This window comes from Clostridium phoceensis (genome assembly GCF_001244495.1).
GTDB lineage: Bacteria > Bacillota > Clostridia > Oscillospirales > Oscillospiraceae > Lawsonibacter > Lawsonibacter asaccharolyticus.
The window spans coordinates 1,846,520-1,904,190 of sequence record NZ_LN866274.1 but is presented as its reverse complement, the minus strand read 5'-3'; the positions used below and the strand labels follow the sequence as shown (position 1 = coordinate 1,904,190).

General features: G+C 51.5%; 57 protein-coding genes and 1 other annotated feature (1 of these 58 cut by a window edge). Of the genes, 3 read left to right on the top strand and 54 right to left on the bottom strand.

Going from position 1 to position 57,671, the window contains the following annotated elements; all coding sequences use genetic code 11:
- From BN1969_RS09910 to BN1969_RS09750, 38 genes are all read right to left on the bottom strand, one after another.
- Nucleotides 1-100: the 5' end (the start) of a sensor histidine kinase gene (locus BN1969_RS09910; RefSeq protein WP_050624153.1), read on the bottom strand. 914 nt of this gene lie to the left of the window's left edge; the window shows 100 of its 1,014 coding nt (coding positions 1-100); it begins with the start codon at nt 98-100; its stop codon lies beyond the left edge, outside the window.
- Entirely contained in the window at nt 97-765 is a 669-nt protein-coding gene (locus tag BN1969_RS09905; RefSeq protein WP_050624152.1) for a response regulator transcription factor, read from the bottom strand. Before BN1969_RS09905 ends, BN1969_RS09910 begins: the two co-directional genes overlap by 4 nt.
- A gap of 136 nt (nt 766-901) precedes the next feature.
- Complete coding sequence (locus BN1969_RS17150; RefSeq protein WP_077138745.1) at nt 902-1,318, bottom strand: 2-thiouracil desulfurase family protein; 417 nt, start codon at nt 1,316-1,318, stop codon at nt 902-904.
- Between the two features lie 121 nt (nt 1,319-1,439).
- Entirely contained in the window at nt 1,440-1,616 is a 177-nt protein-coding gene (locus tag BN1969_RS18255) for a hypothetical protein (RefSeq protein WP_187120342.1), read from the bottom strand.
- Between the two features lie 24 nt (nt 1,617-1,640).
- Nucleotides 1,641-2,060, bottom strand: a complete 420-nt coding sequence (locus tag BN1969_RS09900) for a nuclear transport factor 2 family protein (RefSeq protein WP_004841005.1) — start codon at nt 2,058-2,060, stop codon at nt 1,641-1,643.
- Between the two features lie 12 nt (nt 2,061-2,072).
- The gene (locus tag BN1969_RS09895) at nt 2,073-2,660 is read right to left on the bottom strand and encodes a DUF2812 domain-containing protein (RefSeq protein WP_002578898.1); all 588 of its coding nucleotides are present in this window, start codon (nt 2,658-2,660) and stop codon (nt 2,073-2,075) included.
- Nucleotides 2,657-2,980 (bottom strand): PadR family transcriptional regulator, encoded by a 324-nt coding sequence (locus tag BN1969_RS09890; RefSeq protein ID WP_002578897.1) that lies wholly within the window; start codon nt 2,978-2,980, stop codon nt 2,657-2,659. The genes BN1969_RS09895 and BN1969_RS09890 overlap by 4 nt, the downstream gene beginning before the upstream one ends.
- Before the next feature lie 132 nt (nt 2,981-3,112).
- Nucleotides 3,113-5,497, bottom strand: a complete 2,385-nt coding sequence (locus BN1969_RS09885; protein WP_050624151.1) for an FtsX-like permease family protein — start codon at nt 5,495-5,497, stop codon at nt 3,113-3,115.
- A gap of 77 nt (nt 5,498-5,574) precedes the next feature.
- Complete coding sequence (locus BN1969_RS09880) at nt 5,575-7,959, bottom strand: ABC transporter permease (RefSeq protein ID WP_050624150.1); 2,385 nt, start codon at nt 7,957-7,959, stop codon at nt 5,575-5,577.
- A 14-nt stretch (nt 7,960-7,973) separates the two neighbouring features.
- Nucleotides 7,974-8,639: an ABC transporter ATP-binding protein gene (locus BN1969_RS09875; RefSeq protein WP_003501940.1), complete on the bottom strand. Its 666-nt coding sequence runs from the start codon at nt 8,637-8,639 to the stop codon at nt 7,974-7,976.
- Between the two features lie 293 nt (nt 8,640-8,932).
- The gene (locus tag BN1969_RS17145) at nt 8,933-9,349 is read right to left on the bottom strand and encodes a hypothetical protein (protein ID WP_077138744.1); all 417 of its coding nucleotides are present in this window, start codon (nt 9,347-9,349) and stop codon (nt 8,933-8,935) included.
- A gap of 138 nt (nt 9,350-9,487) precedes the next feature.
- Complete coding sequence (locus BN1969_RS18610; protein WP_227595908.1) at nt 9,488-10,276, bottom strand: ABC transporter permease; 789 nt, start codon at nt 10,274-10,276, stop codon at nt 9,488-9,490.
- Complete coding sequence (locus BN1969_RS09870) at nt 10,261-12,144, bottom strand: ABC transporter permease (protein WP_242850320.1); 1,884 nt, start codon at nt 12,142-12,144, stop codon at nt 10,261-10,263. The genes BN1969_RS18610 and BN1969_RS09870 overlap by 16 nt, the downstream gene beginning before the upstream one ends.
- Before the next feature lie 101 nt (nt 12,145-12,245).
- On the bottom strand, nt 12,246-12,506 hold the full coding sequence (locus BN1969_RS09865) for a hypothetical protein (protein ID WP_050624149.1): 261 nt from the start codon (nt 12,504-12,506) through the stop codon (nt 12,246-12,248).
- 128 nt (nt 12,507-12,634) lie between these two features.
- Complete coding sequence (locus tag BN1969_RS09860) at nt 12,635-13,666, bottom strand: sensor histidine kinase (RefSeq protein WP_025532027.1); 1,032 nt, start codon at nt 13,664-13,666, stop codon at nt 12,635-12,637.
- Complete coding sequence (locus tag BN1969_RS09855; protein ID WP_039959333.1) at nt 13,663-14,352, bottom strand: response regulator transcription factor; 690 nt, start codon at nt 14,350-14,352, stop codon at nt 13,663-13,665. The genes BN1969_RS09860 and BN1969_RS09855 overlap by 4 nt, the downstream gene beginning before the upstream one ends.
- Before the next feature lie 268 nt (nt 14,353-14,620).
- Nucleotides 14,621-15,055, bottom strand: coding sequence for a winged helix-turn-helix domain-containing protein (locus tag BN1969_RS09850; RefSeq protein WP_050624148.1), 435 nt, complete (start codon nt 15,053-15,055; stop codon nt 14,621-14,623).
- Nucleotides 15,056-15,114: 59 nt separating this feature from the next.
- Complete coding sequence (locus BN1969_RS09845) at nt 15,115-15,576, bottom strand: flagellar hook-associated protein FlgL (protein WP_050624147.1); 462 nt, start codon at nt 15,574-15,576, stop codon at nt 15,115-15,117.
- A gap of 5 nt (nt 15,577-15,581) precedes the next feature.
- Nucleotides 15,582-16,397, bottom strand: coding sequence for an ABC transporter permease (locus BN1969_RS09840; RefSeq protein WP_050624146.1), 816 nt, complete (start codon nt 16,395-16,397; stop codon nt 15,582-15,584).
- 12 nt (nt 16,398-16,409) lie between these two features.
- Nucleotides 16,410-17,204, bottom strand: a complete 795-nt coding sequence (locus BN1969_RS09835) for an ABC transporter permease (protein WP_050624145.1) — start codon at nt 17,202-17,204, stop codon at nt 16,410-16,412.
- The gene (locus BN1969_RS09830; RefSeq protein ID WP_050624144.1) at nt 17,197-18,123 is read right to left on the bottom strand and encodes an ABC transporter ATP-binding protein; all 927 of its coding nucleotides are present in this window, start codon (nt 18,121-18,123) and stop codon (nt 17,197-17,199) included. Before BN1969_RS09830 ends, BN1969_RS09835 begins: the two co-directional genes overlap by 8 nt.
- 134 nt (nt 18,124-18,257) lie before the next feature.
- The gene (locus tag BN1969_RS09825; protein ID WP_050624143.1) at nt 18,258-19,175 is read right to left on the bottom strand and encodes a sensor histidine kinase; all 918 of its coding nucleotides are present in this window, start codon (nt 19,173-19,175) and stop codon (nt 18,258-18,260) included.
- 5 nt (nt 19,176-19,180) lie between these two features.
- Complete coding sequence (locus tag BN1969_RS09820) at nt 19,181-19,873, bottom strand: response regulator transcription factor (protein WP_050624142.1); 693 nt, start codon at nt 19,871-19,873, stop codon at nt 19,181-19,183.
- Complete coding sequence (locus BN1969_RS17140) at nt 19,848-20,054, bottom strand: helix-turn-helix domain-containing protein (RefSeq protein WP_077138743.1); 207 nt, start codon at nt 20,052-20,054, stop codon at nt 19,848-19,850. Before BN1969_RS17140 ends, BN1969_RS09820 begins: the two co-directional genes overlap by 26 nt.
- A 126-nt stretch (nt 20,055-20,180) precedes the next feature.
- Nucleotides 20,181-20,810: a hypothetical protein gene (locus tag BN1969_RS09815; protein ID WP_050624141.1), complete on the bottom strand. Its 630-nt coding sequence runs from the start codon at nt 20,808-20,810 to the stop codon at nt 20,181-20,183.
- A complete protein-coding gene (locus BN1969_RS09810; protein WP_050624140.1) occupies nt 20,803-23,277 on the bottom strand; it encodes a hypothetical protein in 2,475 nt (824 codons plus the stop codon). The genes BN1969_RS09815 and BN1969_RS09810 overlap by 8 nt, the downstream gene beginning before the upstream one ends.
- Complete coding sequence (locus BN1969_RS09805; RefSeq protein ID WP_050624139.1) at nt 23,274-25,391, bottom strand: hypothetical protein; 2,118 nt, start codon at nt 25,389-25,391, stop codon at nt 23,274-23,276. Before BN1969_RS09805 ends, BN1969_RS09810 begins: the two co-directional genes overlap by 4 nt.
- Nucleotides 25,392-25,500: 109 nt before the next feature.
- Complete coding sequence (gene ligA / locus BN1969_RS09800; protein ID WP_050624138.1) at nt 25,501-27,525, bottom strand: NAD-dependent DNA ligase LigA; 2,025 nt, start codon at nt 27,523-27,525, stop codon at nt 25,501-25,503.
- On the bottom strand, nt 27,525-27,848 hold the full coding sequence (locus BN1969_RS09795; RefSeq protein WP_050624137.1) for a hypothetical protein: 324 nt from the start codon (nt 27,846-27,848) through the stop codon (nt 27,525-27,527). Before BN1969_RS09795 ends, ligA begins: the two co-directional genes overlap by 1 nt.
- Nucleotides 27,845-28,102, bottom strand: coding sequence for a hypothetical protein (locus BN1969_RS09790; protein WP_050624136.1), 258 nt, complete (start codon nt 28,100-28,102; stop codon nt 27,845-27,847). The genes BN1969_RS09795 and BN1969_RS09790 overlap by 4 nt, the downstream gene beginning before the upstream one ends.
- Before the next feature lie 64 nt (nt 28,103-28,166).
- Nucleotides 28,167-30,353 carry a PcfJ domain-containing protein gene (locus tag BN1969_RS09785; RefSeq protein ID WP_050624135.1) on the bottom strand — a complete coding sequence of 729 codons (2,187 nt, stop codon included), beginning with the start codon at nt 30,351-30,353 and terminating at the stop codon, nt 28,167-28,169.
- Nucleotide 30,354: 1 nt separating this feature from the next.
- A complete protein-coding gene (locus BN1969_RS09780) occupies nt 30,355-30,897 on the bottom strand; it encodes a DUF7666 domain-containing protein (RefSeq protein ID WP_050624134.1) in 543 nt (180 codons plus the stop codon).
- Between the two features lie 25 nt (nt 30,898-30,922).
- Nucleotides 30,923-31,843: a PcfK-like family protein gene (locus tag BN1969_RS09775; RefSeq protein ID WP_050624133.1), complete on the bottom strand. Its 921-nt coding sequence runs from the start codon at nt 31,841-31,843 to the stop codon at nt 30,923-30,925.
- A 72-nt stretch (nt 31,844-31,915) separates the two neighbouring features.
- A complete protein-coding gene (locus tag BN1969_RS09770; RefSeq protein WP_025529719.1) occupies nt 31,916-32,164 on the bottom strand; it encodes a hypothetical protein in 249 nt (82 codons plus the stop codon).
- 15 nt (nt 32,165-32,179) lie between these two features.
- Entirely contained in the window at nt 32,180-33,973 is a 1,794-nt protein-coding gene (locus BN1969_RS09765) for a YodL domain-containing protein (protein ID WP_050624132.1), read from the bottom strand.
- A gap of 42 nt (nt 33,974-34,015) precedes the next feature.
- Nucleotides 34,016-35,134, bottom strand: a complete 1,119-nt coding sequence (locus BN1969_RS09760; protein WP_050624131.1) for a hypothetical protein — start codon at nt 35,132-35,134, stop codon at nt 34,016-34,018.
- A 69-nt stretch (nt 35,135-35,203) separates the two neighbouring features.
- Nucleotides 35,204-37,477 (bottom strand): SF1B family DNA helicase RecD2, encoded by a 2,274-nt coding sequence (recD2, locus tag BN1969_RS09755; protein WP_050624130.1) that lies wholly within the window; start codon nt 37,475-37,477, stop codon nt 35,204-35,206.
- A gap of 14 nt (nt 37,478-37,491) precedes the next feature.
- Entirely contained in the window at nt 37,492-38,559 is a 1,068-nt protein-coding gene (locus BN1969_RS09750; protein ID WP_050624129.1) for a YqaJ viral recombinase family nuclease, read from the bottom strand.
- A gap of 915 nt (nt 38,560-39,474) precedes the next feature.
- On the opposite strand from BN1969_RS09750, the gene BN1969_RS09745 reads away from it, so the two are divergent.
- Nucleotides 39,475-39,675 (top strand): hypothetical protein, encoded by a 201-nt coding sequence (locus BN1969_RS09745; RefSeq protein WP_003501914.1) that lies wholly within the window; start codon nt 39,475-39,477, stop codon nt 39,673-39,675.
- Between the two features lie 52 nt (nt 39,676-39,727).
- Nucleotides 39,728-40,960: a site-specific integrase gene (locus BN1969_RS09740; RefSeq protein ID WP_006874387.1), complete on the top strand. Its 1,233-nt coding sequence runs from the start codon at nt 39,728-39,730 to the stop codon at nt 40,958-40,960.
- Nucleotides 40,961-41,088: 128 nt separating this feature from the next.
- Here the strand turns inward: BN1969_RS09740 and lysS are convergent, their stop codons facing one another.
- The 9 genes from lysS to BN1969_RS09695 all read right to left on the bottom strand — a co-directional run bounded on the left by lysS (nt 41,089) and on the right by BN1969_RS09695 (nt 50,142).
- Nucleotides 41,089-43,038 (bottom strand): lysine--tRNA ligase, encoded by a 1,950-nt coding sequence (gene lysS, locus BN1969_RS09735; RefSeq protein ID WP_050624128.1) that lies wholly within the window; start codon nt 43,036-43,038, stop codon nt 41,089-41,091.
- A gap of 36 nt (nt 43,039-43,074) precedes the next feature.
- Nucleotides 43,075-43,551 carry a transcription elongation factor GreA gene (greA, locus tag BN1969_RS09730; RefSeq protein ID WP_050624127.1) on the bottom strand — a complete coding sequence of 159 codons (477 nt, stop codon included), beginning with the start codon at nt 43,549-43,551 and terminating at the stop codon, nt 43,075-43,077.
- Nucleotides 43,552-43,673: 122 nt separating this feature from the next.
- Complete coding sequence (locus BN1969_RS09725; RefSeq protein ID WP_050624126.1) at nt 43,674-44,093, bottom strand: hypothetical protein; 420 nt, start codon at nt 44,091-44,093, stop codon at nt 43,674-43,676.
- A 419-nt stretch (nt 44,094-44,512) separates the two neighbouring features.
- Nucleotides 44,513-44,962 (bottom strand): hypothetical protein, encoded by a 450-nt coding sequence (locus BN1969_RS09720; RefSeq protein WP_050624125.1) that lies wholly within the window; start codon nt 44,960-44,962, stop codon nt 44,513-44,515.
- A gap of 16 nt (nt 44,963-44,978) precedes the next feature.
- The gene (locus tag BN1969_RS09715) at nt 44,979-46,226 is read right to left on the bottom strand and encodes a murein hydrolase activator EnvC family protein (protein ID WP_050624124.1); all 1,248 of its coding nucleotides are present in this window, start codon (nt 46,224-46,226) and stop codon (nt 44,979-44,981) included.
- A 129-nt stretch (nt 46,227-46,355) separates the two neighbouring features.
- Entirely contained in the window at nt 46,356-47,246 is an 891-nt protein-coding gene (ftsX, locus tag BN1969_RS09710; protein WP_050624123.1) for a permease-like cell division protein FtsX, read from the bottom strand.
- Nucleotides 47,230-47,922 carry a cell division ATP-binding protein FtsE gene (ftsE, locus tag BN1969_RS09705; RefSeq protein WP_050624122.1) on the bottom strand — a complete coding sequence of 231 codons (693 nt, stop codon included), beginning with the start codon at nt 47,920-47,922 and terminating at the stop codon, nt 47,230-47,232. Before ftsE ends, ftsX begins: the two co-directional genes overlap by 17 nt.
- A 295-nt stretch (nt 47,923-48,217) precedes the next feature.
- On the bottom strand, nt 48,218-49,309 hold the full coding sequence (locus tag BN1969_RS09700) for a PucR family transcriptional regulator (protein ID WP_050624121.1): 1,092 nt from the start codon (nt 49,307-49,309) through the stop codon (nt 48,218-48,220).
- Nucleotides 49,310-49,398: 89 nt separating this feature from the next.
- Nucleotides 49,399-50,142: a pseudouridine synthase gene (locus tag BN1969_RS09695; RefSeq protein ID WP_050624120.1), complete on the bottom strand. Its 744-nt coding sequence runs from the start codon at nt 50,140-50,142 to the stop codon at nt 49,399-49,401.
- A 141-nt stretch (nt 50,143-50,283) separates the two neighbouring features.
- Between BN1969_RS09695 and BN1969_RS09690 the strand changes: the two genes are divergently transcribed.
- The gene (locus BN1969_RS09690; protein ID WP_050624119.1) at nt 50,284-50,763 is read left to right on the top strand and encodes a DUF4830 domain-containing protein; all 480 of its coding nucleotides are present in this window, start codon (nt 50,284-50,286) and stop codon (nt 50,761-50,763) included.
- 37 nt (nt 50,764-50,800) lie between these two features.
- On the opposite strand, the gene BN1969_RS09685 is transcribed toward BN1969_RS09690, so the two are convergent.
- From BN1969_RS09685 to BN1969_RS09655, 7 genes are all read right to left on the bottom strand, one after another.
- Entirely contained in the window at nt 50,801-51,622 is an 822-nt protein-coding gene (locus BN1969_RS09685) for a mechanosensitive ion channel family protein (protein ID WP_050624118.1), read from the bottom strand.
- Between the two features lie 129 nt (nt 51,623-51,751).
- Complete coding sequence (locus tag BN1969_RS09680; RefSeq protein WP_050624117.1) at nt 51,752-52,123, bottom strand: metal-dependent transcriptional regulator; 372 nt, start codon at nt 52,121-52,123, stop codon at nt 51,752-51,754.
- 127 nt (nt 52,124-52,250) lie between these two features.
- A complete protein-coding gene (locus BN1969_RS09675; RefSeq protein WP_147577059.1) occupies nt 52,251-52,661 on the bottom strand; it encodes a hypothetical protein in 411 nt (136 codons plus the stop codon).
- A gap of 14 nt (nt 52,662-52,675) precedes the next feature.
- The gene (locus tag BN1969_RS09670) at nt 52,676-52,984 is read right to left on the bottom strand and encodes a DUF2089 family protein (protein WP_050624115.1); all 309 of its coding nucleotides are present in this window, start codon (nt 52,982-52,984) and stop codon (nt 52,676-52,678) included.
- A gap of 362 nt (nt 52,985-53,346) precedes the next feature.
- Entirely contained in the window at nt 53,347-55,971 is a 2,625-nt protein-coding gene (locus tag BN1969_RS09665; RefSeq protein ID WP_050624114.1) for a valine--tRNA ligase, read from the bottom strand.
- 61 nt (nt 55,972-56,032) lie between these two features.
- On the bottom strand, nt 56,033-56,536 hold the full coding sequence (locus tag BN1969_RS09660; RefSeq protein ID WP_050624113.1) for a YcxB family protein: 504 nt from the start codon (nt 56,534-56,536) through the stop codon (nt 56,033-56,035).
- A gap of 38 nt (nt 56,537-56,574) precedes the next feature.
- Nucleotides 56,575-56,794, bottom strand: a binding site (T-box leader).
- A gap of 112 nt (nt 56,795-56,906) precedes the next feature.
- Nucleotides 56,907-57,671 (bottom strand): hypothetical protein (locus BN1969_RS09655; RefSeq protein WP_187120341.1); only part of this gene is annotated, 765 nt, incomplete at its 5' end.

The window sequence follows — 57,671 nt, the reverse complement described above, 5'->3', positions numbered from 1 at the left end:
AATTGCCGCACACCAGCAAAAATACAGTGAGTGCAGCCATACAAACAAGGTTCGTCAGCAGAAATGGCAGCCTGTTTTTCCAATATCGTCTGCTGTTCATATCGTGTACCCCTGTCGGTGCTTTGTCTTGATAAAATCCGTCAGACCGATGCCCGCCAGTTTTTCCCGGATGCGGTTGATATTGACGCTCAAAGCATTGTCATCCACATATAGCTGATTGTCCCACAAATACTCAATCATATCTCCACGAGAACAGATTTTCCCTCCGTTCTTGAACAGGTAATAGAGAATTTTTAATTCGTTCTTGGTAAGCTCTACGCTATGTCCTTTATAGTCCAGGCTGCTGGATTCCAGATGCAGCACTGCATCTCCATAGACGATCTGTTCCCTTTGCTGCGTGGGATAGGCTTTTTTCAGCAGAGATGCTATCTTCGCAAGCAGGATCGCTGTGTTATAGGGCTTCGTAATAAAAGCATCTCCGCCCAGCATAATGCTATTCAGTTCATCCATATCCGTGTTGCAGCTTGTCACAAAAATAATCGGCACCTCGGAAAATGTGCGAACCTCGGTGCAGAGAGAAAAGCCACTGGTTCCCGGTAGCTTGATGTCCAGTAAAATCAAGTGTGGCTGTTCGGCTTTGATCCGATCAATCACATCAGAAAAATCTTCCGGAGCCGCCGCTTCATAGCCATTGCTTTGCAGCAGCGTTTTCAATTCATTCCGTATCAACGGATCATCTTCTATTATCAATATTTTTTCTTTCATATCAGCCTCCGTGAAAAAAATAATATTCTATGATATAGTCGCTCATGCTCCCATTGACATTTGCATCAAGCGAATATAAAAATGCAGCCTTAATGCGTTAGGAACCTTATCCCTCAACAAATGAAAAATGGTAAACTTATATTTCTTCAACATCAATGACATGATATCCTTTTTGTTTTAATGCCTTTGCAAACAAACCCATTCCAGAAACTAACTTTCCAGTGAAGCTACCATCATATATCTGATTAACACCACAGGTAGGGCTTCTGGATTGTAATATAACTAAATCAATCTCTTCATTCTGAATTTTCGATAATGCAACTGCCACTGCCTTATTATATTCTAAACTAACATCATTTCCGTTTTCATCAACTACTCTCCCATTCACAATTTCTGCGCAGGGTCTGGGAGTTTCCATTCCTGCTAATACTTCCGGGCAGATAGAAATCACTTCTTTATCTTTTAAAAAATGGATAGCTGCTGAATTTTTGTTGTTTTTCCCATTATATTTACAGTTCTCTCCCATAATACAGGCACTAACCAATACTTTCATATTTGTCACCTCAAAGCCCAATGGCTTGCTCGAACAGTCCACAATAAAGTCCTTTAACGAATAGTCGAGATTACCAGTCTGTCAACGCACCATAGACGACAGTTCAAAAGCAAACTATGTGTTAAAGCAAACTACCCTTTAACCCTTTTTTGAAAACCAATACAGCTCTTTCCATTCCCAAAAAAGACATCGTGACAAGACGATAGCTTTCCTTTTCCATTTCTTCTATTTTTGCATTGATTTTCTCTGTTACATTTTCCACAGTAATTTCTTCTACTAATTCTGTCCGATACATCATATTTTACCTCCATAAGCACTCAATTCAAAACCAATTCGCTTTTTCTGCTTTGAATTGAGGGGTATCGCCTTCCTGGTATGGATTATAGGTATTGCGATTACACCCAAATTCTTTTAATGCCTTTATTTTATTATCCTCTGTCCATTCAACCAGCGAGATTCCATCAAATTCCTCTATACTTCCATTGTTCATTTCATTTTTGAAATACCACTCCACAATCGTTTGATCTCCCTTATGAAAAAATTGCTTGATTTCCCAAATGACCACCTTGCCACGGGTATTCCATTCCTGAAACCAATGCTTTACTGTTTTTCGGTTGTTATACTGGGGACTCCAGCTTTCTGTATAGATTACATCTTCTGTAAAAATATCATCAATGCCCATATCCTGCTGATTGAGCCACATATCAAACCATAATCGGATTGTTTTTTCTCGTTCATTCATGATATAAACACCTCACCATTCTTTTGTCTTACCTTCGCGTTTGTTCTGCATAACCTGGGTTTGATATACGAGAACAGGAATCAGAGAAACCAGGGCAAGCACACCAAAAACTACCGAACATTTTGCAACCGCAAATATTGCGAACATGAGCAATATCAGCAACCACGGATTACGCAGATTTCTGTAATAGTTTTCCTTGTCCTCATAAGAAGTATGAAGTTCAAACGGCTTACCGTCATTATCTTTTTCTACGATCAACAGTTCCCGATTAAAGGTGGTGGCATTTGTTGCTATGCGTCCGCCTTTTTCAGCCCATGGCCGTAGGCGTACTTTACCAACAGAGTAGTTCAGGTTGATGTTTTTATAAAATACTTTGTAACCCATCCCCTCTAAAAACTCATGATAATCGGATGCGTTGGCCTTCGATTTTTGCCCGATAAACTCCACGCAGTATTTTACCTGATCCGGTTTACACTCCTCAAATTCATACAACATTTTTTCCGCCCGAATCAGACGATAGCCCTTTTCAGACATTTTATTCAGCCAATGTTCCTGGGCAGTCAACAAACCGCCAAAGAAACGATAATACTTTTTGCTCATACCGCACCTCCAATAATTCCATTAGCCACGCCTACAAGTTCATTGAGCCTTATCAGCTCCTTTTCTGCAATTTCTTTTCCTTGCGTTGTAATGAGATATTCTTTTTTCCGTCCCGCACTATCTCCAAAAGGTGCAATCCAGCCTTTTTCCTGCAACGAGTTCAACGCACCATATAAAGTACCTGCCCCCAGCGTGAGCCGCCCTTTTGTATTGTCTTCAATAAATTGCATAACAGCATATCCATGTTTCGGGGTATAAAGGGAGAGCAAAATAAAGAATGTCACCTCTGTGAGCGCACCGCCTTTCGCATTGTCTCGCATAACACCTGCCTCCTTATTACGGTTACTGTAATAAATATATCACTAACCGTAATAGAAGTCAATAATGATCCAAAATATAACAGCAAACTTAAAAAGCGGGGCAGCACACGCCGCCCCGCCGATCCTATATGCTTATTCCATCGCTCGCATTTCTTCCACAAGCGATTGATTTTTCTGCCTGCGCATTGTCCAGAAGGACAGGATGACCTCCAGGCCAAACAGCACCAGAACGAACAGCCCCATTTGCAGGAAGGGGAAGGAATATGGCATGATCGCTCCATGGAAAGTCATTTCGCTGAATTTTCGAGCAGCTATCATTGCAATCGGGAGGCCGACTGCCAGAGTTGCCAGCGCAGCAGAAAACGCATAGCAAATTCCCTCATAGATGGTCATTTGACAGAGCTGCTTTCTGGTCAGACCGATGGCGCGAAAGACGCTGTTTTCCCTCTTTCTGGACATCTGATTGGAGAGGGTGGTGTTGATGAGATTGACCACGCCAAAGAGGAACACCAGCCAGGACAGCGCCTGAAAACCTCCAAAAACGACCCTGTTTTCCATTTCCTCATAATCCTTATGTATCCCAATGGTATCCAAGTCAAGATCCGGATTGGAAGAAATGATCGCACTCAGACTGTTTTCAATCTGCTCCGCCTTTTGGGGATCGCTGACAATGCTCCAGGAATAATCAAAACAATCGATCATAGGCATTGCTTCCTGAAATAGCTCTTTGGTTGCAACAATGCAGGTGCTGTCCAATGCCAGAGGACCATGACCATTTTTAAGCCCATCGTTTATGAGCAGACCGGAAACAGTGACAGGAATCTCTTGATCCCCTATGGTAAGTTTGATAACTGACCCCACATCTACACCGATCATATCTTCTGCATAATCCATATCAAGTGCAATACTATGGGAATCTTGAGGTAAAGTTCCGGACACAAGCGCCGCTTCCATTTGATCCCTGTTTCGGTCACTCAACAGATCACACATTCCGCCGGAAGAACTTTCCTCATTTTCAAACCGCACATGAACCGCCTGACGATTTTCTATCACATCTGTTACTCCATCCACGGCCAGCACCTCCTGCCGAAGCGCTTCATTCAAAGGATTTCCTTTTGACATCACCTCATATTCTGTTTTTTCAGAATGGATATAGATTTTATAATCCCCATCCGGGAAATACTGTCTTGCGATCCGCTCCGGCGAACGAACCAAAAGAATAGAAGCTGTCACCAAAAGGATCACCCCGCCCAGACTCAGGGAAGCCACGATACTGATCGTCTTTTTGCGGTCACGCCTGAAATTTGCAATTCCCATGGAGAGGGGATTTAACCGCATATTCTTCTTATGTGTGTGGGCCTTTCCGCTCTGATTGCCGGTAAAGCGGACTGCTTCAATCGGGGAGATACTGGCGGCAATCTTTACCGGTCTGCGGATCGCAATGGATACCATAAACCAGCCAAGCAGTGCAGTCAAAACAATCGCGGCTGCATAAAATAGCAGATTAAACCCACGGGGAAACAGTGCAAACCCGGCTGCACATCCCAGCAAAATACCGATACCAATGCCAGCCCATCCTAAGAAACGGCCTTCTTTTTTGACAATACGGCGGATCTGTTTTGGCGTTGTGCCGATGGTCCGCAGTTGTCCATAGCTTTGGATTTTATCATTGATAGAAATTCGGAAGATACTTTGTATCACAACATACCCTCCGATGATGACCAGAACTGCAATTCCGGCAACCAGCGCCAGCATACTGACATTCACAGGCTGCTTATAGAACTTCATATAGCTGAGGTTCATGATCGGCATTTCCAGCTGATATTCCTTGGCAATCTCCCTGCTGCGGGCAGTCAGCTCTGTTTCATCCATTTGCTGCTCATTCTTAAAATGCACATAGGCTCGATAATCAGCGGGGTCATAGCCGCTCCATCCTTTCAGGGCTTCTTTGGAAAGAAGGATGGAAGATCCATTTACCTCTTTTTCCTTATAGCCTTCCATAATGCCAGTCACCGTGTATTCTCCGTGAAAGCTCTCGCTGCTTAGCATAACCTTTTCGCCAATCCCGGCGTCTGCAGCATAGTTGGAAAGGAAATAACGGCTCACCACCACCTCATCCTCCTTTTGGGGCAGTCGGCCTTCCAGCAGCTTCATCTGGTCACGGGCAATATACATCGTTTCCTCATCACAATAGATATAGGAGGCATTGTATCCCTGCTCCGCAGGTTCCACAGCCAGCATATAATACTCTCCTACCCTTGAGAAGTCATCCAGCCCCTTCAGGGTGGACACATCTTCCTCAGTAATCCTGGTATAGACCGCCTCATAAGTATCCTCCACATGATTTTTCTCTATCTGCCGGGTAGACAAAGCCATCACAATCGAAAAACAGATCAGACAGGATGCCAGCGCAACGGCGATCACCACCATCAAATTCCGGCGTTTTTCGCTTTTCAAACTTTTTCTTGCCAGTTTCCTGACAATATTTCCTGTATCATTTTCAAATGGTACTGTCATTTTGATCATCTCCTTTAAGTCTTATATTTCTGCTGTCAGCAAAGCGGCGGCTTCACATCGGAAGCCGCCGCTTCTGGTTAGTCCATGGTCTTGATCCGCTCTACAAGGGAAAGCCGTTTAGAGTAACGGACAGCAACCACAGAGAAAATTCCGGTCACGACCAAAAGTGCCAGAACAAAAACAACCGTTTCCATCAAAGGGAATTGATAGGACAGTTCCCCAAAAATATTAAAGCTGCTGATCACATAGTCAAAAATCCAGCCCAGGATTCCGCCAATGCCAACTGACAAAAATACCGTAACCCCTGCGTACCACAGGCATTCTGCGATCAGCATACGGGAAACCTGCTTTCCGGTCATTCCCACAGACTGCAAAATCCCAAGCTCCTGCTGCCTTGCCAGCAGATTGGTCATCAGGGTGTTGACCAGATTTACCATGGAGAACACAAACAGGAACGCCAGCAGCAGATAAACACCGCGGGTCATCATCTTTAGCTGCGATTCCAGGGATGCCGCATGGTCTGCTCTGGAAAAGACCGTCAGCACCGGATTTTCCAGCAGGCTGAAAATAGACGCCCTGAGCGCATCCGAGTCCTCCGAGGTATGGACATTCCAAACGGCCTCCCTGTTCTCAATATCCGGGTAGAGTTGATCGGCCAGTTCTTCTGTAAGGGTAAACAGGCCCCATGCGCCGGTGCCTGATGTTACTGACGGTTTCGCAATCCCCATGACCGTTACTTCTATGGCCTTACCGTCCATGGATTCAAAGGTCAGCACATCCCCGACCGCAGGCGTATAGCCATAAAACATACTTAAAAGATGATCTTCCGAATCAGTCACGATCACACCGTTGTTTGCGGCAAGCTCCTCATAATCTACGCTGCCCTGTTCCAGATTTTCCTCCGGCAACCATTGTTCCATCTGCTCTCTGTCAAATACAGGGAACTTTAATGCAACACTTTCCTGGGGGAATTTCACCGTTGCGGATGTTACTTCATGGCTGGTGATAGATTCCACACCATCTATGGCAAGAAGCTCCTGACGAAGTTCTTCTGTCAATGGATTTTCACGCGCGATGGCAGGCAATCCTTCCGCGCCTCCCGAATCCATCCAGCTGACCTCATAGTTGCAGTGATCTCCCATGGCTTCTATCGCCATCTTTTCGGGACTGATGGAGTTGAGTACCGTAGCGGCTGTTACCAGAAACACACCCGTCAATCCCAGAGATACCAGAGTGATGACCGTCTTTTTCCTGCTCCGCCTAAAGTTCATCTGTGCCATGGAGAACGGCGTAATGCGGTGGTTTTTCTGATCCTTCCGGTCTGTTGCCGTTTCATAACCACTGGAGCGGACCGCTTCGATTGGGGATACCCTCGCCGCCATGCGGACAGGCGCATGAATGGACAGAAATACCGTCAGGGCGCAGGCTGCTGCGGTCGCAGCCAGATAGGGCAGATTGCCCATCCAGCTCCAATGTGCCGGGAAAATAGCAAACCCGATAGCCCCTCCAACCAAAAGCCCCAGTGGGATACCGCAAAGAGATAACAGCAATCCCTCCCGCCGCACGATCCGCCGGATCTGTTTTGGTGTTGTGCCGATCACTTTCAGGCGTCCATATTCCCGCATTTTGCCCTTTACGGAAATGAAAAAGATACTGTAAATGACCACGGCACAGGCAACCAGCAAAAGGATTGCCACGGGAATGTAATATTTCATCACACCGGACTTAAAGCCCTGCATATCGAAATAGTTGGAACTGTAAAAAATCTGATCCTCTGAGACATCGTTGGCAGAAAGGAATGCTGCAATATCCGCCTTGAGCTGCTCCAGCTCCATACTATCAGCACCAGTATAACGAAGCCGAAATTCAAACAGCGGCTCTCCCTGCGCCATCTCCTCCACAAATGCTTCAGATACATAAAGCTGGAACATACGGGAGTCATTCTCCACATCCATGATACCGCTGACGGTATAGGTCTGCTTTCCGTTTCCAAGATTCACTTCTATGGTCTGCCCGACTTCTGCGGGGATTTCAAAATAATCAAGAAATGCCCGTTCTACCAGAATTTCATTGGCAGCCTGCGGAAGTGTCCCAGTAAAGGAAGGCTTCTTACCCAATTCCATCCAGTTGGCATCCGCATACTCCACAGTCAGAACGCTGTCACCATAGCGGGCAGAACCGTAATTCTGGGAAAGGCCCCAGCGTTCCACTTCCGGGCAGTCTTTCAGTCTTTCAATCGTATCACGGTCACAATTCACCACAACCGCCTGATACTGTCCCCGAATGTCCGCCTCCAGTTTTCTGTCACTTCCCGCTCCTGCACAAAAAATCGCTGCCATCAAAGCGGCTGCCAGAGCGATCGTTACGATCACAAACAGGTTGCGCCGCTTATCTGTCTGAATGCTTCGTGACGCCAATTTTTTAATGACCGGCCCTGTATCATTTTCAAAAGGCAATGTCATGTCTGCCACCTCCTTTATCCAACGATTTTGCCATCCTCAATCCGCACGATACGGTCTGCAAGCTGGGCAATGGCATCATTATGTGTGATCATCACCAGCGTCTGGTTAAATTCACGACTCGTTCTCTGCAAAAGCCCCAACACATCGGCGCTGGTCCTGCTGTCCAGGTTTCCAGTGGGTTCATCGGCAAGGACGATAGCGGGCTTTGACACCAGAGCGCGGGCGATAGCCACACGCTGCTGCTGGCCGCCGGAGAGGTTGTTTGGCATATTCTTCAGCTTATCCTCCAGTCCCAGCATGGACACCACATCCGCCATGAATTTCTGATCCACCGTATCCCCATCCAGTTCCACGGGCAAAACGATGTTCTCATGAACATTTAGGATCGGCACCAGATTGTAGTTCTGGAAAATAAAGCCGATATTGCGACGGCGGAATATGGTAAGCTGCTCGTCGTTCATCTTCGCCAGCTCCTTATCCCGCACCATCACGCTGCCGGAGGTGGGGGTATCCAAACCGCCCATCATGTGAAGCAGGGTGGACTTACCGGAGCCGGAAGTGCCGACCACCGCCACAAATTCGCCCTCCTCCACAGAGAAGTTCACGCCATCCAGGGCGCGGGTAATGTTCGGCTCTGTGCCGTAGTATTTTTTAAGATCAGTTGTCTGCAAAATTTTCATAACAGTTACCTGCCTTTCTTAATTTGTTGAGTATAGAGTAAAGAGCAAATGTTGCAGAATTGTCCTAAATGGCATGAAAATCTATGGTGAATTGCTTCAATTTTAGGACAATTCATATTCTTATTGAACAAGCAACTTTTTTATTGCATTGCTTCATGTATACGCTTGCTTTTGTTGATAAGATCATTATAAAACCCAAATGTCCGAGAAATGTTACAACGCTCGGACATTTCAAAAAAATTTACAGCGGGCATCCAGAAATAACTGTCCGCCGAAACATACTACACGATTTTTTAGATAGATTGATTGTGAAATAATTTCAATCCAATCACCACATTTATCATAAATTCCACAATGAGAATTATACTAATGGCAACATTAAAATTACATAAGTTATATAACCCGATATAGATTTCACAAGTAAGAAATACAACTTGCAGACACAAATTTAGGTATGCCACTAAATACTCGTTAGTTCTATTCCACAATCTAAACAGGAACCTTGTAAAAATAGGTTTTCCAGCAAAAGCAAAAAGCACTGACAATACCGGTACTAAAAATATATAGTAAGAATCTACTGCATTTCTGGGGGATGTACCTGCCCATTGAATTGCTATATTATCAGGAACAACGAAAAATAAAACAATAGATAAAATAACATTGATTATTAAAATGATTGTTGTTGCTTTGCAAAAATTGATTTTTTTCATGGTGTTTTCTCCTGTTATAAGTGTGCTTTAATTTGTTGAGTAAAGAGTAAAGGGCAAATGTTGCAGAATTGTCCTAAATGGCATGAAAATCCATGGTGAATTGCTTCAATTTTAGGACAATTCATTTTGCAGTAAGACTCACACATTTTCATCCTTTAAGGCTTCTACAATAATGTCCCTGCGGATTCTTCTGGAAGCCGCCCTGTAAATCCCACTGATGACCATTAGTACCAGAACAATATAGGCTGCCAGCCCTAATAACGGAAATACCTGAATGAACTCCATAAAAGTCACATCCTGCATCCACATCAAAACTGCGACAATCAAAAACAGAATCGGCAATCCAATGACCAAAGGTTTTCCTCCAAGGAAGAACCCTTCTATATGCAGTAAACGGTCAAGACCTTTTCTATCCAACCCCACAGAACGCAGCATGGCAAATTCCTTTCTTCTCTGATACAGACTGTTCAGGATCGCCACTGCTGCCGATGAGATTCCAATGATACCAAATAGTGCAGTCAGACTGTAAACGATCAGCATGGTCGCATCGGTCAGCCGTTCTCTGTCCAAAGCGCGCTGTGTCTTGCTGGAGGTATAGAAATCACTCGTCCCCAGATAAGTACCACAGATCTGCTCTGCCTGCGCCTGTACTTCGGCATCCAGCCCATCTTCCACGAGAAGATTCATGTAAGTCCTGTAATTGTAAACTGCACGATCTTCTCCGAAATTCTGGATAATCTCATAGTATTGATCCATCGGCACCAGAATGGGCAATGTATAAAAGGCCATATTACGCCCAATCTCCGGCATTTCAGAAAGTGCAGATGATACCGTCACATCAAAACGGTAATCCCCCTGAATGGAGTCCAGAAACTTCTCTGTTACTTCTAAAGATTGACCTTCTTTGAGTTTTAGATATGGAACCATATCTTTTTTGGCTTCATAACCTCTGGAGTCAGGATTTTCACAACAGAATTGACAATGAGCGCAGCACCCTGTTCAGAATAAGTCACCCCTGACTGCATGAGATAATCTTCATAGGCATCCTGTTCCAAACCGATCAATACACATGGGATACGGTAACAGCCATCGCGCTTTGCTACATACTCGCCAGCCGCTTTTGTGTCAAATCCTCCAGAGGAAAGAAATTCTTCCGACAGCTCACTTTCTGAAACCCAGAGCGCACAGTTCGCCATTGTATAGGTGGCCTGTTCCTCTATGTGAGGCAGCTGCTTCAATTCCTCCATAAGCGCTGGCTCTATTTTCTGACCAGACTCCATTGTAAGATTGACATTAAAGTGGCTGTCCTGTTCTGCTTTTGTATTGTTAATATCTGAAACGGAAAAAACAGCCAGAAAACTGAACATCAAAAGCATACACAGACTCAGCGTTACCGTACAGGTACGAAACAGCCTCTTATTAGCCGTCATGGAGTTTGCAGAAATATTTCCAAGAAATCCAAAGCACTTTTTCAGGATCGGATGCTTTGCTGATTTTTTCAAAGAAGGATTGCTCCAACTTTCTTTGACCGCTTCAATCGGGCGAAGTTTTCCCATCTGCCGGGCAGGACCAGATGCAGCCAGGCAAACCGTCAGGAACGAAAGAATCATGGAAACCACTGCGACCCACGGGGAAAAGGAAGCGGTTATCCGGCTCCCTGTCACTTCCTGCGTCAGGTCAGAGTATGCTGCCAATACGCCATAGGAAAAAAGGTATCCAAGTCCCACGGAAACCAGAATGGGAAGCACAGACAACCAGCGCGCCTCATATACGATCATCATGTGGATCTGCCTTGGAGTCATTCCAATGGATTTTAAGATTCCCAGCTCCTTTACCTTGCGTTTCGCAGAAATAGAAAAAGCGCCCCGAATGATATAGGCAAATACCGCCATAGATGCTGCCATGACCAAACCGAGCGCAAGCGCAAGTTTGGGAAGGTCACTGCTTAGGAAATGTCCCGGCGCATAAATTCCATACATCCCAAGCAGGGCTGTGTGGTAACGGAAGGGATAGTCACCAAATTCATCCGGCTGCAAGCCAATGTCCTCTGCTATCTGCGGGATGATTTCATAGACTTTTCGCGGCTGCGTCACTTGAAGATAAGCAACGATCCCCGTGTCCTCCGATAATGCGGCCGTGTCCAGCCATCCGTACGCAGGGTAGCCATTGTATGCGCTGGAAACAGTCATATCAATCTCACCAACGATGGTGTACTGCACTTTTCCTGTTTTCACAAATTCTTCCCCGCTTTGAATCGGGGAAAGGAAATGCACAGTTGTATTTCCTTTTCTGCGTTCGCCCAAATCCAGGTTCAGCCGGTCTCCAATCTCAGCAGATGGATTTTGCTCGAAAAAGCCCTTTCCAACGACAATCTCTCCCGGAGCCTGGGGAACCCGTCCGCGCAGGATCAGATTCTTTTCCCGCATACCGCCCCAATAGGCCCCATCACAGTTTTGGACCAAAAGATAGGGCAGGCCGGATGCAGCTGGCAATAAGGCGGTCTGATTATCTCCTTTTACCATGATGGTCTGGATATTTTCGTTATTCTGAATCAAATCCAGCTGGCCGGCATGAATCTCCAAAAGCTGTGCATCCCAATCACCGTAGGCTGCGATCTCCTGCTGCACACTTTGATTCCAATAGCTTTGGACGAATGTGCATAACGAACACAAAAAAGTTGATGCGATCAATATGGCTACCATGATAGAAATGGATGTACGCCGGTTTGCTTTCATATTCTGTTTCGCCAGCCGCTTTACAATCCGGCTGGTATCATTTTCAAATGGTAATGTCATAGTCCTTCACTCCTTTCGCTGTCATCCTAACCCCCAAATGTTGCAGAAATATCCCAAAGGCTCAACAGTTTAAGGGTGAATTGCTTCAATTTTAGGACAATTCATTTTCGTGTGTCTTTTTTATAAAGCCGGATAGATATAAGCAAAACCATTGCTAACTGAATTACAGCAAAAAACATCGTCAGCCAAACGCTCTCATAATAAGAAATATCTGTCCAGAAGATCACCAGATCTACCAGAGCCACCACACCAGCCGACCATCTGATTTTTCTTGGAAAGAAGTGCCGGAGCAACAGCACAACAACAACCGGCGGGATCAGCAAGCAAGCTGCATTGATGAGTAATGTCTTTGTGATTTCCATAAGGCCACCTCCAATTTCATGATGTTGCTGTCAGCATAAATCCCAAATGTTGCAGAATTGTCCTAAAATCCATTGTCCTCTAAAAATTTTTCAAAAAAGGCAGTCTGCCAAAACAGACTGCCTCAGAATTATTTTATGGGTAGGAACACGGAAAAAGTTGATCCTTCCCCAACTTTAGACTCGACGGTAATATAGCCGCCCTGCATGGTAATGATCTCACGGGCAAGGTATAAGCCGATTCCGACCCCATCTATATCATGCACCGCTTCATCCCGATAGAAGCGTTTGAAGATCGTGCCCTGAGAATGCTCCGGGATGCCTCTGCCTGTATCCGTCACATCTATCCTCAAATACATTTCCCAATCCCGTACCCTCACCTGGATGCTGCCACCGGCAGAAGTGTACTTTACCGCATTATCCAGAATGTTAAACAATGCTTCGGAAGTCCAGCGGCTGTCATGGGATATTGTCAGATCAGATGGGCAGTCCACCGACAGACTGATCTCTTTTTGTTCCATCGGAGCCAGAACACCATTGATGGCGCTCACCAGCGTATCCCCGATCACAGCATCCTGTTTCTCCAGCGTAATGACACCCGTTTCCAGACGGGAGGTTTTCACCATTCCCTGGATCAGAAAATCCAATTTATCCAGTTGCGTGCCTGTGGCCTGCAAAAACTCCTTGCGCTTTTCTTCTGTCAATGGCCTTGTCAGCATCGTATCGTTGATCAGCTTCAAATTTGCGATGGGGGTTTTGGTCTGGTGGGAAATATCTGATACCAGGGATTGCAGTTCTTCCTTTTCTCCCTCTGCCGTATGTCTGGTTTTCTGCATCACATTATAGAGCCGTTCCAGACGATGGCTAATCCGAGACAGCAGTGTTTCCGCTTCATAGTCTACCTGGGGCCGGTCTGTACTGTCCATCATGTGATCCAATGTCTGGCACAAACCATCGGTGAACAGAGAAAGTTTCTTTTGAAAATAGTGCAGAAAAACCATGCCCCAAATGTAAAATGCAGCTGTCAAAATAATGCCGCAGATGACAACACGCACATCTTTCGTCAACAGGAAAAAAATCAACAGCAGCAAAGCGGCAGTGAGCAGAGTCCCCGCCACAATTTTTCTCAAAAATGCCCTGACAGATAAATTTTGCAGTTTCATCGAGGCTCACCGCCGATCCACTGATAGCCCATTCCATAAGCTGTCTTAATATATTTCCTCTCGTCTGTTTCGATTTTTTTGCGGATACGGCTGATGATCGTCGTCAGAGTATGCTCATCCACAAAGTCTCCATCAATGTCCCACAGCTTCTCTAAAATCTGCCGCTTGGTCAGAATAATCCGGGGGTTCTTTACGAACAGGAACAGGGTGCGGTATTCCTTCGGTGTAAAGTCCAGGGATTCTCCGGCAAGGGACGCACTTTGTTCGGAGAAGTCGATTTTCAGAAAGCCATCGTCAAACAGATCATGCCGAGGTGTCCGCAGCTCCAGATTTGCAAAAACCGCCGCTACTTTTTTGCAAAGCACCGTCACAGAAAATGGTTTGGTCACATAATCCGCGCCGCCGACTTCATATCCCTTGAGCATATCGCTCTCCTTATCATTGGCTGTGATAAAGATGATATAGGTATGCTGACCGCGATTCCGGATTTCTTCACACAGATCCAGTCCGCTGCCATCGGGGAGGTTAATATCCAACAGTGCCACATCAAATTCATTTTCCCGCAACTTTCTTACCGCGCTGTCAAAATTAAAAACAGAAATGACCTCATATCCATCAGAGGTCAGATTATATGCCAATGTCCGGTTCAAAAGCTGATCGTCCTCTACAATTAGAATCTTCTTCAAGACATTCACTTCCTTCCTTATTTTTCAACTATACTGATAGGATAAACACAAAATGTTACAGAAATGTCCTAATCAGATATTTTTCTTTTTAATTATAGGATAGCCTACTTTTCAGCACAAGAATAAAAATATGAATACATACAATAGTTTCAATGTCATGTTGGACAACAAGAACACCGCCGCAAACTATACGATTGCGGCGGTGCTGACTATATATCAAATCTTTTTGTAGTTACATAGGTATGTGCAGTTGAATTAAAAAATCCCACTATTCTGCCATACCCTGCGGAACTTCAAATTTGTATCCACTCCCCAGAACAGTACGAATATAGCCCGCTTTCGGCATATCCGGAGTTAGTTTTCTGCGAATCTGACCTATGACGCTGGCAACGGCCGTTCCGCAGTTTTCACCATCCGCATTCCACACAGCCTCATAGATCTGGCTGGCAGAAAATACCCAGGATGGGTGGTTTGCCAAATATACCAATGTTGCAAATTCCCGATGGGTCATAGAAATCAACTCGCCGTTTCGGTGTACCGTTCTCTCCTTCAGGCGAAGCTCCAATCCCGGAAAAACAAGAGTATTACAAGGGTGAGATGACACAATATGGTCAAATCCTGGCTCGGCTGCAATAATCTCCATAATTCTGCTAAGTATATATTCTTCATGGTCTGTTACCGACAGTACAAAAATTTTTCCCATATATCCCTCCCTTGAACATACATAATATACAATGACTTAATTTTCCTATTGCCTGAATGCTATTCAACATTCAATTCAATACTTCCCGTGAAATCCTCACATTCAATGCCGATATAGTTTCCGCCTTCAGGGAGTGTAATTGTATCGCTATATGTTCCGGTTGTTTCAAGCAAAGTGACTGCTTCATCAGCTCCAGAAATCCAAAATACTTTTGCAGTTCCCTCCGTAACCTCCAAAGTGCAATCAATAGACAGCTCCTTACCGGCTTCTCTCTTTATGGAAGTTCCGCCGAACAAATACTCTGTATCTGAAAAATCCTCATAGCTGGCTGTATAGCTTCCTGTATAATCATCAATTCCTTTTTCTTTCGTACCTTGTAAGGATGAATTTCCGGTAAGCGCTATGGAACCAGCGGACTGAACGATATTGTTATACTGATCGAGAACTTCATCTTTTGTACAACCGGAAAGTATAGAAGCCCCCAACAGTATCAGGCATAGTGATAGAACTATTTTCTTCACAGGTATCACCTTCCTTTCCTGCGTACAGCACGCTTTCCTCTTCCCTTGGCCTTTGTCTGCTTACGGGCTTTCATTTCTTTTTTGTTACTGGACATCACTAATAAAAGTACAGCCCAGAGAACCATGATGCCAACCCCAATGACCGCCAGCAAAGAGTTCGGGGCTGTGGTTGTTCCGGCATATTCACTCATATCAAATCCCACTAAAATCAGCGCAGCTGAAAACGGATAGATGCTGGCAAGAATGCCGCCTTTGAAAAACATCATGCTGTATCCAAGGAAGAAGGCCAGAATGGAACCTCCCAGATATGCCCCTCGGATCTGTCCAAAAATCAGGATTAGGGGCATACAGACCAGATAGGTTGTCAGACCCGCTAACACGATCTGTGTACCACCATGAAAGACCACTTCCGCTGTCAATCCTGACAAGTCAACCGTCAATCCAGTGATCAGAGTAACTCCAACACTGTATATTCCCAACAGAGCCGTAAGAATACCAACCCAAAAGAGCTTAGCCCCTAACACTTTTGGCATAGAAACAGGAATTGTCATAATGTTTTTCAGCGTATCATGGGTAGATTCTCTGTCAATCAGCCAGCTGCCGATCATCACCAGTGAAATCGGGAAAAACATCTGGGTATTGCCCCATACAACATTCGCAAAAAGCATGGGAAAATCATAGTTTGGATTCCGGTACTCCGGCTCGACAATCAACTGGCTTCCATATTGAACCAACGGACAGAGTGCAAGCGCCACCAGTCCTACCCAAAGGATCTGACACCGGCGTAGTTTCAGTAATTCCGATTTTAATAAATTCCACATAATCACACCCCCTTAAATCTCACGACGCCGGTAAACCATCGCTATCAGCGCAAGAAATACAGCAGCTTCCGCAAATGCCACGCCGAACACCTGTACATCATTTAAAAAATACGGGCTTATCCGTTCCAGCAGTTCTGCCAGTTCTTCACTGATGCTGCTATAATCAAAAAACTGGAATGTCCAGCGAAACGCCAACGGTCCCGGAATCAAGGTTCCGGCATTCAGACCAAAAGGCTGTGTCAGAAAAGCATCATTGTTGGTGAGAAGATAATTCAAAATGGTATAGAAAAAGGTTATCACGACCGACACGATATAGTTTTTATCAAGAAGAACGACTATCAAAATACAGGGGAGCGCGCCGACCCACATGATCACACCCTCTCCTATCCCTACCTGAAACAATTTCCAGAACCCCACCGGATTCCATCCTTGAATCAGCAAAGCCGCAAGAATTACCAATGCTCCAACCGCCATAAAGCCAATAGCAAACAGCAGTAAAACCAGCATCTTAGAAAGTACCAGCTTCGTTCTGTTCACCGGTATGGTAACAAGGTTTTTCAATGTGTCATTGTCCAACTCCTCAAACAGCAGATTGGAAGCCAGTATCACAAGAAGCGGCATCAAAAGAAGATATGCGCTGAGCTGGAGCAACCCCGCCATCATATTGTTCGTAGCATCTACATCCGTGTTCGCATCTGCCAGAAAAATAGCATAAGCCAATGGAAGCAAGGTGGAAAGGAACACAGAAATAAATACCAGCGGCTTGCGTTTCAATTTCAAAAATTCGCATTTGATTAGTTTAAGCAATTCCCTCGCCTCCCGTCACACGCTTGAAGTAATCTTCAAGGCTTTCTTCTGAGACTGCGGCCTCCGATACCTCCAACCCGTTTTCCACAAAGGCAGTTACAATTTTCCCTACGGGCAGCTCCAGGTTGTGCAGGCGCAGATTGTGATCGTCCTGTATGGAGAAATGGCTTTCATGGAAATTGCGTTCCAAAATTCCTGCCGCCTGTGCCGTATCAGAGAGCGTAAAACGGATATGCTTACTGCTTTTTTGCTCCAGCTCAGCAAGGCTTTCTTCTTCCAGCAACGCGCCGTGGTCGATAATTCCAATATCATCAGCCAGCAAAGAAATCTCCGAAAGAATGTGACTGGAAATCAGAATCGTTTTTCCTCTTGCGTCGCAAAGCTCCCGAATAAAGGAGCGTACCTCTGCAATACCGATGGGATCAAGACCGTTGATCGGCTCATCCAAAATCAAAAGTTCCGGATCGTGCATAACAGCAAGGGCGATGGCAAGCCGCTGCTTCATACCAAGAGAATACTGGGAAAAGAGCTTTTTATCTTTGTAGGGCAGTCCTACCAGATCCAGAGCGTCTTTGATAGCATGATTGTTTGGTACGCCCCGCAGGGTGGCAAAGATACGCAGGTTTTCTGTGCCGGTCAGATTGGGATAAAAGCCGGGGGACTCGATCAGACTGCCAATACGGGGCAGTAACTTCTTTTCGTTTCCCTGCAAGGACTTTCCCCAGATTTTGACCTCCCCGGAAGTCGGATTTGTTAAGCCCAACAGCATCTTCATGGTTGTGGTTTTTCCGGCTCCGTTTCTGCCCAGCAGACCGTAAATTCTCCCGCGCTTTACATGGATATTCAAGTCAGCCACACTCTTTTGCGAACCGTATTGTTTCGTCAGATTTTTTGTTTCAATGATGTAATTTGTGTCCATATTCAAACCTCCTGTTCTTCAAGGTATTCTATCACTTAAACCTTGCATTAACCTTGCCGCAACCTTGCATTAACCTTGCAATTTAGAATCTGGCTAAAATGACAAGGGTTCCCGCCGCAAGGACGGGAACCCGTTTAAATCTCCAAAGGAAAAAGCAACCTAAATTCAGTTCCTTTTCCCGGTACACTTTCAACTGTTATGCTTCCACCCATCTTTTCTACAAGCTGGTGGACAATAGAAAGACCAAGACCGCTACCTTTCTCAGAGCGTCCTTTATCACACTTATAAAGCCGTTCAAAAATGTGTTTCAAATCTTCTTTCTCAATTCCCACCCCATTATCCGCCAACAGCAGTTCCATGTTATTTTCCTTCTTTGACAAGGCGATTTTGATTTTATTCGCATGGCTATGAGCGATTACATTTTGAATGAGATTATTGATGATTCTCATATAGCTATCCATATCCAATTTTACCCGGACAGGCTGTTCGGGAATATCAATGTCATAATCAATCTGTTTATCCTCAAAAATCGGTATCCAGTCGATCAGGATATTTCTTGTCAGCTCTGCAGCCTCAACGCTCTGGATCTCCAAAGCAAACTCGTCGGAATTTAACTTGAACCAGTCAAAGAGTACATCAATATACTCTTTCAAATCATGGGCTTTCCGGCGGGCAGTTTCGATATAATCATCCCGGTCTTTTCCCGTGACAAGCCCCTTGTGTGCAGCATCAAGATACCCGATCAGAGTGGTAAGGGGCGTCCGAACATCGTGAGAAAGGCTCGTCATAAGCTGGCGGTTGGTTTCTTCTGTCTGCCGGACAATCGAAAGTCTGCTTTCATAGGCCACAACGATCTCATTGATTTCATAGGCAAGAGGCGCTGTCAGTTCATTTGTTGCAGACAAAATACGCCGATTGCCATTTCCATTTTTCACATCAACCAGAGCGTCGGTCATTTCTGCTATTTGTTTTTTTACGCGCCGAACGAGAAAGATGGAGGTCAGCACAGCCACAACAGCAATCACAATGGACAAGAAAACGATGATTTCCATACCAGCTACACCTCCTTATTAAAGCGGTAGCCAATCCCTTTGACCGTTTGTATATACTTTGGACTGGAAGGATTGACTTCTAATTTTTTACGAAGCCGGCTGATGATCGCCATAATATTGCTGTCATCATAGAAATATTCTTCGCCCCATACTTCCTCATAAATCTGCTGTTTTGTTAAAATCTTTCCTTGATGCTTTGCACAGTACAGGAGCAGATCAAATTCCTTTGGTGGAAGTTCAAAAGTGCCGTTTTCCGTCGTAACAGAACGATTTTCAAGGTCAATTTGCAATCCATCAAAATCCAGTTTTTGCACAGCTCCGGTTTGCTGATTAAAGCGGGTGTAGCGGCGAATGAGGGACGCAATACGGGCAATCAGTTCATCCATATCAAACGGTTTTGTCAGATAATCGTCCGCTCCGGCCCGTAACCCCCGCACTTTAGAAGCACTGTCATTTTTGGATGTGAACATTAAAATCGGAAGGCTGTTTTCTTTGCGGATTTCTTCCAGCGTTTCAAAGCCATCCATACCAGGCATCATCACATCCAGCACCACAAGCTGGTATTCCTGCTCTTTTAATTTCTGCAAGCCCTCTTTTCCGGTATTACAAAAATCAGCTTCAATATGTTCCGATTGTACGCTGCGTTTAATCAAAGCACACAGTTCTCTGTCATCATCTATAATCAAAATTTTGTTCATGGCTCAGCTCCTTCCCTTGTTTTGTCCGGCCATCAATCGGCTTCTCCGCAGTTTTAGGGATCAGCCAAACACCAGCCATTTTCACAGCGCCGGGGATACGTCCACCAGCACAATAATAATTTACCCTACGAGGTGTCACGCCCCATTTTTCGGCGGCATCTTTTAGTGTCATATAGTCCATTTTGCACCTCCATAGGACATATTATAGTTCCTTATCTCGAATAATACAAGCTGACTATTGTGATTATGCTTACATAAAGAGCCGCAGATCATCTCTGACCTGCGGCTCCGTTCTCCTATTAACCTGTTAAGTATGTATCCCGTATTTCGCCGTTTGGATGTTCTCTTCGCCATGCAGGATTACCCCGCCGCAGGTCTTGGCACCCTGTACCATGTAGCCCTCAAAAAAGAAGCTGTAAGGCAGGTAATCATCCGTCAGGACGATGCGTTCGTAGTTGTACCAATTAAAATGCTGCTCCAGAAACTTTCCCAGCTTGTGCCGCAGAATAGGATTCTCCACTACGGCCTTGAGATTTTTCCGGCTGTGAAACTCCAGCTTTGGCCTGCTCTGTTCCGGAATGGACAATAGCCGCCACCGTGTTCCATCGGCGACTTCTTTCTCACCTGCCGCATATGCGCGGAAGGGTTCATAAGGCAGCCTGACTCGCTCGGTGTAGCCGGAAACATTGTCTCTGCCCGCATCCTTCAGCCATGTGAAGGAAAACTCCAGTACTTTGGCACCGCCTACGGCGTTACACAGCCGCAGTTCTGCATAAGAATGGATGTCTTTGGTGAGCAAATACTTGTTCTCCTCCAGCCGCTGCAATTCCTTTTTCAAAATAATAAAGCGCTGCGGCGAGCAATCTTTTCTGGAACGGGTTTTGACGGAAATGCTATCCTGATCCACATAAATTATTGCCATTGTCCTATTATTCATACTCCACCTCATTTCTGCTATTTACTTCTGCTTGATGCATGGCAGTCTGCATAACCAGGAAGGGACGCTCTACATACTCCTCTTTTGCTGAGGTATATGCCGCTCCGCCTAAAGAGTCCAGATACTGCCATCCGTTTTTGGATTTTGAGATATACACATAGAACGGTGCAAGTACATACTCATCCCGTTCATAGCAGCCCAGATACCGTCTTGCAAGTACAGCCACAACGCCCAGCTCTGCCGCTTTCTGTGTTGTCAGGGAAACTGCTAGTTTCATTACTTCCTCTTTTTCAACATCGTTGAGTCCGAAAGTATAGATGCTCTCCAGAAACAGCACAGCCTTCTCATCGGCGGCAGATTTTCCGACCTCCGTATTCTCCTGCGACAGATCAGCAAAAGAAAAATCGACGGCAGGCGGTTTTTGAAATGCACCCTTTGTCAAGCGGAGACAGGCACGAGCCACCACCGCTTCATCCTTTTTCACAAGGACAATCTTCTTATTAGAGTCGAAGGCAGCTAACAGGCACTCCCTCTGGCTTCCAGTACGGTAAGACAAGCAGGTACTATGAGGAAGTTCACCAAGCCGCAGCGTGTGGTAAAAATCATCCACCTCTTCTGCCCCAAATGCACCTCGCGCCAACGAAAGATTTTTCTTCCAGAGGCTCTCCTGCATCTCGCTGACAGGGTAGCGGATCTCACGCTGCAGGTCACCGGCAAAATATTTGAGTTTATAGAACTGGCCCATCAATTCAGCCTGTACGATCCGCCGCAGCGCTTCAACAGCCAGCTCCTGCCTGTCCAGTTCCCCATAGAGAGCGCGTACCATAGCCGCGCCGCCCTGCAGTAAAAATTCCGTGACAGTCTCCCGGTTCTGCTCCACAAAATCGTCCGAAAATGCCAGTTTTTCTTTTAGAACCAGCCAATCTGCATCAGTTGTCAGAATATCCTTGCGCACCTGCTTCCAATCCGTCCTTTCCAAAAGAGCCGTCATATTATTGAGGGCAAATACCGCATCCGACTCTGTAGTGAAATCCGGTATGAATGCCTGCAGCCGCTCGTAGTGCTGCAGCAGTCTCATGGCAGTACTCCTGGTCAATCCGCAGATATGTCCAAATGAGCCTCGATACCATTCGCTAAACGGCCTTTCCAACAGACATTTTCCAAGCTGCTCCAACTCTGCATCTCCTGTATACTGGCTGACCAGATCCCGTTTTATCAGCTGCCGCAGTGTCAGCAAACGCTGATCTATGGAAAGAGGTGTCAGCATAGTGTATAACCGGACATAAACCTCTTTCTGATGCCAAAGCTGATACATTTCCTCAAAGGTGTACTGCTGCCCTTCTTCCAGAAGCGTAAAGAAGCTGTCGCTGCGGTTCACAGAATCGCTGGCTTTCAAATTCTTCAGCGTCAGGGAATTGATGTTGCAGTGCTCACAAAAGCCCGGCTCAAACAATAGAGAGTATCGCCCCAAGGACAGGAACACTTCACTGTTCTGATCCACCAATTCCAAAAAATGCTTTTTTCTATGTTCCACCGCATAAATGAGAATTGAAAACTGGAATTGCCGGACAGCATTAAAATCCAGATGGAGCCTGCCGGCATACAGAGCATTCAGATAACTCAGTTGGTTGCATAAAATTTCTTCCCTCTGTTCCTTGCTCAAAGGATGTGGCTGGGAGATAAACCAGTTGAGGTCATATTGTCCGGCATGGTTGTCCAGCCAGAGGTCAAAAAAAGCAGACAAATCCTCTGCGTCATATTCAAATACAGCCAACAGCCGGCGGAATTTTCCCACATCGGTCATTTTCATCCACCGGAGATCTTTCAGGCGCTCTACTGACAGAAACAGCCGCACACCATACCGATAAAGCAAGATGCAGACTCTCTGGAGCGGACGATTCTGTTCCAACAGTTCCAGAGCTTTCCGTTCATTTTGATGCCAGCAAAACAGATACGAACCAAGAAACGGCTGCCGCATCATATCTCGCTGGTGCTCCGTCAGCATGGAAAGTCCCTTCCACTCCGCAATGGGAAAAGTCTGCAGGTTATCCAATATGACCTGCTCCTCTTCTTCATACATCACAAAGGGAAAATAGTATTTCAGGTATTCAAACCGCAGGGAAGGCAACAGTTCCAATTTCATGACTGCCAGCACCTGCTCTTGGGGATACGCTGTCAGTCTCTCTCCATACCCGTCTGCCGACTCTAAGACTGAAGCAATTTCTTCATCGCCAATCTCCTGCCTGCACAACGCACCATAGAGCGCTGCAAAGTCCGACACCCGAACCAGTTCTTCCTGTATCCGCTTTGTCTTTCGGATGTGCAGCCGTTCCTGTAATTGAAGTGTCTCCACCTGTCCGCATGCCTGCGCCATGGCATCCTCTGAAAAGCTGCCTGTAAGCGCCGGAAGCAATCCGTCATCTTTCATTCTGGTCAATAGGGTCAGATGTTTTAATGTATTTCTCATGCTGCTTCACCTCCGATCATTGTCAGTACCATATTCAAAATCTCATGCCTTGGCCGGGGTTCAGACTCTACCAGTTCACCACACAGCTCAAAAAAGGCGTGTGCATCTTTGGCATCCATTGTCTGCACACAACCGGCGGGCCATTCCACCAACTTATCAAATGTCATATCCAGTACCTCTTTCTTCTCATCCCTGTAATAATATCCCCCAATGAATTTAACCAGAGATTCGGCGCTGCCGTTATAAAGTTGCTGCAGCTTTTCCCGTTTCTGTATGGTCCGTTTTTCCTGCTCCAATCGTTTTTCCTGCTTCTTTCTCTCAGCTTCGACTCTGCGCTCATCCTCCAACTCTTCCTTGGAATAGAATGTTTCCTTCAGCCGGTTGATTTCATAGCCGTTATACTCGCTGTGGAGCAAAAACTGCCGCAACACCGCTGCCAGCGCTTTTTTATCATAAAGGCGTTGGATCTCCGGTGCTTTTAAGGCACTTAAAACGAAGTCCTCATATTTTTCCGGCTCAGTCTGGAAAAATGAACGCTCCACCCAGTCATAGAGCTGTCGATGCTGCTCTGCAGATAGGAATGGACGGCTGATGTATGTTTTATATTCCCTTCTGCTGTAATACCCCTCACTCCTGACAAAGCATTCGTGAAAGTAAAACCGCTTGCCAAATATCGTTTGAAGTTGGGAAAAAGTGTACTCAGCCAGTAGCCTCTCTACAAACCGGAAACACCTCCAACTTGAAATTCTCAGGGCATACTCCCGCAGCAGTTTCAGTTGTGGCGCATCTTCACCATCTTGCCGATGCTGCTTGAAAAACTCCCATAGATTGATTTCCTTCTTTTCCACCAGAAAGGCAAATGCCCGCCTACCGTTCGTATGCCAACTTCTGAAATATTCTCCATAGTCAGCTCCGGTCAGTTCCTGATATCTGGAAAGCCACTGTTTCAAATGGATCGTCTGCCTGGAATGCAGCATTTGCAAGGTAAACAACTCCATATAGTTATCCCGCTCCAGTTCCTTCGCCAGATCATCGTACTGAGGATCAAACACATCAAATCGGTACGGAAAATCCTTCTGTATCGTTTGATTCATCCATAGCAGTGTTTTCGGCGCTGTTGGATTCAAACCATATTGAACCGCTTCCCAGAGTCCCTGAAATCCTTCGTACTTGACCGTAAAGCTGTCATAGAACCGAAACAGCCAGCCAAGATACTCATAAAATTCTTCTGAAAGGTTTTGGGGATCATTCAGCAGCATCCGGCCACATGTCACCGCGATTTTCTCAGCGGGAATACTTCTGGAATTCAACCGATCCGGCAGCCTGTCCGCCCATACAGCGAGAGAATTTGCCAGTACGATCTCATCATGGCGGTACCCTACTTTGCGCAGAGCCAAAAACTCCCGGCTATCCGGCTTCATGTTCATATAGGGCAGTTTCATCAATGTGCGCAGCGCCAGGTCTGCCTTGCCCCGGTATTTCTTTACCTGTTCTCCATAGAAGCGGATAAACCACTCAAACACCCCAAAATCGACGGTTGGGAAAATGGTTCTGTTCTGCGTCAACAGTCGAAGCAACTGGTCGTGCATGGCCCGATAACCGTATTCGACATCATCAAACAACGACAGTACAAACAAGGCCTCCTCCGTTCTGACATATACCTTTGCCGCCAGTTCATCCAGCAGGCTATGCCGCTGGGTGGTATCCGTTTCCAGCAGATACAGAGCGCCCTGCAGGTACACATCTTCTCTTGCAGACCGCCGTACCTTTTGGAGAAATGTTCCCCGCTGATTGCCAACAAACATATTGTCAGACTGGATCGCACAGGTATTGCCCAGTGCCAGAGCCAGAGCGCGGAGCACCCGGACATCATCGCCCAGTTTTTCCTCAAACCGCTCCAGCACTTCGCCGGGATAACGCAGATTGTACGGTTCAAAGTAGCCGAATACATCCGATTCCGGCTGCCATATCTGCATCGTCCTCATTTGTCGATAAGTCCTTCCCGCCGTATCGTCCTGAGAAGTCTGGACGACCAATTCAGCAAATGCATGGTAAAGATCCAGATCAACAGTCCTCTGATATGCCCGGTAAACCGGTATCCTATCGATATGCATTAAAATTCCTCCTATTCGAAATCTTTCATAAAAGAATGGGGAGAGGCCCGCAATGCGTTCCTCTCCCCATTGATCACCTGACAGCACACCGATGGTATGCTATATTTTCTTACTCAGCACCGGCCATGCGGAAAAACTCCGCAGGCGACAGCACCGTAACGCCCAAATCTCTGGCCTTGGACAACTTGCTGCCGGCATTTTCTCCGCAGACCAGATAATCCGTCTTCTTGGACACCGAGCTGCCGGCATGGGCGCCCAGTGATTCGATCATGTGATTGATTCCGTCCCGGGTGTATGGTTCCACCTTGCCGGTGACTACGATAGTCTTTCCCACAAAGGGATTATCCTGCACCCTGTCTTCGCTGTGTTCTGCCACAGCAGGCTTTTGAATATTCATCATAGTCTGTAACTCCTCCCAAATACAGAAATTATCTTCCACGCAGAACCAGTCGTGGATATTGTTATGCAATGTCTCCCCAAAATCCGGAAGCTGCCGGAAATCATAGCCTCCATAGACCGCATCCCGAAACTCATCCAAATCATAGTGGAACACACGACCCAATACCTTGCTGGCAGTGTTGCCGATCATAGGGATGTCCATAGAAATCAGATACCGTTCAAAGGTGGTATTCCGGCTCTGCTGGATAGCGTCCCAAAGGCGCTGCCAGGACTTTTCACCAAACCCATCCATGCGGACGATTTCAGCCCGGTAGCGGTCCAGACGGTAAATGTCCAGATAACTATGGATAAATCCCTGACCAATGAATTTTTCCAGTGTAGCCTCCGACAGCCCTTCAATGTCCATCGCCTTCTGGCTGACAAAATGAACGAACTTCTTCAGTCGGCGTGTTTCACAGTCAGGATTATCGCAGTACAGCGTCTTGATGATGCGATCCTCGCCCTTTTCGCCCTTTCCGCTTGATTCATGGATGCGGGTAGGCTGTCCGCAGCAGGGGCAAACATGAGGAATCGTATCCGCCATAGAGAAACCGCCTCTGTCCAGATTTTCCTCCACATGGGGGATGATCATATTTCGCTTGCTTACCAGAATCCGGTTTCCAGCCATCAGTTCCAGATCCTCAATAAAGGACAGGTTGTGCAGACTGGCCCGGCTGACCTCGCAACCATCGATTTCCACCGGTGCAAACACAGCTACCGGAGCAATCTCTCCGGTTCTGCCCGGCGTCCATTCAATGTACTGCAGCAGGCTCTCATGCAGGTCATCTTCAAATTTATAGGCCAGACCGTCCTTATAGTGATGTCCGGTGCGGCCGCAGCTCTGGGCATAGGCGATGTCGTTAAACGAAACCACGATACCGTCAATGGGGATATCTTTGTCAGTGGCATATTGCCGCAGCTGATAAATACCGGCTTCCACATTTTCCAACGTCAGTTTCTGCTTTGTGACCAGATACTTGCAGGGCTGGAACCCCAGTGCACGCAGTTCCCGCAGCTTATCTGATTTCCGGGTCAGGTGCGGAAAGCCCTCCAGCACACCAAACGGCATGAAAACCAGCCGACGCTCCTGGCATGTCTTGGCATCCATCAGACGGATGGAACCAGCAGCCAGATTGCGGCCGTTTTTATAGGGCTTACCGTTGCTGTCCTGCAGGCCGGCCTTCAGTTCCTCAAAATCACTGGGTCTGATAAAGCCCTCGCCCGTCACAACCAGTCTCTCTTTGTAGGTGATGTGGGAAGGGATACCGCTGATGGCTCGGGTATTATGGGTAATGATCTCCCCTTCGTCACCATCGCCACGGGTAGCCGCCTCCAGAAGTTCTCCATTCTCATAGGTCAGCTTTACAGTCAGGCCATCCAGTTTGAGCATCAGCATGATCTGCTGCTCACCCATGAAATTCAGAAGATCCATACTGCTCTTCGTCTTATCCAAAGACAGCAGCGGGATCTCATGTCTGGTTTTCTCCAGCCTGCTCACCGCAGGATAGCCTACTGTCTGGGTTGGCGAATTTGCCATTTGGATTCCCGTTTCCTGTTCCAGTTCTTTCAACTCGTCAAAGAGTCTGTCATATACCTCATCTGACACACTGGGCGCGTTGCGGTTATAATACTCATCCCGATAACGGTTGAGCCGGTCATTCAATTCTCTCTGCTTTTCAAAAATATTCCGTTCCATTATGCTGCCTCCTTTTCAAGTACCCGGAAGGACATAACCAGTTCTTCTTCCGTATGCTTCTGTTCACTGTCGAAAACACTGCAAACACCGTCTGTAAACTGCCAGTGGGCGGCTCTGCCCCACCAAAGGATCGGGCCGCGGCCGCCGTTGCCTCTGTTGTCAGACGCATCTGGCTGATTCGCTACGGTACTGTAAAAGCCTTGCGTGTTTACCAGCGTAATGTTCCGTATCTGCCCGATACATTCCGGGCGGCAGTGATCCAATATCTCCAACTGCGTTCCTTCCCGAAGCGTCCTGCGCAGCTGGTTCAGGTTTTTAATCATGCACTTTTCTCCTTTCCCCGCCCCGCAGGGCAATCCTGCTGTGCGGTATGCAGCCCATTTCTGCCGGCTGCATACCTGCCAAAATTCAATTCATGGACAATACGCCGAATGGCATCATCATCGTCCCATGCTGCGTGAAGCGTATCCCGTTCCGGTCCGGCTCCCACATGGACCCATACCTTTTCGCTGCCGACCTGCAGCAGCACATTCTGACGCCTGGCGCAAACCACCGCCAGATTTCCAATTTGTTTCATGCTCTGCTCCTTCCTTGTTCATCAATAGCCGGACACCCAAAGGATGCCCGGCCATTCTCATTTGTCACGCTGCAGCAGCCAGCGCCGGAGACTGGATGCTATCCGTGTTCTCCATCAGATCTGCCATCAGCACATCCACCAAAAGTTTTCCTGCCAAATGGCCGGTATGGATGATGACCCGATCTTTCTTCAACTGGATAAACTCCTTCTCACGAAGAATCCGACTTTCCGCAGCCAGCGCCTTGTCGCTTTCTGTCAGCCTGGCAGTAATCACCCGCTGCCACTTCTGCAGGAACTCGGTCGCCTGCTCAATGTCCTTCTTCTGCCGGTCATATTCCGTCCGTTTCTGCCGCACTGTTCCATCCGGCTCCACTTCCAGCGTGTAATAGGCATGGAAAGGATCAGCCGTTTTTCGCAGAAACATCACAAAGCTTTCTCGCCGCTCAATCCGGTCCCAGTAGCGGTCACTGCTGCCTGCACAGTGATGGAGCGCACGCCCCTCGGTAATAATGTCCAGAATGCCGCTTGGCACCATTACCATGTAATCTGCATCGGCATACTCATATTTCGCTTTGATTTCCTGACAGATGGCATTAACATGGGGGAATTTCTCCTCCATCTCCTCGGCCTGCAGTTCAATATCCTTCTCCTGGCATTTGAGCACCAGATCATCGTGGCGCCGCCGCAGTTTTCTGGTGCGATATACGATCTCATCATATACATCCATGTGCAGTTTCTTTGCCATGGAAAGATAATCCTCCCAGGTACGCAGTACCTCATGGCTGTTTCGCCGGAAGGATGGCATCTGACGCCGTACATAGTTGTAGACCTGCACCATGCTCATGCGGTCAGCAATGAACTGGACATCCCTGGGGCTAATGTTCTGCTGACACATCCACAAAAGGACATTATCCGGGATTTCCCTGCCGGTGCCCTTTTCATATTGTAGCCACCGCAGCAGATCACAGCCTCCATTATGGAGCCGAAGTCGCTGAAACCTCCTGCTGTCAAGGCCCAGAGCTTTAATCAGACTCCCAGCACTATGGTTTTTGATTAGTTCACTGACTGTTTCGCAGGAACTGAAACATTCCTTGGTAAGCTTCGGCAGGTTCGCCTTGCTGATCTGTTCCATTTGCGGTATCCGTTCGAGCACAGCCAGATATTTTTCCGGGTCAACGCTTTTCTGTTTCCGAATCCAGTTGACCAGTCCTGTACAGCGAAGTTCCTGCTGTTCCAGAGTTGGCAGTGTTTTGCCATAGACCCGTCCATCATCCGAACCATACCAGCCGTAAGAACAGGGCCTTCCGGAAATCCAACGCATATTGCGTTGTTTATACAGCCCCCAATAGTAGGTTCTTGGTTTTCTTTCCCGGTCATAAATCGTGCGCCGGATTTCCTGGCAATAAAGCTTGGAATTTGGAAGGCTTTCTTTTCTGTATGTCCGGTCAGCCTGAAATTCACGAACTACAAAGCCGTCCTTGCATCGCTGAATCAGGTAGGCAAAATGTTTTTCTGTCTGCATATACCCCGCTCGTCCATAGGCTTTGAATACCACCGGATGTCGGCAGCAGCTACAGCGGCCTTGTTGATTGTGATGAGGATGCACCTTGATTGGCACTTCCTTTTCGCAGTAGGTACAGTAACCTGTTTTGGCACCGCCCTTTTTGTAGTGGTAATAAATGTAATTTTGCCGAATGGCAACCTTATCCACCCAGCGGCTCCAGTCCTTTGGAAGCTCCGGCACCTGTTCCATATCCTTATCCCATGGGTCAGTTTCCCGCCGGTGCCGCTGTTCGAGTTGTTCATCACGCACATCCCGCTGAAACTGAAGAATTGCATCTACTGCTTTTTTATCGCTGCCCAAATAAGTCTGTACGGCTGTCATATCTTCCTCACTGACCCAGCTGGTTTTGGCATACCAGTACAGCCGTTTCCAGTCCAGTCTGTCCAACTTGGACTCACACCACTTCTGCGTCAGGCTGTTATAGGTGATAAACTGCCGCTTTTCTTTATCCAGATACACTTCATAGGCCGGATTACTCCCATTCAGGCGAAGATGCTCCGGCAAAAAGAAAGCCACTTTCAATATCCCATCCTGCGTGATACATCTCAGGTAGGCATAATACTCACACACCTCCCGAACATATCCATAGGTGGTTTTTTCTTTTCTTGGCAGATCCGAAGCGGCAATCTGCTTCATTTCATCCGTCGCTGTCAGCTTTGGAAGCGCCATCAGGGCTCGTTTTTTCATCTCAATTCACCGTCCTTCTTGTCAAATCCACGCCATACCACACATCCGGCAGTAATGTGACACCATCAATTTGTCCTACAGCAACCTGTACGATACTTTCCGAATCCGGCGCTTCCTTCGCAAAAGCAAGGATGTCTCCCAGTCTGCCGGTGGCAACGGGGTCTTTCCCCCGTACCACCGCATAACCGCAGTTCGCCATTGCCCGGTTGGCTGCCACATGGGAACTCCACACCCTGCGCGGGTGATCTACCATGTAGGCCAAACCATGTAAAAACAGCTCCTCTTTGGTTAGCCGCTTAATCACAGTCAACTCCGTACAGGCGATTTTGGAGTCATGCTCATCTTCATCGATGTCGCCGCCGGCGTTGACAATATAATATTCCGAATGCTCCAGGCTGGAATAATAGCTAAGGCAGTCGAGCGGATTTTCCGCGCAGTGAAATCCATTTTCCCTGCAATTTGCTTTTTCAGTCGTATTGAGCCCCATCACAAACTGATAGCCACGGCATATCAGCCCGGGGCGAAAACCCTTATAAGCAATCATTCTGCATTTTTCCTCCTTTGCCGGCTCAGCCTGCCTTTGCCATCCCAAAATCCAGCAGCGACATCTGCCCATCCTGAGAAGGCTTTTTTTCCTCCTGCTTGGGTGCCGCCTTGGGTTCCGTCTTTTTCTTCTCTGCCGCCTTCTTAGGTTTGCTCTTTGCAGAGGACTTCCCAGCATACGGCTTGGGAACAAACTTCTCCTCATCCTCATGGTCTTCCTTGGCATCAGGGTCACGGAAATAATCTTCCGCCCACTGATAGCACATATCATCCGGCACATCGCAGCCATATGTCTGCTGTCCGGGACCAGGGCGGGTTCCGCTTGCTTTTAGTTCATCCTGCACATAATCCCATGCCTTTCGGTTGATGTACTGGAAACAGCGGATCATATTCTTTTTCGGATGCATCGTCAGACGGGCAAACGCCGTATCTTCCATACAGAGCATCTGGATATGCTCGGACACACATTCCTTCATATTTCGCCGTGTCAGTTTTTCCACATCGGTACTCACCCTCTGGGTAGAGGCCGCGATTACTTCTTCATCACTCATCGCTTCCAGACGGGCGATTTGCTCCTGCTCCGCGGCTTTCTTCGCCTGCTGTTTGGCGTCAAATTCCGCTTTGCGCTGGGCTTCAGCCGCCTCATGCTCCGCACGCTTTTTTTCTTCATCTTCTGCGGCGGGCGGTTGTGCCGAATTCCCCTCCTCAGCAGACTTCTCTTCCCCAGCAGGCGCTACTTCATCCGCAGGTTCCTCCTCTGCATCAGCCAAAGCAGTCTCACCGGCACAAACCGAAGCCGCCGATACTGGGACAGTGTCTGTACCTACAGGCGGCACAGGCAAAGATTCCATCTCCTCCAGCTCAAAGGCTTCATCATCCTCAAAGGCTGCAGACGAATCGAACATACTGTTTTGCTGCTCCATTGCTATTTCTGAAAAAACACCCATTGTAAAATCTCCTTTCGCAAAAAATGGCATAGAGCAGGCCGTTATGACCCTTTCCATGCCATTGTGTGTTGCTCACAGCACATATAAAAGTGTGCTGAAGCTGTCAAAACAGTAGCAGACCACGCCAGTATACTGCCTTGACCATTCCTTGATTTTGTCCTGCACCTCCTGCGCAGTCTTTTGATTGCTCATATTCCAGGGTGGAGGTACCGTTACGGTAAAGTAGCCATTCTCCAGACAACTTCTGACATCTGCCGGAAGATTGGAGCACTGCTCATACAGTGCTGTAATCTGGCTTTTCTTCTTTTCTGCAATACGCATCTGACCCCTATCCCTTCATTCCTGTTTTTGAGCAGGCTCCGGAAGTCTTTTACACAAGAATGGGGAGAAGCGTACCGGTGCAAAATCCCGGCAGTCATTCACATAGAAGTATGTGCGTTTGCCTTGGCAGTCCAGTTCCACCACATCAGATGGAGCCAACGGACGGCCTCTGTAATCTTCCGGCAAATGCTCATTAAAGTCCAGGAACAGGCGCCCCAGCACTTCCATGTCATTCTGCCCCTTTGGGCAACAGACCTCTGCGCTCCATACCGTCTGATAGGCGGCAGCAGGCGGCTGTTCATATCCAGCTTTACGCAGTGCATCCAGTTGCTTGAACGCGAAAGGTACCGTCTGTGTCTCACCCAGGCAAAGCTGGTAAATGCAAAATCTCCGGAAAACTCTCTGGCTGTCCAGAATATCCTTCAGCGCCCGATTGCCCTGAGCAAGAAATATCTGATACTCTTCCTTTGTCAGCCCCAGATACTCTGTCAGATCCAAATCTTTCTCCGCTCTGGTGTGCCAAAGCTCGACGCAGCCATCTATATAGGTAAAATCACACTTACCGCACAGATATTGCTGCTTAAAATTCATTCTCTGCACCTCCTTTTCCTTCTGTTCTTTCTCCCGAAGGGCAAGCTGCCAATCATCAAACCCTTTATAATTCGGATTCCAGGTCAGCCGACGACATGCCATTCCATTTTTTCGGGCCATCAGATAGATCTTAGATGCCCCATTAGAGGTCATTTGGTTACTGTACTTATCCATATCATGAGCCTCAATGATCTCCTCAGTGCCATTCTGTGCCAACAGTGCAAACAGCGTATCCAACTGGCTTGTGTTGTTTGCGCCGGCAATCGCCGCAAAAGTCCGGTTTGTCAGGCAGTGTGAGATGTCTGCTTTCAGCAGTCCCTCAATGACATAGACCACCCGAGCAGATGGATTGCCGATAAAATGTACCGGGCTCCCGGATGTGACACCCATATTTTTGGACGAGGACGAAAACCAGATGTATTTGGCTCCTGACTTATCCGGTGGATCATCTTTTTGCTTGAGCGGACTATCCAAAAGTATCTGCAGGCCATGTATCATACCGTCGTATCCCACAGCTGGAATCAAAATCCCTGCGTTTTTTCGGTAGAAGTTCATGGTCCAGCGCCCGCTGTCATCCAGATAAAAGCCGGGCACCCCCTCCACCTTGCATCCCTGTTTCATCAGCCGCTCGGTAATGGCGCGGCAAAGGAAAGGGGGTGGAGTGCTCTTGAACCCAATCCGGTCGATCTGTTCATCCGACAGTCCCCGTTTTGGGGAGTGCAGATGGTTGCGGTGGGCAGGCTGAAGAGGCAGCATAGCGAGCAGCAGCGAAAGCGTTTGATGAATTTCCTGTCCGCTGGCCCGTTCTGCTTGCTGCACTGTTTTTAGTTCGCCCCTCCTCTCATATCCGGCAAGGTCGGTCTGAGTCCCCGAAACCGGGGACCCAGTGCCAGCCTGCTGGTTTCCTGCCATCTCATATCCAGAGTTCGGCCGTTCCCTGTGAAAATCGTTGCACAGGGCTTCTCCTATCTCCCAATACGCATCGGATGTAGTCGTATTGTTTAGCCGCGCATAAAGCGCAAGCATACCGCCATGCTCATCACAATAATTGCACCGCCAGACATTTTTGACGAAATTCACATTCATCTTGCCGCGGCGGTCACCACAAAACGGGCAATCCACATATACACTGTTTGCCTGTCGGCGTCTGATTCGTAGATGTAGAAGTTCCACTACATCCATAATACCGAACGGAAAATCTCCTGGATATGAGTCCATCTGTTCTCCCTCCCTTCTTGGCCCCATAGATGGGGCTGCTTATCATCCGGCTTTCTGTGCGGCCATACCATCGAGCATGATCTGCGCCGCAGCACGAACGATATTGTTGGTGCTCTTGTTGCCTGGGGTGAGGTAGAATTTCAGACTCACCGGACGCTCCTTGGCAACTGTTGCCATGGTCTTTCCTTTGCTCAGACCGCTATCCACCACCACATTCTGCGCTTCTTCAAAGGTCATTACCTTCAAGATGTCTTCTACCGGAGTGCTCTCCGTATAAGAAGGCGCCACAGGCAGTTCTTCCGGTTCATCCGATTGGAATACGAAGGCGGCCGGCTGCTCAGACGCATCATCCTGTTTTGGACTGCTATCCAATGTAACCTCGCGGCTCGGTACCGGCAGCTCCATATTGGGAGCATTCTCCTCTACCTTGCCGGCAGGCAGTGTATCCATATTCTCCTTCTCTTCTGCAGCCATCTGCTGGACAGTAGGCTGTACCGGAGAAACCGGGGACTGTTCATTCTGAACCGGCTTTGCCGCAGGTTTCTGAATAGGCGCCGGACGAGCAGGCGCATTACGGCGCTCTACGGCGTTCTGAGGCGTTCTCTCCAGCTGGGCATGAACTTCCCCACCAGATTGCCGCAGCGCCGCTCCAGGGTCTTCTACGGGCCTCTGCGCCGCATTTGGCATTGGTTGCCGGATAGGAGCCGTCCCGGAAAGCGGAATACTGCTTCCAAACACCTTGCCCGTACTGTCAACAGCAACATCGGCAAACTGCAGACCGAAGCCGGCATCCGACAGCGCAGCACTCAATGCCTCATCCTGGGCAGCCTGTACATAGTCGGTATCTTCTTCTGCACTGTGTTGCGAGATGTAACTGCTGATAGGCTCTGCATCACTGCGGTCCAGATAAACTCTGGCCTCCATAATCGCAAGCTGTTCCGTGATCCGCAGAGTAGTCAGTTTCATGCGGCCCTGGGGGTGACGCAGGCGAAACCACAGCTTCTGATAGGGCAATTCCAACTGCAGCATTTCCTCATTGGTTTTTCTGGACACCTTATGGCGCAGAAATTTGAGCGGGTCAAAGCCCGGCACCTTGTTCAGTTCTGCCACTGCCGGAATTGTTTTGTACATCATAGGCATCGGATTACTTTTTTCGTTCATGTTGGAAACTCCTTTCTGACATAAAAATAGGAGACGCCAAGTGCCATTTCTGCACCTGACCTCTCTTTTTTAACTTGCGTTCTTTAATTGTTCTTCCAACGCAGCCGGAATGGGGATACCGGCTTTCTTTGCGTAGGCTTTGAAATACATCTGGATACGCATACCCAGCAGCGTATTCCGCTTGCCGATCTCATTACGATGGATTGCCATAAACAACACTTGTTTCTGCCCAATCAGCACCACCCGCTTTTTGGCACGCGTGATTCCAGTGTAGAGCAGATTACGATACATCATGATAGTGTGCGCTTTGAGCAGCGGCATAATGACTGTTTCATACTCAGAACCCATAGCCTTGTGGATCGTAGTAGCATAAGCCAGATCCACATTGCTCAAATCATCTACGCCGTATTCCAGTGTTCTGCCAGCGCCAAAATCCATGCCGATTTTTTTACCCTGGTCAGTGTCCTTAATATACCGGATGAAGCCCAGATCTCCATTAGAGACCTTTTCTGTGTTCTTGGTCTGCATGATGCGGTCATTGACCCGGAATATCCTGGAGCCAAACTTGATTTCCTCCTCCGCAGAGCGGAATGGGTTGACCAATTCACGAATGGTCTCATTCAACTGTTCCGACGACGCGGCGCCTTCTGAACGGAAAGGTGAAAGAATCTGCACATTCTCAATGCCACTCTCCTGTATCTCCAAACAATACCGTTCTGTAATCTTTTCAGCGGTATCTTCCTGACTATCACCAGACACGAAAACAAAGTCCGGTCCGTAAAACAGTTTGGTATTGCCCTCGTTGATAAATTTGGCATTATAGGCAATCAGACTGTCCTTCGACTGACGGAAAATCTGATCCAGCACCGTTACCGGGACGATTTTGGTCTCGATGATCTCACGGAACACATTTCCGGCTCCTACGCTGGGAAGCTGATCTGGGTCGCCTACCAGCACGATTCTGGCATTTGCCTTCATGCGCTCAAAGAATTTCTCGGCAAGCCACATATCCACCATGGAAAACTCATCCACAATGATTAAATCGGCCGACAGTGGCTCTGACTTTCTGTTCCGGCTGCCCTCATCCTCTTCACTGGTCAGTCCCAGACCACTGTGTAATGTTCGGGCATCCTCAAAGCCGGTACTCTCCGACATCCTGCGGCTCGCCCGACCGGTAGGCGCCATAAGAGCAATTTTGCCATCAGGGTGCAACCGCCGGTAAACCTCAAGTATCGTCCGCAGCACTGTTGTTTTACCAGTACCAGGAGAACCCGTAATCACTGACAAGCCATGCCTAAATGCTGCATAGACCGCAGCCTCCTGCTGTGCAGACAGGCGCAGTCCCATTTCAACCTTGACCTGTTCCAGCACCGGCGCAATATGCTCTACTGGCATCTGGGCGACCAGACGCTGGGCGATCCGGCGCGCCGTTTCGTCCTCTTGGGCAAACACTCTGGGAAGATAGATATTATCCTTCACGGAAACGATTGCTCCATTCAGGATCATTTCCTGCATCATATCCCTGACTTCCTGCTGATGCAGGCGAAGCTCCGGTACAGGTATCTTCTCATTGAGCAGTTTCAGCGCTGATTTCTCCAGTTCTTCAGAACTGATGTACAGATGGCCTCGTTTACTCTTGCCCTCATCCAGCACACAAAAGACAGCCCCTTTGATACGCATAGGGTCATGGAGATCGCCCCCGCTCTTTTGTACGATTGCATCTACCCGCCGAAATCCAAAGCCGGAGATCTGGCAAAGCTCAAATGGGCTCTTTTCCAAAATCTCTACGCTGGTCGGGCCGAAATATTGATATATTTTCAATGCCGTCTTGGGAGTAATCTTAAACGGTGCCAGCAAGGTCATAATTCCTTGGAGCATACGGTTTTCTGCATAAGAAGCTTTGATGTCCTCCAATTTACTTTCCGTAATGCCCCGGATCTCCAACAGCCGCTCCGGCTGGTGTTCCAGAATATCCAGTGTGTCCACACCGAACCGCTCCACAATGTCTGCGGCAGTTTTGGGACCAATCCCTTTGATAAGCCCGGAGGCAAGGTAGCCCTCTACGCCGTTTTTTGTTCTGGGCACAATTTCACGCCACTGCTCCACCTGGAGCTGGACACCATACTTGCCCTTTGTCCATTCACCATCCAGTTCCAACTCTACCGCATCTGTCCGTGGAATCTCATACCCCACAGCTGTAAAGCGAATCAAATGGTCTTTGTACCGCCTGTTTGACCTGGCCTCAGCCGGCACACTCTGGTCTGCGGTTTTTACACTGACGATACAAAACTTATTGGCAGGATTATAAAAAATCGTCCCGTCGTAGGTACCAATACAATTCATCCTTTTTCACCTCACTAAGCGGCCTCCATAATCGAGGCTCTAACACTGAACCGTCTGGATTCGGATACTGTAACAAACTGCTCGTAAATATCCGGATGCTCCAGTTTCAACCGAAGCAGGTTATCCTTGTCGATGATGGACTTGCGAACAGGGGTATAGGTAACCGTATAGTTCACTCCCTCCTGCTCACAGACTGCAGTGCAGCTGGTACCCATTTCCGCAATCAACAGCGCCTTCAGACGCTGAATATCCTTGTCGATTTCTTTGGAGTACACCTCTGCATTTTTCTTTTCATCCAGAAGCCGCAAATACTGCATGAGTTTTGCAGTCATATCCAGGTCGAGTGCAACGGCCGGGGCATTTTTATCTGCCGGGCCAAAGTGTTTGCGTGCGCTCTCAATAATCAAGGCCCCACTCTCTGTATAGGGCGGCGGCACATGGCGCTGCACATGGTTTTCCCAGAAATACTGCTCCAAAAAGACCATCTCAGCCTCATACTCGAAATCACGCTTGACCTCCCGGATAATAACTTCCTCCTCGTTGTTACCATACAGGCAGCAAAAGAAACATCGGTCAAGATCCGTTACTGCCATATAATGACGCCCCTGAGATTCATAGTAGACTGGAACAGTCTCCTTCCCATTCATCCACCAGTTATCTCTGGCATTATAGTTTGTGGTCTTGATCTCAAGGATCGCTGTGGTGCCATCCGGCAGTTCCACAAAGTAGTCCACATCAGCCAGCATCCAAGGATACTGTGGGTGCTGGAACATCTTTTTGATTTGGTAGACCCGATATCCGGTTTTCCGCTCGAATATCTTTGCTACCAGAGGCTCCAGCAAATGCCCCATTTCCATGGCAACCCAGTTGCCCTCATCATCTTCCACTGACGCTATGTTTAGTTTGTCGTAGTACAGATCCCTGGCTGTCCGGAATGGAGAAGTGCCAAAGATCGCCGATACATCGCTGCCGCCGATTCCACGGCGCCGATAATCCAGCCAGTCTTCTTCTGAAAGATCTGCCGTTTCTACCAGCACCAGCGGTTCATGCCGCTTTCGTTCAGCACTATTGCTGCCAGACATATCAAATCCCCCTTCGTGATCTTCGGGGCAAAATAACTGCCCTCGCCATTGGTGCAACATTTCGGGGCCGGAGCGAAGATACTGCCTGCCTCTTCATCTTCCAGTCCGTGGAGTGTGCCGGCTTGACCCGCCGACCATTCTGCTTTCTTTTCTGCTTCACATTCATGTACATGACCTGCCTTCCTCAGTTTTGATTTATCCTTAAAGCCCTTTCAGGCTTACAGGCAATAAAAAAGCGAGAATGACAGACGGCATAAAGCCTGGCGTCCATAGTTGCCTATGAACCGATGTCATTCTCGCAATGGTGGGTAAATCCCGTAAAATAAAAAAAGCCAGCAATATACCGGCCTGAAAAGGCGCAGTGATACTACTGACACAAGTACAAAATTAACAGCGTGTGCAATGCAGTCATTACTCCGCAACACAAGCCCTAAAGCCTGTGTACCCTGACGGGCAACGCACAAAAATCAATTACATTGCAATTCTAACACAATATATAGTTCTTGTCAATTCAAACATTCTATATATTGATTTTTGGATTTTCTTTAAATTTTCTTTCCTCTTTGCAGAAGTTCTTTCTTTCCCGCCTATTTATAGGATGTATCGGATCATTTGGTAATGCCGGATGATCCCTACGCTCTTTTAGTACCTTGACAAGTTCATAACCTCTATGGGGAGTTATACAGGAATTCTGGACAGTGTGCGATGACCACAGAAGCGCGCCCATAATCGAAGTGCTGCACAGCAGCAGCCTGAAATACACGGCAGAACCGTTCTGGCGTAGGAAATGGCCCCATTAGAGTTCTTTTGTTATTTCAATACCTCCTGACCTCAAGACCGTTTTCATTGTTTTTGTTGAAAACCTTCTTCTACAAATCGTAAGGGATTATTGTAATCGAAAAAAGGAGGACGATTATGGAGAAAAGAAAACCGAATGACCTACCGCCGGAGCAGTGCTTGGCTGTCGATACCGATACCCTTTGCAAACTGTTGTGCTGTGGAAGGCACACTGCAGTACAAATTGGGGATCTTGCCAATGCACGCATTACCATGAACACCCGTGTCCTATGGAGTGTCCAGCGTATCAAAGAATATCTTTATGATATTTCCGGCTAAATAACCATGCCAGTAAGGCGCACTACACTTTTATAATCAGGAGGTACCAGTAATGGCAAAAGTGAGAAAAGACAACAAAGGACGAAATCTTCGGCCTGGAGAAACACAACGGGCAGATGGCAGCTATATGTATGTCTACAAATTAGGCACTAAAAAGAAATATCTTTACGACTCCGATCTCGCAAGTCTTCGTGTCAAAGAAAAGCAGATCAACAAAGATAAGGATGATGGCATCCGTACTCAGGAAGCCATGAAGCTTACCCTGAATGATATGTTCAAGGTCTACATGAATAACAACATCAAACTGAAGCCCTCTACCAGAGCAAATTATCTTTACCTGTGGGACTTCTATGTGAAAGAAGAGCCTTTCGCTAACATGCCTCTGCCACAAATCCACAGAAGTGATATTCTCGCGTTTTATACCAAACTGCTGAAACACGGCTTTGCTATCAACTCACTGGAGAGCATCAACACCATTGTTCACCCTACGCTTGAAATGGCCGTGGACGACGATTACATCCGCAAAAATCCCAGCAAGGGCATTTACCGCAAGCTCAAGACGGATGGCAGCGCTCCAAAGCCTAAACGACGGATCGCACTCACCAAAACGCAACAGCAGAATTTCCTGCGCTTTATTGCCAAGTCCCCTACATACAGCCATTGGCTCCCCATCATGACTGTGCTCCTTGGAACAGGAATGCGTGTAGCAGAATGTACCGGCATTACCAAAAGCGATATTAACTTGAGCGAAAACACAATCTCGGTCAACCACAACTTAATCTACCGGGTCATTGACGGAAAAGCCGGATTTCACATTACCACTCCCAAAACTGAGAGCGGTACACGAATTATCCCTATCCTCTATCCAGAGGTGGCCGAGCAGCTTCGCCTCCAGATTGAAACCATCGACGCATTGTATCCAGACGATCAACTGGTGTTAGGAGGAGTTCACGGTTTTGTTTTCCGCAACCGAACCGGCTCATTCATGAGCGCCCACAATATCAATCGGGCGATTGAGAGAATCAGCGTAACTTACAACATGGAGGAAATGGATCAGGCTGAACTGGAAGACCGTGAACCGGATCTGCTCCCTCATTTTAGTGTTCACAACTTGCGGCACACCTTCTGTACCCGGCTCTGCGAAAGCACCAACGATGTTAAATTCATTCAGCAAGTCATGGGGCATGCCGATTTCTCTACTACAATGGACATCTACACCCATATCACACAAGAGAATATGCAGGAGAAGGCAAAAAACATTAGTGTGAACATGAAGCTGATGTAAAAAGAAAGGCGAATCTGCATTTTATAAGCAGATCCGCCTTTCATATTGCTTCATCCGGTTTCGTAGGGTCTCGCGCAAAAGTTGTAGAAAAGTTGTAGTAACCCGATTTTTTGTAGTAAATGACCTCTTTAGTACAGCTTTGCTCCCGCCGGAATACTGTCATCCAGCATCAAAAGATTTAAGCCTTCCCGTCCGTCATACTCGTACACTGCGGAAATCAGCATACCCTCGGAATCAATACCCATCATCTTTCTCGGCGGCAGGTTTGTGATTGCCACACAGGTCTTACCAACCAGCTCTTCCGGCTCGTAATACTCGTGAATACCGCTTAAAATGGTGCGTTTCCGGTCTGTTCCGTCATTCAGTGTGAATTTCAGGAGCTTCTTGGACTTGGGTACTGCCTCGCAGGCTTCGATCTTAACCACTCTGAAATCAGACTTACTGAATGTTTCAAAGTCTACATCATCTGCAAACAAAGGCTCGATTTTCACTTTGGAAAGATCAATCTGTACGCTTGGCGCGGACACGGTTGCATCCTCTGCAGAACCATTTACCGCTGCTTTTTCGGCTTTGTTTTCAGCCTTCTTTGGGTCCAGGGTCTTCATTGTCGGGAACAAAATGACCTCCCGGATGGAGTCGCTGTTGGTGAGCAGCATGACACAGCGGTCGATGCCGATGCCCAGACCGCCCGTGGGAGGCATACCGTACTCCAGGGCGGTAAGGAAGTCCTCGTCCATCATGCCGGCTTCGTCATCTCCCTTATCCCGCAGCTCCACCTGCTTCTGGAAGCGGCCCCGCTGGTCGATGGGGTCGTTGAGCTCGGAGAAGGCGTTGCCCATCTCACTGTGGCAGATGAACAGCTCGAACCGCTCGGTGAGCCGGGGGTCCTTGGGGGACCGCTTGGCCAGTGGGGACACATCCACCGGATGCATGGTGATGAAGGTGGGCTGGATCAGCTTCTCCTCCACCTTCTGATCAAAGCACTCATATAGGGCGTTGCCCCAGGTCTTGTCCGCGGTCTCGGGCAGCTCCACGCCGATGGACTTGGCGGCGGCCACCGCCTCCTCGTCACTGTTGATGGCCATGAAGTCGATGCCGCAGTACTGCTTCACCGCCTCATGCATAGGCATGCGGGGCCATCCGGGAGTCAGGTCGATCTGCTCCCCCTGCCACTCCACCTGATAGGTGCCCAGGATCTTCTGGGCGGCGGAGGAGAGCAGGTCCTCGAACAGATCCATCATGTCGTTGAAATCGGCGTAGGCCTGGTAGAGCTCCACGGTAGTGAACTCCGGATTGTGCTTCGGGTCCATGCCCTCATTGCGGAAAATGCGGCCGATCTCATACACCCGGTCCAGACCGCCCACAATGAGACGCTTCAGGGGCAGCTCGGTGGCGATGCGCATAAACATGTCGATGTCCAGGGTGTTGTGGTGGGTGATGAAGGGACGGGCAGTGGCGCCGCCGGAGATGGTGTTCAGGACGGGGGTCTCCACCTCCATATAGCCCCGGCCGTCCAGGAAGTCCCGCACATGCTTGATGAACTGGGAGCGGATGATGAAGTTGCGCTTCACCTCCGGGTTGACGATCAGGTCCACATATCGCTGGCGGTAGCGCAGCTCGGTGTTGGTCAGGCCGTGAAATTTCTCCGGCAGGGGCAGAAGGGACTTGGACAGCAGGGTCACCGCCTCCACCCGGATGGACATCTCCCCCCGCTGGGTGCGGAACACGATGCCCTTCACTCCCACGATGTCGCCGATATCCAGCTTCTTGAAGCGGTCGTACTCCTCCCCATCCATCTCGTCCCGGCGGGCATAGAGCTGGATGCGGCCCGACTTGTCCTGCAGGTCGCAGAAGGACACCTTGCCCATGCCCCGCTTGGACATGAGCCGCCCGGCCAGCGAGACTTGGCTGCCCTCCATGGCGTCAAAATCCGCCTTGATGGCGGCGCTGTCGTGGGTGACCTCATATTTGGTGATCTGGAAGGGGTCACGCCCCCCCTCCTGGAGCTCCTTCAGCTTGTCCCGGCGGATCTGGAGCAGCTGGGACAGGTTCTGCTCCTGGTTCTTCTCTTCAGCCATGTTGTCTCTCTCCTATCTCTGTGGATGGCGGGGCGCTCAGCGCTGCTCCACCTTCAGCAGCTTGTACTCGATGCGTCCGGCGGGGGCGTCCACCACCACTTGGTCTCCCTCGCTCTTGCCCAGCAGGGCCTTGCCGAAGGGGGAGTCCTCCGAGATGGCCCCGTTCATGGGGTCGGCCTCCTGAGAGCCCACGATCTTGTACACCATAGTCTCGTCGAATTCCTCGTCCAGCACGGTGACCGTGGAGCCCAGGCGGACAGAGCTGCCGTCAGAGGGCTCCTCCTCGATGACCACATAGTTGGACAGGATCTCCTCGATCTCAGCCATGCGGGAGTAAAGCTTGCCCTGCTCGTTCTTGGCCTCATCGTACTCGCTGTTCTCAGACAGGTCTCCGAAAGAGCGGGCCTCCTTGATCAGCTCGGCCACTTCCTTCTCCCGAACTGTCTTCAGATAATTCATCTCGTCCTGAAGCTCTTTCAGGCGCTGGGGGCTGAGTTTATATTCCTTTGCCATGACTCGTTGCACACCTTTCAGACCGCTCTCCGGGGCGGCCCCGGGGCGGATGATCGTTCCAGAATATGAAAATGGGTATATGGATGCAGTATGTGCTATTATAGTGTTTTCGGCTCCGTCTGTCAAGTAAATTCTAGGTCAGTGCGCTCCAGACGCCCTGTCTCCCACAGGATCTCCAGCAGGGGCAGCCACTGGCCCTCCTTCTGCCGCTCTAAGCCGGGGACCGACACCGCCAGCCCCGCCAGATCCGCTTCCGGCCCAAACAGGGAGAGGACCGCCTGCCCCGCCTCCTCCGTCCGGGGATCGAAGCGGATGGCCGCCTGGACGCCGGCCCAGTCCGGCCGCAGGGCCACACCGTACTGTCGGTGGAGGTAGCGTTCCAGCTCCCCTCCGCCCGTCTGTACGGAGAGGCACAAATCCCGCACCCTGGGGCACAGCTCCTCCGCCGCCCGGACCAGATCCCGCTCCGCCCGGCTCCCCCGCAGGGCCACCGCCGCCCGCAGCGGGTCCTCCCCTTGGCGGCGCAGCAGCGCCAGAGCCATAGGGGCGGCGCANCCTCTTTCTCTTAGACACATCTAGATGGATAAAAGAAACGGCTCTGGTACCCCCCCTGCCCCAGCCCCCCCCCCCCCCCCCCCACGGCATAGCCCGCCGCCGCCCCCGCCTATGCCTCCGGGCACTGAGAAAGGCGGCGGGTCTGCCCCCGCCGCCTGAGATTGTCGAAAAAGTGGCAAAGCCACTTTTTCGAGAAAGATGCAGTCTGCCGCGCGTAGGGTTTGACCGCCTGCGGCGGACAACCCTCACATTTGCAGCCTGAGCAGTGTTTTCCCCGATGCACAGGTCGCCGGGGAAAACGGATCTAAACTGGGTTCGCGCCTGCGGGCGCGAACTCTGCGAGGCTTTTTCCACAAGCTGAGGCGGCGGGCCTGTGCCCGCCGCCTGAAGTCTCTGTCTGTGTCCCCTATTTTTCCCAGGGGACGTCATTTTTCTTGGTCTGGGGCGTCCTGTGCTCCAGCAGGCGGCGGGCGGCCTCCCGCTCCTCCTCGCAGTGATTGCTCCAGGTCTCCCCGTCCGCGATCTTCTGCAGGCGCTTCTCGCTGTACGAGGCATAGTCTTTCATGGCTATCTGGACCCGTTCCTCCCGCTGCTGTTCCAGCCGCTCCTCATGTCTCCGGGCTCTCTCTGCCTTCTCCCGCTCCTCCTCCTGGCGGCGGGCCACCCATTCCTCCTCCGCGCAGAAGCGCAGGGCCCGGCAGCGGCCGCAGGAAAACAGCTCCACCGGGATGGCTCCCTCTGCCCAAGCGTTGGCATCCCGTCCGAACAGAAAACCGTCGCTTACAGCTCCGGTTCGGAGGTATTCCATCCCCAGGCTTTGAAAGATCCCGCCGCAGGGACACCGCATCTCTTCCATGCCGCGCTCCCCTCTCTCAGCTCACAGTGTAGCTCACGCTCTTGCCACTGGCCCGCAGTGTAAAGGTGGAACCTCTAAAATAGTTCAGGGGGTCCTGACGCTGTCCGTTCAGGCGTACCTCAAAGTGGAGGTGGTTTCCGGTGGAGGAACCGGTGGTCCCCACCAGGCCGATGGTCTGTCCCTGGGTCACCTTATCTCCCTCACTGACCAGCCGCTTGCTCATATGGGCGTAGAGGGTGCTCTCTCCGTTGGCATGGCTGATGACCACATAGTTGCCGTAGGAGCTGTTGTAGGTGGAAGTAAGGACTACGCCGCTCTTGGCGGCCCAGATGTCCGTTCCGCCGGCGGCGGCGATATCCACTCCAGTGTGGTTGTTGGGCCGCCCGGTGACCGGGTGCGTACGGCTGCCAAACAGGGAGGTAATGGTGGTGGCATAGCTGGGCCACTTGAAGCCCTTTTCACTGACGATGGTCACGCCCTGGGCAGCCAGCTGGGCCTGGAGCTCCCGCTCTTTCCGGGCGATCTCGTTGTCCATGGCCTTGGCCGCCGCCTGGAGCTTGGCCTCCATGGCCTCCAACTCGTCCTCCTGGCTGCTGATCTGACTGATGAGGGCGTCTACCTCCGCCTGCTGGCTCTTCAGCCTGGCTTTGGCGTCCGCCTGCTTCTGCCGGGCCTCCTCCTGGGCGGTGCGGGCCTCCTCCAGCTCCGCCTTCTCCTGCTCGATCTGGGCCTGGGTGGCCAGCAGCTCGTCCATGATGGCATTGTCATAGGCCATGATCTCCTCCACCATCATGAAGCGGTCCAGCATGTCAGAGAAATCCTCCGCGTTAAAGAGGATGGCCCAATAGGAGACCTCCCCCTCCTCCTCCATATAGCGCACCCGCTCACAGAAGAGCTGATACTGCTCCGCCTCCTGCTGCTCCAGCTGAGCCAGTTCGTCCTCCTTCTGGGAGATCAGCTCGTCATATTTGGCGATCTGTGCGTCGATGTTGTTGATCTCCGACTGGATCACGTTGATCTGCTGCTCCAGCAGGCTCTTCTGTTCCAATGCCTCATCCTTGTCGGCGGCGATGGCGTTTAACTGGGCCTGGATCTCCTTTTGCTGCTGCTCCAGCTCGCCGGCGCTCTCCTTCAGCGCATCGATCTCCGCCTGAGTCACGGCGGAGGCCGGCATGGACACCGCCCCCGGCAGAGCCAGCAGAAAGGAGGCGGAAAAGAGGACCACCAGCGCCAGGCTGATGGCGGGGATAGCGCGTCTTTTCATGGGCCGCCTCCCCTCAGTGGACGAAAATATTGGCTACGATGGGCAGCAGCATCAGCAGGGCCATGATCCCTGCCAGCACTGCCATCACGATCCTCTGTGTCTTTTTTCTCATACCTGCTTCTCCTTATCTCATACCTGAAGGAACTTCCGGATGGCCACCACCGAGCCGCCCACACCGATCACCAGTCCCACGCCGCAGAAGACCAGCACGATGTTCCCCGCCATGGAGGCGTAGGACAGAACGGTGATCAGGCTCAGGCCGTTGGTCTGGAGGATCAGCCGGGAGACCGCCTCATACAGCCCCCATTGGATGAAGAAAGCTACCAGGGCGCCTGTAAGGCCCAGGATCATGCCCTCCACCACAAAGGGCCAGCGGATGAAGCCGTTGGTCGCACCGCACATCTTCATGATGGCGATCTCCTCCCTGCGATAGAAGGTGGCCAGCTTGATGGTGTTGGCGATGATGAACAGGGACACCACCACCAGCATGGCCACCAGCACAGCCGCCACGCCGGTGGCGATGTTGCGCACCATGACGAAGCCCTGGGCGATCTCAATGGCCGCCTGGGTATGGGCCACTCCCCGGACAGCCTCCACCTGAGACACGGTGGCCGCCATCTGCTCGATATCCTTGACATGGATCTCGAACCGATCCCGGAGCACCTCGGGGGGCAGGCTGTCCATCAAATCGTTCTGCTCCCGCCCTGCCTTAAAATCCTCCAATGCCTCCGCCCTTGTGACAAAGGTGACCTGGGACACATTGGGGACAGCCTCGATTTTCGGCTGAAGGGCCCGGGCCTGCTCCTCCGAGTAGCTGTCATCAATGTAGGCCAGGAACAGATTCTCGTCCTCCAGGTCCCCCAGCATGTGGTCCAGGTTGACCGCCAGCAGGGTGAAGGAACCCATGATCAGCAGGCAGGCCACGATCATGCACACAGCGGCAAAAGACATGAAGCCGTGGGTGAAGATAGAGTGGAAGCCCTCGCTGAGATAGTATTTTCCGTTAAATCGTCTCGCCATTGTTGTAATACCCGCCTGTCTCGTCGCTGATGATCCGTCCGTTCTCGATGGCGACGACTCGTTTGGAGAACCGGTTGACCAGGGATTTCTCGTGGGTGACCACCAGCAGAGTGGTACCCAGCTCGTTGATGCGCTCCAGCAGCATCATGATCTCCAGGGATCGCTGGGGGTCCAGGTTCCCCGTGGGCTCGTCGGCGATGATCATGCTGGGATTGTTGACCAGAGCCCGGGCGATGGCCACCCGCTGCTGCTCGCCGCCGGACAGCTCCCCCGGATACTGGTCCGCCTTCTTCTCCAGCCCCACCAGCTCCAGCACATAGGGGATGCGCCGGCGCAGCTCCCGGGTGGAGGTGCCGATGGCCCGCATGGCAAAGGACAGGTTCTCATACACCGTCTTTTTCTCAATGAGCCGGAAGTCCTGGAAAATGATGCCCAGCGTCCGCCGCATGTAGGGCACCTGTCCCGGACGGATGTTGTTCATGTTGTAGCCGTTCACCATCAGCCGCCCCTCTGTGGTGGCGATCTCCCCGGTGATCAGCTTGATGATGGTGGACTTCCCGGAGCCGGATGGCCCCACCAGAAAGACGAACTCCCCGTCGTCGATCCGCATGGAGACCCCTTTCAGCGCCTTGGTCCCGTTGTCGTATTCTTTATATACATCGATGAACCGTATCATGTGTCCCTCCGCCAGACGGTCGCCACTCCCCCAAGTCGTGCCTTTGGCACGCTCTCTCCCAGGGGCGGGCGGCTGATGCGCTTTTCTCAAAGTGTATCACAGTTTGTGTGTTATGTAAATGGATTTTTGCGGCCATTTTGTCGCTTCCGCTCCTATATTGTAGCGGCGCCGCCCCGGAACGGCAACCCCTCCCAGAAAAAAATTTTGGCATTTTGCTCCTCCAAATTTTTCCTCCTCTCACAAAAAATCAACGCCCCCGCGCCGGACCCGGCGCGGGGGCGTGCTGTTCTTCGGTTCAGGATTCGATTCCCCGGGAAATGAGGTACTTCTTGACCATCAGCGCCACCTTGAAGGTAATGGCATCATCGAACTCCCGCAGGTCCAGGCCGGTGAGCTTCTTGATCTTCTCCAGCCGGTACACCAGGGTATTGCGGTGGACGAACAGCTTCCGGGCAGTCTCGGACACGTTCAGGTTGTTTTCAAAGAACTTGTTGATGGTGAGCAGAGTCTCCTGGTCCAAAGCGTCGATGGGGTTCTTCTTAAAGACCTCCTGGAGGAACATCTGGCACAGGATGGTAGGCAGCTGATAGATCAGCCGGCCGATGCCCAGGTTCTCATAGTTGATGACCGTCTTCTCGGTGTCGAACACCTTGCCCACGTCGATGGCTACGCCGGCCTCCTTATAGGCCCGGGCCAGGTCCCGGATGTGGTTGACCACGGTGCCGATTCCAATGACCACCTTGATGCCCAGTTCCTGGTTCACCGCGGTAGAGATCTGCTTGGCGATCTTCTGGAGCTCCTTGGCATCCGCCCCCTCGGGCAGCTGCTTGATCAGGGCCACGTCTGTCTCATTGATGGAGATGACAAAGTCTGTCTGCTTGTCCGGGAACAGGTTCTGGATCACATCGATGGTGCTCACATCCGCCTGCCCCAGCTGGCGCACCAGGAAAGCTGCCCGGGGCACCTCAGAGACAAAGTGCAGCTCCTTAGCCTGGGTATAGATGTCCCCCAGCAGGATATTGTCCGAGATGATGTTTTTCACAAAGGTGGCTTTGTCGTGCTTCTCCTCATAAGAGGTCTTGGCTCCGTTGAAGGCCACCACCGCCATGGCGCACAGGGCCGCGCTCTCCGGGTCCTCCCCCTGGACAAAAGCGGCGTAATCGAACTGAGCGCCCCAGCCGGCCAGCGGCTTGAAGGTCTTCCCCTCATACCGGGTGATCCCGTTGTCGGCGGCATTGATGGCCGCCACCGCGCCGGACCAATGCTCACCGATACTGGTGAGCTCACTGCATGCCACGACGATGCCGTCCGCGTCAATGACACCCACCACCCGGTCGATGCCGTCCTTCATCTGGAGTACGACTCCCTGGAACATCCTGCTGGACACATTGATCCCTCCCATGTGTTACTTGTACACTACGCCTATTATAACGGTTCCCCCCCGGTTTTGGCAAGAGGTTTTGCATAATTTTTTGTTCAAAACGCCGAAAAACCTGGATCTCCCGCTGTTCCCCGCCGCAGCAGCGCCTTCTCCTCCCCTGTCAGCGGCCGCCACTCCCCCGGCGCCAGCGCCGGGTCCAGGGCGATGGGCCCCATGGACAGGCGCTTCAGATAGACCACCGGCTTCCCCCGGGCGGCCAGCATCCGCTTCACCTGGTGATATTTCCCCTCCCGCAGGGTGACATGACACTGGGAGCCGTCCCCCAGCGGCTCCAGCTCCGCGGGCAGACAGTGCAGCCCGTCCCCCAGCACCATCCCCGCCGCCAGGGCCTCAGCGTCCGTCCGGTCCAGCCGACCCTCCACCTTGGCGTAGTACACCTTGTCCACGTGGTTTTTGGGGGAGAGCAGGGCGTGGCCGAGGGGACCGTCATCAGTGAGGAGCAGGAGCCCCTCGGTATCCTTGTCCAGCCGCCCCACCGGGAAGAGCCCCCGGCGGCGCAGGTGCTCCGGCAGCAGGTCCAGCACTGTCTTCTGCCGCCGGTCCTCCGTGGCGGACAGGAGGCCCGCCGGCTTGTGGAGCATCAGATAGACGAAAGGGGCGCAGTCCACCCGCTCTCCGTCCACAGTGAGGCCGGCCGCTCCGGGCTCACACTTCTCCTCCGGCCGTCGGGCAGGGACGCCGTCCACCCACACCCGCCCCTGGCGGATCAGTTCCTTCACCTCCCGGCGGGACCACCGCCCCGTGGAGGAGAGCAGCTTGTCCAGACGCTCCTGTGCCATACTTGTCCTCCTGTTCCTCCGCCCCCTCCTGCCTGCCGGCCGTCTCCGCGCTCCTGTCCGGACTTTATGAGGGCAGGCATAAATTTGTCCCGCCCCTCATAGACATGAGTAGAAACCAAGGCGTTGGAAGGAGAATGCGCTGTGATAATCCTGACTGCAAAACTGCCCCGCCACCGAAAGCTGACCATCGGGGTGGCCGTGGCCGCCCTGGCCTGCTGCGCCGCCCTGGTGCTGACCCTGGGCGGCGGCCCCGCCCGGGAGGCGTCCGCCTCTGCCGTCCCCAGCCCAAAGGGGGTCAAGAGCAACGAGGACCGGGTGGCCTACCTCCAGTCCTACGGCTGGGAGGTCAGTGCCGAGCCCCTGGCCACCGAGGAGCTGCTCATCCCCAAGGAGATGGATGCGAGCTATGACGACTATCTGGCCCTGCAAAGCGGGCAGGGCTTCGACCTGTCCAAATATGCCGGCAAGCGGGTGAAGCGCTACACCTACGAGATCACCAACTACCCCACCGGTGAGACCGGCATCCTAGCCAATCTGCTGATCTACAAAAACACGGTGATCGGGGGCGAGGTCCTCTCTCCCCAGCTGGACGGCTTTCTCCACGGGCTGGCCATGCCCTGAAGGCCCCGTGGACGGGGCGCCCGGCTGGTCTGAGGGCTCACTTCTCCAGCAGGTGGACGTTTAGATGATCGTAGGTCATCTGGATCCTGTGGCGTTGGAAGGCGGGGCGCACCCCCTCCATAACGCCGTAATACACGTCCCAGTAGTCCCCCGCGGCGGTCCACACCCGCACCACATATTCGATGCTGCTGGCACCGTACTTGGAGATCCAGATGGAAGGGGCCGGGTCCTCCAGGATCTGCGGGAACTGGGCCAGCACCTCCCCCAGCGCCTGCTTCACCGTCTCAGTCGGCGCATCGTAGGAGGCGGAGAAGGTCAGCTCCACCCGCCGCTTGCCCAGCTTGGTATAGTTGATGATCTTGGCCGCCGCCACCTGGCTGTTGGGGATAAAGATCTCCTTGTTGTCCACGGTGGCCAGGGTGCTGTACGCCAGGCCGATGGAGATGACCGTGCCCCCCACCCCGTCCGCCTCCACATAGTCCCCCACCTCGAAGGGCTTGGACACCAGGATCATGATGCCCCCCGCCAGGTTGGAGAGGGTGTTCTGGAGCGCCAGGGAGATAGCCAGGCCGGCCACGCTGAGCAGGGCGATCATGGAGGCCACCGGGATGCCAAGGGAGTCCGCCACCACCAGGACCAGGAGGAACCACAGGGCGATCCGCACCACAGAGCGGATATAGCCCCCCACTGACCCCAGGTTCTGAGATCTGGACAGCATCCGGTCCACGATCCGCAGAAGGACCCGGATCACCACGACCCCCGCCAGAATGAGCAGGGCAGTGCGGAACAGGGCGCTCAGGTCCAGGGCATTCAGCTTCAGCCCTTCCAGCACGCCGGAGACCAGTTCTTCGGTAGACATGGCAGTTTTCCCCCAGTTCGACAGGATCTGTATTTTGGTTTTTATTATAACAAGCTTTTTCCCCTCAGGCAAGGAGAAACGCGGCAGGCCGGGACTCGGTCCGCCGCGTCACTTTTTCTGTTCGGAGCGTCAGCTCTCCCCGCCCCCCGCGTGCCGCTTCAGGCAGGCGAAGGTCTCCGGGCTGATGTCGTGCTCGATGCGGCAGGCGTCCTCTGCCGCCACCTCCGGCGTCACACCCAGCTGGATCAGCCACTTGGTCAGGAAGCGGTGGCGCTCGTACACCGACTCCGCCGCCGTCTTTCCCGCCTCGGTAAGCAGGATGCGGCCGTCCCGTTCCATGGTGATATACCCGCTGGAGCGCAGGATGGACATAGCCCGACTCACAGATGGCTTGGAGTAGCCCAGGTGCTGGGCCACGTCGATGGACCGGACGTTGCCCTTCTGCTCATGGAGCACCAGGATGGCCTCCAGATAATCTTCTCCTGATTCATGCAGCGGCATAGGGACTCTCCTCTCATGTCCGCCTGCGGCGGATCTGCTTTTTATTGAGTTATATTATCATGTTTTGGAACGGATTTCAACCGCGATCCCCGCAAAAGGGGCGTCCCTCCCCGGGACGCCCCACCTTTTACTCCAGATCCTGGATATTCATTTTCTTCAGGTCTTCCTTCCACTCCCGGCGGTTCTTGTAGTAGAGCCAGATCCCGCCCAGCACCAGAGTGGGGACGTTGAATACCAGGAACACACCGCCCACCATGGCCAGATCCGCAGGCTGGAGCTGGTGATGCTCCTCCTCCCGGTGGTACTCCTCCACGATATTCCCGTGCCCGTCCGTGACCTGCACGGCCCCGCCGCCGGTGACAGCGGAGAAGCCGACCACCGACAGGCAGATCATCAGGCTCATCGCCAGGGTGATGGCGGGCAGGATCAGCCCCAGCCACTTTCCCTTCCTGCACAGCCAGACCTGAAGGGCCACCACCAGGGCCAGGGGCAGCAGCATAGAGAGCAGAACAACAGGGAGCACAAACAATATTGTCATTATGGAACCGCTCATCACGTCATCTCATCCTTTCTTATTTCCTTCTTATAGGCGGCGATCAGCAGCTTGGCTGTGTCAAAGTCCAGCCGCTCATTTACCGCCAGACGCTTGATCAGGGCAATGTAGGGGTCGGCCGCCCTGTCCTCCCCCAGCTTGATCTTCTGGATCAGCCGGTCCAGCCGCAGTCTCACCGTGGGATAGGTGACGCCGTACTGTCCCGCCACCTCTTTGAGGGAGCCGGAGGACAGCACAAATTTTTTGATGAACACCAGGTCCTCCTCCTCCAGACCGGCCATCCACTCGGGCACCAGTTCCACTGCCATCCTTTTACCCCCTTTCATAATATTGATTATATACTTTAATTTTATTAAAGTCAATCCTAAATTTTTATTTTAATAAAATTCTTTTTTACTTCTTTCTGATGAAAGGGATACCGAAAAGCCCCAGCCAGCCGCACAGGGGGGTACACTGTATGCCCGCCATACCGGGCGGGGCATGACCGGCTCCGGGCATCCGGCCTTATGGGGCTAGGAACGGGGAAGCGGCCGTCGGAAAGATCCCCCCGAAGCAGCTTTTCCTTTTTTCCACCTCAAAAAGACGCGGAAAGCCGGACCGCGGTCTCCCGCGGTCCGGCCCGTCAGATCGTTTTCTCTTATCCTCCGGCGTTCACAGCTCCTGTGCCGGATCACATGGTCTTGAGCTGTTCCTCCAGCTTGGCCACCAGCTCGGTGAGCTTCACGGCCCGCTCCTGCTCCGCCTTGACCACATGCTCGGGGGCCTTATTGACAAAGCCCGGATTGGCCAGCTTGGTGTTCAGCTTCTGGAGCTCGTCGCTGTTCTTTTTCAGCTCCTTCTCCATGCGGGCCTTCTCCTTCTCCAGGTCCACCAGCTCCGCCAGAGGCATGGAGATCTGGGCCGCATGGGTGACCACAGTGACGGAGCCCGCCTCCGGGGCGGTGCCCGGCTGGGCGAAGGTCACCTCGCTGGCATAGGCCAGCTTCTTCAGGAAGGGCACGCCCAGGACAAAGATGTCCCGCTCCCCGGTGGCCACCGTCAGGTGGGCCTTCTTGCTGGGGGGCACGTTCATCTCAGACCGGCGGGTGCGCACCCCACGGATGGCATCCATGATCAGCTCCATGGCCTTCTCCTCCTCTGGGAAGTCCAGAGCGGCATCTGCCACCGGCCAGTCGGAGAGCATGAGGAAGTCCCCCTCGTGGGGCAGGGCCTGCCAGATCTCCTCGGTGATGAAGGGCATGAAGGGATGGAGCAGCTTGAGCATCTGGGTGAGCACATGGCACAGCACCTGCTGGGCCCTCACCTTGCTGTCCTCGTCCTCCCCCTGGAGACGGGTCTTGGTCAGCTCGATATACCAGTCGCAGTAGTCGTCCCAGATGAAGTCATAGATCTTCTGGGCCGCCACGCCCAGCTCATACCGGTCCATGTTCTCGGTGATCTCACGGATGGCAGTGTTCAGCTTGGACAAGATCCACTTGTCCTCCAGCTCCAGCTTCCCAGGCAGCTGGCATGCGTCGATGGTCAGGTTCATCATCAGGAAGCGGCTGGCGTTCCAGATCTTGTTGGCGAAGTTGCGCATAGCCTCACACCGCTCGGTGTAGAAGCGCATGTCGTTGCCGGGGCTGTTGCCGGTGACCAGGTTGAAGCGCAGGGCGTCGGCGCCGTACTTGTCGGCGATCTCCAGGGGGTCGATGCCGTTGCCCAGGCTCTTGGACATCTTCCTTCCCTTGTCGTCCCGCACCAGGCCGTGGATGAACACGGTGTGGAAGGGGGGCTTCTTGGTCTGCTCGCAGGCGGAGAAGATCATCCGGGCCACCCAGAAGAAGATGATGTCGTAGCCGGTGACCAGCACGTCGGTGGGGTAGAAGTAGTCCAGGTCCTCCGTCTTTTCCGGCCAGCCCAGGGTGGAGAAAGGCCACAGTGCGGAGGAGAACCAGGTGTCCAGCACGTCCGGGTCCCGGTGGATCTTCCTGCTGCCGCACTTCTCACAGCAGTCCGGGTCATCACGGGTGACCGTCATGTGTCCGCAGTCATCGCAGTACCAGACGGGGATCTGGTGGCCCCACCACAGCTGCCGGGAAATGCACCAGTCGTGGACGTTCTCCATCCAGTTCAGATAGGTCTTGGCAAATCGGTCGGGGACGAAGCGGGTCTCCCCGTCCTCCACCACTTTGATGGCCGCCTCGGCCAGGGGCTTCATCTTCACGAACCACTGGGCGGAGATGATGGGCTCCACGTCGTTGTGGCAGCGGTAGCAGGTGCCCACGTTGTGGGAGTAGTCCTCGATCTTCTCCATGAGCCCCAGGGCCTCCAGGTCGGCCACCACAGCCTTCCGTGCCTCATAGCGGTCCATGCCCTCGTACTTGCCGCCGTTGGCGTTGACCTTGCCGTTGTCATCCAGCACCCGGATGGTGTCCAGGTTGTGGCGCAGGCCCACCTCGAAGTCGTTGGGGTCGTGGGCGGGGGTCATCTTCACGCAGCCGGTGCCGAAGTCCATCTCCACGTACTCATCGGCCACGATGGGGATCTCCCGGTCCATCAGGGGCAGGATGCAGGTCTTGCCCACCAGGTGCTTGTACCGCTCGTCGTTGGGGTTGACCGCCACGCCAGTGTCGCCCATCATGGTCTCCGGCCGGGTGGTGGCCACCACCAGATAGCCGGAACCGTCAGTCAGAGGGTAGCGCATATGCCACAGGTGGCCGGGCTTGTCCTGATACTCCACCTCCGCGTCAGACAGGGCCGTGACACAGTGGGGGCACCAGTTGATGATGCGGCTGCCCTTGTAGATGAGGCCCTTCTCATACAGCTCGCAGAAGGTCTCCCGCACCGCCTTGGAGCAGCCCTCGTCCATGGTGAACCGGGCCCGGTCCCAGTCACAGGAGGCGCCCAGCTTCTTCTGCTGCTGGACGATGCGGCCGCCGTACTGGCGTTTCCAATCCCACACCCGCTCCAGGAACTTCTCCCGGCCCAGGTCATAGCGGGTCAGTCCCTCCTTGGTGCGCAGCTCCTCCTCCACCTTGATCTGGGTGGCGATGCCCGCGTGGTCGGTGCCGGGGACCCACAGGGCGGCGTAGCCCTGCATCCGCTTAAAGCGGATGAGGATGTCCTGGAGGGTGGAGTCCATGGCGTGGCCCATATGCAGCTGCCCTGTCACGTTGGGGGGCGGCATGACGATGGTAAAGGGCTTCTTCTTAGGGTCCCGGTGGCCCCGGAAGCAGCCGTTCTTCTCCCAGGTCTCATAGATCCGGGACTCCACTTCCTGGGGCTCATAGACCTTTGGCAGTTCTTTTCTCATGTCGTTCACGTCCTATTTCCAATGTATTTTCATTCCGATTGGAGCCCTCCGGCCCCGGGTCTCACAGCTTTTTCATGGTCTGTCCGGTCTTCCGCTCCAGGAAAGCCCGGAACTGGTCCGCGGTCCCGGTGTGAAAGCCCTGCTTGTCGAACAGGTTGCCCTGCTGGCGGCTGAGCATGAGGAAGAAGTAGCGCCCGTCCTCACACAGGGCCTGGACGGAAGAGTAGTCAAAGGACTGCTCCCCCCGCTGGTTGGCGATGACATACCCTTCATCGGTGAACCGGGCGGTGTGCCGGGCGACGCCCTTCATCACGAACCGCCCCACCAGCCAGGCCCGGATCTCGTTGAGGAACAGGGCCCAGACCAGCATCAGCGCCCCCAGCAGCCCATACAGGAGACCCGCCCCTCCTCCGGAGGTCCAGGCCCCCCGCAGCAGGATCAGGCCGCAGAGCACCCCCATGGCCCGGAGCAGCAGGCTCCTCCAGCGCCTGTCCAGGCGGATGGCCGCCCGGTTCAGGGCTCGCAGGGCGCGCCAGTCATAGTCTGTCTCATTTACAAATTCCATTGCGCTCCCTCCATAAAAAACGCCCTGAGCCGGTCATGGCTCAGGGCGAACCTGTCATCGTCCGCGGTACCACCTGAATTCCCCTCGCGGGGCGCTCCTATCCTCTGTAACGGGAGGACCCGCCGCTGTCTACCGCCCCGCTGGGGCCTCGAAAACGGAGCTCCGGGGCCACTTCGCCGCTTCCCCATATGGCCTTGCACCGTCCGGCCACTCTCTGCTATGGGAACTGCGGTTACTCCTCCCCCTCAGCGCCTGTGATACAGGTGGTATTATATCCAGTTTCTTCAGTCCTGTCAAGGGACGCCGGGCCGGGAGGACCGGTAAAATTTCCTGCGCGGCCGCCCGCCCCGGAGGCTGCGCCCCAGGCAACTTACAGCATGAAGCCGTTCAGCAGCTCCTCCAGCGCCTCCCGTGCCCGCTGAGGCTCCGCCCGGTCATAGGCGTCCACACGGTACCACACCCCGCCCAGCGCGAAGTCGGCGCGGAACATCCGGGCGCCCCATTTGTCGTAATAGGGGTCTTCAGGGCCCTGCTCCACCGTGGTCATCACTGCGGACAGGCCGTTGGGGGCGGTGTGCTCCTCCGTGGTGTACTGGGTATCCGAGGGGAGCAGATGGCTCTGGCTGACCGGATGATCCGGCAGCTCCATCCGCTGGGTGCACGCCGTCACCCACACCTCCAGCCGGACGCCGGAATCCAGATATTCCGCCGTCCACTCCAGGGCGGTGGGGCCTTCGCTGTCGCTGCTCAGGGCCGCCCGAAAACCGGACTGGAGCTGTTCTTGCAGATAGGCGTTTTCCGGCAGCTCCAGGCCAAAGTATGCCTCCGCCTCCTCCCAGCTTGTCAGGTCCAGCCCCACCGTGGAGGCGGGGTGCTCCGCCGCCATGTCCAGCGCCTCCTGGGGCAGATCCTCCAGCGCCAGGAAGTCTATCCCTCCCTCCAGGGTATAGCCGTCGTAGTGCGCCTCCCCCAACGCCTCGCCGTCATCTGAGAGCTCAGCCGGGAGCAGCAGGTCCTCAAAAAATTTCAGGGACTGGAACCCTCCGATCTGGTTGGCCGCCCACGCCGACCCCAGCAGGGCCGCACACAGGCAGGCGGCGATCAGGCCGGTCCGCAGGGGCCGGCGGGCGCTGTG

Coding starts and splice junctions, on each gene's coding strand:
- BN1969_RS09880 (WP_050624150.1), bottom strand. CDS start 7,959: ATGACATTGCCTTTTGAAAATGATACAGGGCCGGTCATTAAAAAATTG.
- BN1969_RS09795 (WP_050624137.1), bottom strand. CDS start 27,848: ATGATTAAAAACCTGAACCAGCTGCGCAGGACGCTTCGGGAAGGAACG.
- greA (WP_050624127.1), bottom strand. CDS start 43,551: ATGGCAAAGGAATATAAACTCAGCCCCCAGCGCCTGAAAGAGCTTCAG.
- ftsX (WP_050624123.1), bottom strand. CDS start 47,246: ATGGCGAGACGATTTAACGGAAAATACTATCTCAGCGAGGGCTTCCAC.
- BN1969_RS09715 (WP_050624124.1), bottom strand. CDS start 46,226: ATGAAAAGACGCGCTATCCCCGCCATCAGCCTGGCGCTGGTGGTCCTC.
- BN1969_RS09675 (WP_147577059.1), bottom strand. CDS start 52,661: ATGACAATATTGTTTGTGCTCCCTGTTGTTCTGCTCTCTATGCTGCTG.
- BN1969_RS09895 (WP_002578898.1), bottom strand. CDS start 2,660: ATGAGCAAAAAGTATTATCGTTTCTTTGGCGGTTTGTTGACTGCCCAG.
- BN1969_RS09685 (WP_050624118.1), bottom strand. CDS start 51,622: ATGTCTACCGAAGAACTGGTCTCCGGCGTGCTGGAAGGGCTGAAGCTG.
- BN1969_RS09865 (WP_050624149.1), bottom strand. CDS start 12,506: ATGGAAATCACAAAGACATTACTCATCAATGCAGCTTGCTTGCTGATC.
- recD2 (WP_050624130.1), bottom strand. CDS start 37,477: ATGAATTGTATTGGTACCTACGACGGGACGATTTTTTATAATCCTGCC.
- BN1969_RS17145 (WP_077138744.1), bottom strand. CDS start 9,349: ATGAAAAAAATCAATTTTTGCAAAGCAACAACAATCATTTTAATAATC.
- BN1969_RS17140 (WP_077138743.1), bottom strand. CDS start 20,054: ATGGACTATATGACACTAAAAGATGCCGCCGAAAAATGGGGCGTGACA.
- BN1969_RS09670 (WP_050624115.1), bottom strand. CDS start 52,984: ATGGCAGTGGAACTGGTGCCCGAGTGGATGGCCGGTCTGGAGGAGGAG.
- BN1969_RS09750 (WP_050624129.1), bottom strand. CDS start 38,559: ATGTCTGGCAGCAATAGTGCTGAACGAAAGCGGCATGAACCGCTGGTG.
- BN1969_RS09770 (WP_025529719.1), bottom strand. CDS start 32,164: ATGCGTATTGCAGAAAAGAAGAAAAGCCAGATTACAGCACTGTATGAG.
- BN1969_RS09740 (WP_006874387.1), top strand. CDS start 39,728: ATGGCAAAAGTGAGAAAAGACAACAAAGGACGAAATCTTCGGCCTGGA.
- BN1969_RS09900 (WP_004841005.1), bottom strand. CDS start 2,060: ATGAATGAACGAGAAAAAACAATCCGATTATGGTTTGATATGTGGCTC.
- BN1969_RS18255 (WP_187120342.1), bottom strand. CDS start 1,616: ATGATGTATCGGACAGAATTAGTAGAAGAAATTACTGTGGAAAATGTA.
- BN1969_RS09860 (WP_025532027.1), bottom strand. CDS start 13,666: ATGAAACTGCAAAATTTATCTGTCAGGGCATTTTTGAGAAAAATTGTG.
- BN1969_RS09780 (WP_050624134.1), bottom strand. CDS start 30,897: ATGATTGCTTATAAGGGTTTTCGCCCCGGGCTGATATGCCGTGGCTAT.
- BN1969_RS09765 (WP_050624132.1), bottom strand. CDS start 33,973: ATGGACTCATATCCAGGAGATTTTCCGTTCGGTATTATGGATGTAGTG.
- BN1969_RS09840 (WP_050624146.1), bottom strand. CDS start 16,397: ATGTGGAATTTATTAAAATCGGAATTACTGAAACTACGCCGGTGTCAG.
- BN1969_RS09810 (WP_050624140.1), bottom strand. CDS start 23,277: ATGAGAAATACATTAAAACATCTGACCCTATTGACCAGAATGAAAGAT.
- BN1969_RS09850 (WP_050624148.1), bottom strand. CDS start 15,055: ATGGGAAAAATTTTTGTACTGTCGGTAACAGACCATGAAGAATATATA.
- BN1969_RS09870 (WP_242850320.1), bottom strand. CDS start 12,144: ATGACATTACCATTTGAAAATGATACCAGCCGGATTGTAAAGCGGCTG.
- ftsE (WP_050624122.1), bottom strand. CDS start 47,922: ATGATACGGTTCATCGATGTATATAAAGAATACGACAACGGGACCAAG.
- BN1969_RS09905 (WP_050624152.1), bottom strand. CDS start 765: ATGAAAGAAAAAATATTGATAATAGAAGATGATCCGTTGATACGGAAT.
- BN1969_RS09665 (WP_050624114.1), bottom strand. CDS start 55,971: ATGAGAAAAGAACTGCCAAAGGTCTATGAGCCCCAGGAAGTGGAGTCC.
- BN1969_RS09660 (WP_050624113.1), bottom strand. CDS start 56,536: ATGGAATTTGTAAATGAGACAGACTATGACTGGCGCGCCCTGCGAGCC.
- BN1969_RS09725 (WP_050624126.1), bottom strand. CDS start 44,093: ATGGCTCTGGCGCTGCTGCGCCGCCAAGGGGAGGACCCGCTGCGGGCG.
- BN1969_RS09805 (WP_050624139.1), bottom strand. CDS start 25,391: ATGCATATCGATAGGATACCGGTTTACCGGGCATATCAGAGGACTGTT.
- BN1969_RS18610 (WP_227595908.1), bottom strand. CDS start 10,276: ATGGTTCCATATCTAAAACTCAAAGAAGGTCAATCTTTAGAAGTAACA.
- BN1969_RS09680 (WP_050624117.1), bottom strand. CDS start 52,123: ATGCCGCTGCATGAATCAGGAGAAGATTATCTGGAGGCCATCCTGGTG.
- BN1969_RS09695 (WP_050624120.1), bottom strand. CDS start 50,142: ATGGCACAGGAGCGTCTGGACAAGCTGCTCTCCTCCACGGGGCGGTGG.
- BN1969_RS09825 (WP_050624143.1), bottom strand. CDS start 19,175: ATGGAAATCATCGTTTTCTTGTCCATTGTGATTGCTGTTGTGGCTGTG.
- BN1969_RS09790 (WP_050624136.1), bottom strand. CDS start 28,102: ATGAAACAAATTGGAAATCTGGCGGTGGTTTGCGCCAGGCGTCAGAAT.
- BN1969_RS09815 (WP_050624141.1), bottom strand. CDS start 20,810: ATGAATAATAGGACAATGGCAATAATTTATGTGGATCAGGATAGCATT.
- BN1969_RS09785 (WP_050624135.1), bottom strand. CDS start 30,353: ATGAAAAAACGAGCCCTGATGGCGCTTCCAAAGCTGACAGCGACGGAT.
- BN1969_RS09745 (WP_003501914.1), top strand. CDS start 39,475: ATGGAGAAAAGAAAACCGAATGACCTACCGCCGGAGCAGTGCTTGGCT.
- BN1969_RS09775 (WP_050624133.1), bottom strand. CDS start 31,843: ATGGGTGTTTTTTCAGAAATAGCAATGGAGCAGCAAAACAGTATGTTC.
- BN1969_RS09760 (WP_050624131.1), bottom strand. CDS start 35,134: ATGAACGAAAAAAGTAATCCGATGCCTATGATGTACAAAACAATTCCG.
- BN1969_RS09830 (WP_050624144.1), bottom strand. CDS start 18,123: ATGGACACAAATTACATCATTGAAACAAAAAATCTGACGAAACAATAC.
- lysS (WP_050624128.1), bottom strand. CDS start 43,038: ATGGCTGAAGAGAAGAACCAGGAGCAGAACCTGTCCCAGCTGCTCCAG.
- ligA (WP_050624138.1), bottom strand. CDS start 27,525: ATGGAACGGAATATTTTTGAAAAGCAGAGAGAATTGAATGACCGGCTC.
- BN1969_RS09885 (WP_050624151.1), bottom strand. CDS start 5,497: ATGACAGTACCATTTGAAAATGATACAGGAAATATTGTCAGGAAACTG.
- BN1969_RS09875 (WP_003501940.1), bottom strand. CDS start 8,639: ATGAAAATTTTGCAGACAACTGATCTTAAAAAATACTACGGCACAGAG.
- BN1969_RS09820 (WP_050624142.1), bottom strand. CDS start 19,873: ATGAACAAAATTTTGATTATAGATGATGACAGAGAACTGTGTGCTTTG.
- BN1969_RS09720 (WP_050624125.1), bottom strand. CDS start 44,962: ATGGAAGAGATGCGGTGTCCCTGCGGCGGGATCTTTCAAAGCCTGGGG.
- BN1969_RS09890 (WP_002578897.1), bottom strand. CDS start 2,980: ATGCGAGACAATGCGAAAGGCGGTGCGCTCACAGAGGTGACATTCTTT.
- BN1969_RS17150 (WP_077138745.1), bottom strand. CDS start 1,318: ATGAAAGTATTGGTTAGTGCCTGTATTATGGGAGAGAACTGTAAATAT.